The sequence below is a fragment of the Salipaludibacillus sp. CF4.18 genome, from assembly GCF_051262595.1.
In the GTDB taxonomy this organism is placed as follows: domain Bacteria; phylum Bacillota; class Bacilli; order Bacillales; family Salisediminibacteriaceae; genus Salipaludibacillus; species Salipaludibacillus neizhouensis.
This window is the reverse complement of record NZ_JBIMEV010000035.1, coordinates 1-46607: the sequence shown is the minus strand read 5'-3', so window position 1 is coordinate 46607 and position 46607 is coordinate 1. Positions and strand designations below refer to the sequence as shown.

46 protein-coding genes and 1 pseudogene are annotated in these 46607 nt (G+C 42.4%); 14 read left to right on the top strand and 33 right to left on the bottom strand.

Going from position 1 to position 46607, the window contains the following annotated elements; translation table 11 throughout:
• Positions 1 to 66: 66 nt before the first annotated feature.
• Entirely contained in the window at positions 67 to 498 is a 432-nt protein-coding gene (gene fabZ, locus ACHABW_RS17930; RefSeq protein ID WP_110938366.1) for a 3-hydroxyacyl-ACP dehydratase FabZ, read from the bottom strand.
• 534 nt (positions 499 to 1032) lie between these two features.
• On the opposite strand from fabZ, the gene ACHABW_RS17925 reads away from it, so the two are divergent.
• The 12 genes from ACHABW_RS17925 to ACHABW_RS17870 all read left to right on the top strand — a co-directional run bounded on the left by ACHABW_RS17925 (position 1033) and on the right by ACHABW_RS17870 (position 11602).
• Positions 1033 to 1398, top strand: a complete 366-nt coding sequence (locus ACHABW_RS17925) for a hypothetical protein (protein ID WP_435757244.1) — start codon at positions 1033 to 1035, stop codon at positions 1396 to 1398.
• Positions 1395 to 3551: a LuxR C-terminal-related transcriptional regulator gene (locus tag ACHABW_RS17920; protein WP_435757242.1), complete on the top strand. Its 2157-nt coding sequence runs from the start codon at positions 1395 to 1397 to the stop codon at positions 3549 to 3551. Before ACHABW_RS17925 ends, ACHABW_RS17920 begins: the two co-directional genes overlap by 4 nt.
• A 500-nt stretch (positions 3552 to 4051) precedes the next feature.
• Positions 4052 to 4369, top strand: coding sequence for a DUF192 domain-containing protein (locus ACHABW_RS17915; protein ID WP_435757240.1), 318 nt, complete (start codon positions 4052 to 4054; stop codon positions 4367 to 4369).
• A 52-nt stretch (positions 4370 to 4421) separates the two neighbouring features.
• Entirely contained in the window at positions 4422 to 4607 is a 186-nt protein-coding gene (locus ACHABW_RS17910) for a Flp family type IVb pilin (RefSeq protein WP_435757238.1), read from the top strand.
• Positions 4608 to 4688: 81 nt separating this feature from the next.
• A complete protein-coding gene (locus ACHABW_RS17905; RefSeq protein WP_435757236.1) occupies positions 4689 to 5204 on the top strand; it encodes an A24 family peptidase in 516 nt (171 codons plus the stop codon).
• Entirely contained in the window at positions 5201 to 5575 is a 375-nt protein-coding gene (locus ACHABW_RS17900) for a TadE/TadG family type IV pilus assembly protein (protein ID WP_435757234.1), read from the top strand. The genes ACHABW_RS17905 and ACHABW_RS17900 overlap by 4 nt, the downstream gene beginning before the upstream one ends.
• Positions 5576 to 5583: 8 nt before the next feature.
• Positions 5584 to 6492, top strand: a complete 909-nt coding sequence (locus tag ACHABW_RS17895) for a pilus assembly protein TadG-related protein (protein WP_435757232.1) — start codon at positions 5584 to 5586, stop codon at positions 6490 to 6492.
• A gap of 12 nt (positions 6493 to 6504) precedes the next feature.
• On the top strand, positions 6505 to 7446 hold the full coding sequence (gene cpaB, locus ACHABW_RS17890) for a Flp pilus assembly protein CpaB (protein WP_435757230.1): 942 nt from the start codon (positions 6505 to 6507) through the stop codon (positions 7444 to 7446).
• Positions 7439 to 8332, top strand: coding sequence for an AAA family ATPase (locus ACHABW_RS17885; protein ID WP_435757228.1), 894 nt, complete (start codon positions 7439 to 7441; stop codon positions 8330 to 8332). The genes cpaB and ACHABW_RS17885 overlap by 8 nt, the downstream gene beginning before the upstream one ends.
• Entirely contained in the window at positions 8280 to 9731 is a 1452-nt protein-coding gene (locus ACHABW_RS17880; protein WP_435757226.1) for a CpaF family protein, read from the top strand. The genes ACHABW_RS17885 and ACHABW_RS17880 overlap by 53 nt, the downstream gene beginning before the upstream one ends.
• A 5-nt stretch (positions 9732 to 9736) precedes the next feature.
• Complete coding sequence (locus tag ACHABW_RS17875; protein WP_435757224.1) at positions 9737 to 10678, top strand: type II secretion system F family protein; 942 nt, start codon at positions 9737 to 9739, stop codon at positions 10676 to 10678.
• A gap of 3 nt (positions 10679 to 10681) precedes the next feature.
• Positions 10682 to 11602, top strand: coding sequence for a type II secretion system F family protein (locus ACHABW_RS17870; RefSeq protein WP_435757222.1), 921 nt, complete (start codon positions 10682 to 10684; stop codon positions 11600 to 11602).
• Between the two features lie 139 nt (positions 11603 to 11741).
• On the opposite strand, the gene ACHABW_RS17865 is transcribed toward ACHABW_RS17870, so the two are convergent.
• The 21 genes and pseudogenes from ACHABW_RS17865 to ACHABW_RS17765 all read right to left on the bottom strand — a co-directional run bounded on the left by ACHABW_RS17865 (position 11742) and on the right by ACHABW_RS17765 (position 33683).
• Positions 11742 to 12626: a DNA-directed RNA polymerase subunit beta gene (locus ACHABW_RS17865; protein ID WP_435757220.1), complete on the bottom strand. Its 885-nt coding sequence runs from the start codon at positions 12624 to 12626 to the stop codon at positions 11742 to 11744.
• A 49-nt stretch (positions 12627 to 12675) separates the two neighbouring features.
• Positions 12676 to 13506, bottom strand: a complete 831-nt coding sequence (locus ACHABW_RS17860; RefSeq protein ID WP_435757218.1) for a flagellar hook-basal body protein — start codon at positions 13504 to 13506, stop codon at positions 12676 to 12678.
• 113 nt (positions 13507 to 13619) lie between these two features.
• Positions 13620 to 14444: a flagellar hook-basal body protein gene (locus tag ACHABW_RS17855; protein WP_435757216.1), complete on the bottom strand. Its 825-nt coding sequence runs from the start codon at positions 14442 to 14444 to the stop codon at positions 13620 to 13622.
• A gap of 24 nt (positions 14445 to 14468) precedes the next feature.
• Complete coding sequence (locus tag ACHABW_RS17850; RefSeq protein ID WP_435757214.1) at positions 14469 to 15473, bottom strand: rod shape-determining protein; 1005 nt, start codon at positions 15471 to 15473, stop codon at positions 14469 to 14471.
• Between the two features lie 677 nt (positions 15474 to 16150).
• Positions 16151 to 16438: a sporulation transcriptional regulator SpoIIID gene (spoIIID, locus tag ACHABW_RS17845; RefSeq protein WP_435757212.1), complete on the bottom strand. Its 288-nt coding sequence runs from the start codon at positions 16436 to 16438 to the stop codon at positions 16151 to 16153.
• A 278-nt stretch (positions 16439 to 16716) separates the two neighbouring features.
• Entirely contained in the window at positions 16717 to 17646 is a 930-nt protein-coding gene (locus ACHABW_RS17840) for a peptidoglycan DD-metalloendopeptidase family protein (RefSeq protein WP_435757210.1), read from the bottom strand.
• 128 nt (positions 17647 to 17774) lie between these two features.
• Positions 17775 to 18851 (bottom strand): stage II sporulation protein D, encoded by a 1077-nt coding sequence (gene spoIID / locus ACHABW_RS17835; protein ID WP_435757208.1) that lies wholly within the window; start codon positions 18849 to 18851, stop codon positions 17775 to 17777.
• Between the two features lie 783 nt (positions 18852 to 19634).
• Positions 19635 to 20975 carry a UDP-N-acetylglucosamine 1-carboxyvinyltransferase gene (murA, locus tag ACHABW_RS17830; RefSeq protein WP_435757206.1) on the bottom strand — a complete coding sequence of 447 codons (1341 nt, stop codon included), beginning with the start codon at positions 20973 to 20975 and terminating at the stop codon, positions 19635 to 19637.
• A 498-nt stretch (positions 20976 to 21473) separates the two neighbouring features.
• Positions 21474 to 21707, bottom strand: coding sequence for a DUF1146 family protein (locus ACHABW_RS17825; protein ID WP_110938359.1), 234 nt, complete (start codon positions 21705 to 21707; stop codon positions 21474 to 21476).
• Between the two features lie 937 nt (positions 21708 to 22644).
• Entirely contained in the window at positions 22645 to 24108 is a 1464-nt protein-coding gene (locus ACHABW_RS17820) for an NADH-quinone oxidoreductase subunit N (RefSeq protein ID WP_435757204.1), read from the bottom strand.
• Positions 24109 to 24112: 4 nt separating this feature from the next.
• Complete coding sequence (locus ACHABW_RS17815) at positions 24113 to 25645, bottom strand: complex I subunit 4 family protein (RefSeq protein WP_435757202.1); 1533 nt, start codon at positions 25643 to 25645, stop codon at positions 24113 to 24115.
• Complete coding sequence (gene nuoL / locus ACHABW_RS17810) at positions 25642 to 27636, bottom strand: NADH-quinone oxidoreductase subunit L (RefSeq protein WP_435757200.1); 1995 nt, start codon at positions 27634 to 27636, stop codon at positions 25642 to 25644. The genes ACHABW_RS17815 and nuoL overlap by 4 nt, the downstream gene beginning before the upstream one ends.
• Before the next feature lie 40 nt (positions 27637 to 27676).
• Positions 27677 to 27985, bottom strand: coding sequence for an NADH-quinone oxidoreductase subunit NuoK (gene nuoK / locus ACHABW_RS17805; protein WP_435757198.1), 309 nt, complete (start codon positions 27983 to 27985; stop codon positions 27677 to 27679).
• Positions 27986 to 28483 carry an NADH-quinone oxidoreductase subunit J family protein gene (locus ACHABW_RS17800; RefSeq protein WP_435757196.1) on the bottom strand — a complete coding sequence of 166 codons (498 nt, stop codon included), beginning with the start codon at positions 28481 to 28483 and terminating at the stop codon, positions 27986 to 27988.
• Between the two features lie 410 nt (positions 28484 to 28893).
• Positions 28894 to 29280 (bottom strand): annotated as a pseudogene (locus tag ACHABW_RS17795) (NuoI/complex I 23 kDa subunit family protein); the annotation flags it as partial.
• 1 nt (position 29281) lies between these two features.
• Positions 29282 to 30244 (bottom strand): NADH-quinone oxidoreductase subunit NuoH, encoded by a 963-nt coding sequence (nuoH, locus tag ACHABW_RS17790; RefSeq protein WP_435757194.1) that lies wholly within the window; start codon positions 30242 to 30244, stop codon positions 29282 to 29284.
• Positions 30244 to 31356 carry an NADH-quinone oxidoreductase subunit D gene (locus ACHABW_RS17785; protein WP_110938354.1) on the bottom strand — a complete coding sequence of 371 codons (1113 nt, stop codon included), beginning with the start codon at positions 31354 to 31356 and terminating at the stop codon, positions 30244 to 30246. The genes nuoH and ACHABW_RS17785 overlap by 1 nt, the downstream gene beginning before the upstream one ends.
• Positions 31357 to 31471: 115 nt before the next feature.
• Positions 31472 to 31951, bottom strand: coding sequence for an NADH-quinone oxidoreductase subunit C (locus ACHABW_RS17780; RefSeq protein ID WP_435757191.1), 480 nt, complete (start codon positions 31949 to 31951; stop codon positions 31472 to 31474).
• Entirely contained in the window at positions 31948 to 32484 is a 537-nt protein-coding gene (locus ACHABW_RS17775) for a NuoB/complex I 20 kDa subunit family protein (RefSeq protein ID WP_435757189.1), read from the bottom strand. Before ACHABW_RS17775 ends, ACHABW_RS17780 begins: the two co-directional genes overlap by 4 nt.
• A complete protein-coding gene (locus tag ACHABW_RS17770) occupies positions 32475 to 32846 on the bottom strand; it encodes an NADH-quinone oxidoreductase subunit A (RefSeq protein WP_435757187.1) in 372 nt (123 codons plus the stop codon). Before ACHABW_RS17770 ends, ACHABW_RS17775 begins: the two co-directional genes overlap by 10 nt.
• A gap of 693 nt (positions 32847 to 33539) precedes the next feature.
• Complete coding sequence (locus ACHABW_RS17765; protein ID WP_435757185.1) at positions 33540 to 33683, bottom strand: hypothetical protein; 144 nt, start codon at positions 33681 to 33683, stop codon at positions 33540 to 33542.
• A 277-nt stretch (positions 33684 to 33960) separates the two neighbouring features.
• Here ACHABW_RS17765 and ACHABW_RS17760 point away from each other — a divergent pair, with 277 nt between their 5' ends.
• Complete coding sequence (locus ACHABW_RS17760; protein WP_435757183.1) at positions 33961 to 34515, top strand: transposase; 555 nt, start codon at positions 33961 to 33963, stop codon at positions 34513 to 34515.
• Between the two features lie 872 nt (positions 34516 to 35387).
• On the opposite strand, the gene ACHABW_RS17755 is transcribed toward ACHABW_RS17760, so the two are convergent.
• From ACHABW_RS17755 to ACHABW_RS17705, 11 genes are all read right to left on the bottom strand, one after another.
• Positions 35388 to 35795 (bottom strand): F0F1 ATP synthase subunit epsilon, encoded by a 408-nt coding sequence (locus ACHABW_RS17755; RefSeq protein WP_435757181.1) that lies wholly within the window; start codon positions 35793 to 35795, stop codon positions 35388 to 35390.
• 134 nt (positions 35796 to 35929) lie between these two features.
• Positions 35930 to 37336, bottom strand: a complete 1407-nt coding sequence (gene atpD / locus ACHABW_RS17750) for a F0F1 ATP synthase subunit beta (RefSeq protein ID WP_110938348.1) — start codon at positions 37334 to 37336, stop codon at positions 35930 to 35932.
• 36 nt (positions 37337 to 37372) lie between these two features.
• Positions 37373 to 38260: an ATP synthase F1 subunit gamma gene (gene atpG, locus ACHABW_RS17745; RefSeq protein ID WP_435757179.1), complete on the bottom strand. Its 888-nt coding sequence runs from the start codon at positions 38258 to 38260 to the stop codon at positions 37373 to 37375.
• Between the two features lie 181 nt (positions 38261 to 38441).
• On the bottom strand, positions 38442 to 39947 hold the full coding sequence (atpA, locus tag ACHABW_RS17740; RefSeq protein WP_110938346.1) for a F0F1 ATP synthase subunit alpha: 1506 nt from the start codon (positions 39945 to 39947) through the stop codon (positions 38442 to 38444).
• Positions 39948 to 39958: 11 nt separating this feature from the next.
• A complete protein-coding gene (locus ACHABW_RS17735; protein ID WP_110938345.1) occupies positions 39959 to 40513 on the bottom strand; it encodes a F0F1 ATP synthase subunit delta in 555 nt (184 codons plus the stop codon).
• Positions 40510 to 41001 (bottom strand): F0F1 ATP synthase subunit B, encoded by a 492-nt coding sequence (atpF, locus tag ACHABW_RS17730; RefSeq protein ID WP_435757176.1) that lies wholly within the window; start codon positions 40999 to 41001, stop codon positions 40510 to 40512. Before atpF ends, ACHABW_RS17735 begins: the two co-directional genes overlap by 4 nt.
• 178 nt (positions 41002 to 41179) lie before the next feature.
• Positions 41180 to 41407, bottom strand: coding sequence for a F0F1 ATP synthase subunit C (atpE, locus tag ACHABW_RS17725; protein ID WP_110938343.1), 228 nt, complete (start codon positions 41405 to 41407; stop codon positions 41180 to 41182).
• Positions 41408 to 41522: 115 nt separating this feature from the next.
• Entirely contained in the window at positions 41523 to 42248 is a 726-nt protein-coding gene (atpB, locus tag ACHABW_RS17720) for a F0F1 ATP synthase subunit A (RefSeq protein WP_110938342.1), read from the bottom strand.
• A 161-nt stretch (positions 42249 to 42409) separates the two neighbouring features.
• Positions 42410 to 42784, bottom strand: a complete 375-nt coding sequence (locus ACHABW_RS17715; RefSeq protein WP_435757173.1) for an ATP synthase subunit I — start codon at positions 42782 to 42784, stop codon at positions 42410 to 42412.
• The gene (locus ACHABW_RS17710) at positions 42777 to 43073 is read right to left on the bottom strand and encodes an AtpZ/AtpI family protein (RefSeq protein WP_435757171.1); all 297 of its coding nucleotides are present in this window, start codon (positions 43071 to 43073) and stop codon (positions 42777 to 42779) included. The genes ACHABW_RS17715 and ACHABW_RS17710 overlap by 8 nt, the downstream gene beginning before the upstream one ends.
• Positions 43074 to 43367: 294 nt before the next feature.
• Positions 43368 to 45677 carry a S8 family serine peptidase gene (locus ACHABW_RS17705; RefSeq protein WP_435757169.1) on the bottom strand — a complete coding sequence of 770 codons (2310 nt, stop codon included), beginning with the start codon at positions 45675 to 45677 and terminating at the stop codon, positions 43368 to 43370.
• A gap of 290 nt (positions 45678 to 45967) precedes the next feature.
• Between ACHABW_RS17705 and ACHABW_RS17700 the strand changes: the two genes are divergently transcribed.
• Complete coding sequence (locus ACHABW_RS17700; RefSeq protein ID WP_435757167.1) at positions 45968 to 46603, top strand: hypothetical protein; 636 nt, start codon at positions 45968 to 45970, stop codon at positions 46601 to 46603.
• Positions 46604 to 46607 lie beyond the last annotated feature (4 nt).

The following is a 46607-nucleotide window of genomic DNA, read 5'->3' as shown; positions in this document are numbered from 1 at the left end:
AATTTCCTTATACGAAAAAGTGTAGCTCGGATGATTCCGGCTACACGTCTGTGTGTTTTTTATTTATTACTCTTTATCAGCTAGGGCAAACATTAGCTCAGCTTCAGCTACAGTTACTCCGTCAACAGATGCTACTGCTTTTCCTTTACCTATCTTGCCTCTCACCCGGGTCATTTCGACTTCTAGTTTTAATTGGTCGCCAGGTTTGACTTGTCCCTTAAAGCGACATCCATCGATTCCTGCGAAGAAAGCCAATTTGCCTCGGTTTTCTTCTTTTTTGAGCATTGCTACTGCTCCAACTTGAGCTAGAGCCTCGATGATTAACACGCCAGGCATCACCGGGAAATCAGGGAAATGACCATTAAAGTATTCTTCATTCGCGGAAACATTTTTAATACCCACCGCACGTTTTCCTTCTTCGACTTCCAAAATACGATCAACGAGTAAAAACGGATATCGATGAGGAATGATTTCTTTTATTTCTTCAATGTTTAACAATTTTGTATGCCTCCTACTATTATCAGGTTATCATTTCTAACTTCCTTCTAGTTTACGTCTTTTCGAGAAGGGAGACAAGATATAGCTTGATAATTGCATTTTGGGGTCAGACCCCCCATTATTTGGTAATAAGTCGGTAGTCGGTTCGATTCCTTGGTTTTTCTAGATGGGGTGATATTTAATAAGGAAGAGAGTTGATATTTGGAGTAAAACGAATCCGCTAAATAGTACAGTAATGGTCCTATAGTCTTATTGTTTTCGTTGGAGTCAATCTGGGTATAGGTAAAGAGGTATAGAATTCGAGGAAAGTTATGTGTTTATTAACAGTCAATTTATTGCTCGTTTTTTGCGAATGGGAATAGAAGAGGATATCCCTTTTTTAGTAACTACTATAAGATAAGTATATCGCATCGACATCTTAAACCAACACTCCTCTAAATCACAATAAGAAATGATTATCCTCTAGCTCAGTATCTTACTATGTGCTCAGGGGATCCTCATTTAGAAAATCAGTCTTGAGGCAGGTGAGAAAAGATGCAACAAGTGACAAAATTACCGAATGGACAATTATCCGAGCCTTTTTTAGTTGAGAGCCGAAGAACATCCATTTATTCGATTATTATAGAGAGGAGAAAATTGATGGTAAAAAATGAAAAGTTATCTTTACAGATGGAATGCACATTACTTTTTCAATCGCATCCTTACATGATTGAAAACTTAGAAGGACTCGCTTTAAGATTAGGACGTAAAATAGAAGATATAAAACCGGTGATCGAGCTATTAATCCATCAACAAATTATTAAATTAATGGGTAGTAATAAAGAGTCTCCGTTATATTGCTACAACGAACCGGTAGTGATTACGGATATGGATATTAAAAGTGAGTTGAATAACCTATGAAAAACCGGCTAGAGCTCATTCGAGAGTTGCAGGTCAGCTATTCCTCTTTATATGGCACTACGATTGTCGTAACCGATACAACCGGGAACCCGATTGCAAGCGGAAAGGGAGAGAATGAGCTTTGTAACCTGCTTCTTTCCCAGAATCCTTCATTATTAGAATATATCCGAGAAACATTAGCCATGAATTGGAATATATCCAAACCGTTGATGTATGATATTCTTCCAGGAATTATTATGGCTGTAGCACCTGTTTCCGTAGATGGAAGTGTTCACTATTTTGTATGGGCAGGCGTTTTCGTTGAAGAACAAACGCAGGAGCTGGTAAAGGATTATTTAGTTTCTTCCTCAATAGATGCTGACGTTGACTGGGCTGCTATCGTATGGGATGCGCCAGAGATGACTGCAAATAACAAAAAACTATGGACTTCCCGCATAAATAATCTATCCGGATTAATGGCAGATTGCTTTCATGATACAGCAATCGAAAAAACTTCCGAACATATATATCAATGGCTTCCTAACGCTTTAGGATCCATCGGAAGAACAGACCAAGAGCTGTTAAACGTTTTTTTAAACAGTACGGAGGAGTTTGATTTTATCGGGCTTGCTCAAACTCAAGGGGATGAGCAGTTTCAAATCACACATATAACCGGTAACTATGCAGACCTTATTCTCGGTGCATCATTTGCGACTGGTGAAGGCTTGTTAGGACGCGTTCCACTCACGGATGCACCTGGCCAGTGGGAGAATATCTCTAGGGACCCTAGGGCATATTTCTTCCACCGTTTTAATCTATACCCGGCATCTTTATGTTCCTTCCCGATCAAACAAGATGGAAAAACAACTGCGGTTCTATTTGCGGGAAGTTCTTCATCGACAGCGATTAGCACGGAAGCTTACTTCATCGGAACTACCTTTGCATCCCTCGTTGAAAATCATTTAACGACGCAACTATTACACCAAGAAAACGGTCAACAGTTACACCGTCTTTCTTCATATATGGAAATCTGTAAGATGCTTGCTACCACTCCGGACCTGAAGAGAATACTATATATTTTAGTGGATATAAGTTTGAACCTGGTTGAAGGCCCCTTTTCGTGTGTGATTCTCAAACAACCTGGTGAAGACAAGGTTCAATTGGTTTCAAGAGGAGCCTCTCTAGAGCAGCTCCAACCTTACGTAAAAGAAGCGGTTGGTCGTCACTATGATCATTCTCCTTTCATCGGTACTTCGAATAGATTGAGCCCTAGTGTTCAAAAAACTAATTGGGGGGAGTCTGTCATTGAGTGTCCTCTCATATACGGGGATCAAGTGTTAGGCATTTTATGTGTCGGTACTGGGAACTTACCAGAACACCAGTTAAAAGAACATACCACTTTTTTAACGACGTTTGCCGTCATTGGCGGAATTTCCTTGCAAGCCGTTAGAGAAGACAATCAAGGGAACGACGTTGAGAACCAGGTGGATACCCTTCACCGTGCAGTGGAACAATTTGACGAGGCTGCGTTTATTCATGCAGAAAAGGCCGCTAACATGGCCGAAGACTTTTGTGAGAAGTTAGGTCTTCCTAGCACTGAAAAAAACGAGATTGTCACTGCTTGCAAATTACATTTTTATTCTCCGGCATTTTTAAAGGATATGCTGTTTAATAACCAGGCGGCCGGTATCATTGAAGACTACCTCGACCTTACTGGTAAGTACTCTTCCGATTCTGGCCATCCCTCTAGTCGCAGCAGTCAGATTTTGGCGTTACTCTTAACATTTATCAAACAAAATGAAAATCTGGATGCATTAACCTCTTTGGAACCTATCGAAGATGACTTACAAAAGACTTTTATCTCATTTGTGGCTGTGAAACTTGTGGTGGAACAAGAATTCACTTTATCCAATGACCATGAATCTGAGAAAAGTACAATGCCTCCACCTGGAAAACTTGATGAGTCGATTAAATTATCCCCTCGAGAAGAAGAAGTGCTCGAGCAAGTCCTTCTTGGGTTAAACAACCGTGAGATCGCTCACGAACTTTACATTAGTGATCATACCGTTAAAAACCACGTGACGAAAATCTTTCAAAAGCTCCATGTTTCCGACCGAGCCCATGCCATTTCAAAAGTGTATCAAATGAGATACAAGCAATACAGTGGTGGATAACAGGGGGTATCAAAACTTCTTTGATACTCTTTGATAATGAGCGAAGGCATTCTCTCCTAGAGCAACGGAGAGTGACGATCTATAGAATTCTTTTACAGCAGCCTCCTTGCAAGTGCAGGGAGGTTTCTTTGTGTTACCTAGCTCCGCCGCCACGCCATTACTCACTGCCTCCCTCCCCTGCTAATGGATCAATCACCCATTCACAATCGTTTCTCCTTTTTGAAGAACCTATATGTTTTTTTCCTCACTAGAAAACTGAGTATTCGATGAAATTGACGCATCCATTCCTAGGACTATTCTTGTTCAATAGGAAGCTAGTCTTATTGCAGATAATGATGATAACAGGAACGACAGGGGATATTCTAAACCCTGAAGTTCCGGCATACTAGGCATTGTAAGTTGTTCACCACACAGAACATAACACCCCACTTAAAGACAGGAGGTGCTCGTAAATTAGATTGATCATTCTCCAGACAGAACAGGTTATCGCTGAGGACGTAATGGGAGCATATCGCTTTTGGTCGAGATTCAAAGGTTTGATGCTAACAAAAAGCATTCCTGAACATTTCGCCATGCATATTTGCCCATGTCCCTCCATCCATACTTTCTTTATGAGATTTACGATCGATGTTCTTTACCTCAACGATCAAAGAGAGATTGTCGGACTGGAAGAAAACTTGGCGCCTGGCAAGATTGGCAAAAGATTTTCAAACGCCAGGTCAGTAGTGGAACTGCCTGCAGGAACAATCAGCACCACCTCTATAGAAGTGGGACAAACCGTCGCCTTTAGTCATGGTAAACAAGAACACGTGAGTTAAAACAAAGCAATTATCTGATTAGATTTATATAAAAAAAGGAGAGATATATTTTATGAAAAACTTATTTAGAGGTCTATTTATCGAAGAAGAAGGACAAGGCATGACAGAGTACGGATTGATTCTAGGGTTAATCGCAGTAGTAGTTATTGGTGCGTTAATATTTCTAGGTGAAGAAATTAAAGGAATCTTCACAAGTTTAACTGATAAACTTCCTGGTGGCACAAGTACCACTCCTTAATACAAAAAAAGTGTACCTTTATTACGGACCCTATAACCCTTATAGGGTCCGCTTTTTAAAAATCAAAACACGAATGAAAGGATGGTTCTTGTGATTGAGATTTTCTTAGTAGTTATTTTAGCCATTTGCGTGATCACTGATGTGAAGAGCCGGAAAATCTATAACAAAGTCGTTTACCCGTGCTTAATCGCTGTTTTTATCTATCACTTCTCAAGCGGTGGCTTGGAAGCATTGATCCATTCCTTCCTTGGTTTTTTGATTGGATTGGCTTTGTTACTTCTCCCCTATATCCTGGGAGGCATGGGAGCCGGTGATGTGAAACTGCTAGGGTTGATCGGCGCTTTCAAAGGGGGAGCGTTTGTTTTTCAATCGTTTCTCTACATCGCTCTCATTGGCGGAGTGATCGCCGTAGGAATTATCATTTTTCGCAGCGGCGTTTTAAAATCATTCTTCTATTTTCTCTACAGCTTAAAAAACGGGGTTAGAGATACATCGATTGTTTCAAAGGGGTCACTTACAGCGACGTATCCGTACGGAGTCCCTATTGCTGCAGGTGTCGTCCTTAGTATCGTTGCTGATAAAGGATTCTTCTTATGATAAAAAAGGAAGACGGTCAATCACTCGTAGAGTTTGCCCTCGTTCTTCCTTTAGTGCTCTTGTTACTAGTAGGCGTCGTAGATTTCGGCAGAGTCCTTTATACACACTTACAGCTTGAACTGGTTACCCAGGAGACCGTGAGATTAGGGGGATTGGGGCAAAGCGATGAAGTAATCACCTCTTATGCTAAAGACAATTTCCATGCGGGTGACTCTACTAAACTTAACGTATCTATCTCTCCAACTGGCACGAGAAGTCCTGGCACATATGTGACGGTGGAGATATCTTATGAGGAAACGCTGATTGAGCCGCTCGGCAGCCTGTCTGTTCCATATACAATAAAAACAAAGTCGACCATTCGGGTGGAATGAGGGTAATCATGATGGAACTGATGAGAAAAATGACAAAAGATGAAGATGGTAATGCACTAATACTACTTACGTTTGGGCTTGCTGCGATGATCGCTATCCTAGGACTAGTCATTGATGGCGGGCACTTATATATGTCAAAAAGTCACTTACAGAAAACAGCTAACGCAGCTGCTCTCTCAGGTGCTCAAGAAATTGTGAACTCAGAGGCAGCCGTGAATGAAGTCGTCGACTATATTTTAGCTTCACACGGCGAACAGGCAAGTTTGTTTGACTCTTCGATCGAAAACGATCGAAAGTTAACGGTTGACTTAGAAAAGCCTGTTCCCGTTTTCTTCTCGTCATTATTTGGAGTGGACAGTGTGCCTGTAAAAGCACGAGCGTCGGCTCAAATCAATCCAATGGATGCCGCAAAAGGCGTTGTTCCTTTAGGAATTGATAAGTCGGTAGAACTTGTACATGGAGAAACGTACACATTAAAAGTTGATGCTGGGGATTCTACGGAAGGAAATTTTGGAGTGCTTGCTTTAGAAGGGCCGGGAGCTAAAAACTATGAAGAAACATTAAAATCCGGTTTTGACGAGGAATTAAGAATAGGCGATGTGATTAACACCCAAACGGGAAACATTGACGGACCAACACAAAGAAGCATGAACCACAGGATAGAGTCTTGTCCCTCCAACGATCCCCTAGACAGAGACTGCTCGAGAGTGATGCTAGTTATCGTATATGAACCAACTGAACCAACGCAGCCACTAAGGAGTGTAAGAATTACAGGTTTTGCTTATTTTTATGTTGCTAATGATAAGGTGGTTGATTCTACTATAGAAGGAAGATTTATTAAACGAGCTGGTGCTGATAGTACTGGGGAAGAAAACTCTCCCGATTATGGGGCATACGCTATTAAATTATCAGAATAGGTGATGAGATAGATGAAAGCAAAACGAATTTTTCTATTAGCAATATTGTCAGGGTTGATAACCACCGCTATCTTTATCGTCTTCATGAATCAAACGACTTTAAACGCGATGAAAGAGACCGTACCTATGGTAGAAGTCGTTACAGCCAATGAAGATATCATGGATAATCAAGAAATCACGGAAGATCTCCTCGACTTGAAAAAGATTCCCGAAGACCAACTTCATCCTCAAGTCGTAACCAATATAGAAGATATTCTTCACAAATATACTTCCGCTGACATTCGACAAGGTGAAATAGTGATGCACCACCGGATTCAGCAAGATGAAGAAGAAGCTGAGATTGTCGCAAAAAAAATCACTGAAGGGTATCGTGCGGTCTCCATTAGTGTGGATTATGTCAGCTCCGTTTCAAACTTAACTGAACCGGAAGATATCGTTGATGTCGTGTTGAGTGTAGAGGGTGAATCTACGATTGAATCTGAGTTGATCCTTGAAGAGGTAAGGGTTCTATCGGTCGGTCAACGGATGGTAGAGAAACAAAATGAGGAAGTGATAGAAGAGTACTTTAGCATCACTCTAGAACTGAGCCCTGAAGATTCTATCCAACTGATTAATGCAAGCGAAAGAGGTACCTTACACCTTGTTCTCCATAGTAAACGAGTCACAGAGGAAGAGGTAGAAGAAGACAATGACACTGTGGATGGGGAGAAAACAGAAGAAGATTCTGTTGAATACGAGGATGCTACTATTCTTTCTCTTCCCCAGCGTTCGATTATTCGGTCAGAACCCTCTTTGTCTGCTCCTATCCTTACCGTTGTTGACAAAGGGACGGTATTAAAGGATCAGAATGAACAAGAAACGGATGAGGAAGGTCGAATCTGGTTTTTAATAGAAACACCTGATGAAATAGATGGCTGGATTAGCGGTCGGATTGTGAAGATGGAAGGTGAGTAATCGAAAGAAAGAGGTGCTTCACGCAGTGAATAACCAAGAATCAACTCCCACAACACCCAAAAAGATGATTGCTATATGCAGTGCTATCGGAGGGACAGGACGTACCACTGTGACGGTGAACCTAGCATCGATTTTCGCCAAGAGAGGGCTTGATGTTTCCGTAATGGACGCCGATCGTCAATTCGGAGACATATCGCTCGCGATGGATCTTGATCCTGTTTATACCATGAAAGATTTCGCTATGGCCGGGAAGGGGGCAGACGTCACCAACTATTGTACAATCCACAAAAATGGTGTTCAAGTGTTGCCTGCTCCGGAACGCCCTGAATACGCGGAATTAATTAGTACCGAATTATTAGAGTTCATGTGGTCCTCCTTGCACGAGGTAAGCGATGTTCTACTCGTTGAAACATCGTCCGGGTTGTATGACCAGAGTTTGCAGCTGATGGAACAAGCTGATCATATCCTCCTCGTAACCACTGGAGGCATGGCTGCGTTAAAGAATACAAGGTTAATGATTGAAACGATCGAAGCACTGGACTTGAAAAATAAAGTTAGTGTGATTATGAATCAATCTCCTGCTCCTAGCGTTATTAAACCGAGTGAGATTGCGAATTTGTTAGCTACTGATAGTATTTATGAATTACCATATGACATCAAACGAATACCACTTTCGTTTGATAACGGAACACCGATAGTGGATAGCATTCCTACTTGTGAATTTTCCAAAAAGATAATGACAATAGCTGATCATCTCGTTTCAAACAATCGTTTAGAAAAACAGTCAGGAAACACTGTTTTGCAAAGATTAAAAGGGTTAAGGGGGAAAAAGCATGAGCTTATTAGCAAGGCTTCAATCAAAGAGCCAGAAGGAGAACACACCTAAAAAAGAAACTAAAGATGAGAATGCAGTCGTTCCTGCCGCAATAAAAGTCATCCAGGAATCTCCTTTTAAATCGTATTCTCCTGTACCAGAGAAAGAAAAAAAGGATAAGGAAATTGCAAAAAAAATCTTGAAGCCTGATGCACCTTCTAAAGAATATCAAGAATTAAAAAACTTGACCTTCAAACATATTCTGAAGGAACGTAAAGAAGAAGATATTGAGGATATTATTCTTGATTTAGATGCGATCATTTCTGAAATCATTTTAGAAAATGAGCATTTGAAGGCTGTCCATAACCGGGCAACGTTGATTACTGAAATCACAAACGATCTGACCGGCTATGGACCCATCAATCCCCTTCTCCTCGACCCTGATGTGACGGAGGTCATGGTGAATGGACCGGACAAAGTATATGCGGAACGGGGCGGTAAGTTGACGCTTACTGATATACGTTTTCGGAATAATGATCATGTCATGGCTGTCTTAGAAAAGATCGTTGCGCCTATAGGTAGAAGAATTGATGAAAGTAGTCCGATGGTGGATGCCCGTTTGCAAGACGGTTCTCGTGTAAATGCGATCATTCCTCCACTAGCATTGGGTGGTCCGACGATAACGATACGAAAATTTGCAAAAGACCCGTTTACGATCCATGACCTTGTTCGTTTCGGCACATTAACGCAAGAAATGGCTGATTTCACAGAAGCTTGTGTCCAGGCGAAACTGAATATTTTTGTTAGTGGAGGAACAGGCTCTGGGAAAACTACGACACTGAATGTTTTATCCTCGTTTATTTCCCAAGAAGATAGAATTGTAACGATTGAGGATGCTGCCGAGCTTCAGCTCGGTCAAGATCATGTCGTTTCTTTAGAAACACGTCCACCAAACATTGAAGGCAATGGCGCGGTCACGATTCGGGATCTTGTGAAAAACTCCCTGCGAATGCGGCCAGACCGTATCGTGATTGGAGAGGTCCGAAGCGGTGAAGCATTGGATATGTTACAAGCAATGAACACAGGTCACGACGGTTCTCTTGCCACAGGTCACTCGAACAGTCCACGGGATATGGTGGCTCGTTTAGAGACGATGGTATTAATGGCTGGGATGGACCTTCCGATTAAAGCGATTCGCGACCAGATTGCTGGCGCCCTTGATGTGATTATTCAGCAATCGAGATTAAAAGATGGCTCACGTCGTATTACAAACATTACGGAAGTACAAGGACTAGAAGGTGACATCATCGTTTTACAGGATATCTTTGTTTTTAAGCAGTCAGGTGTTGACGAGAATGGAAAAATTATCGGAAAGCTTGTGCCGACTGGGGTTAGACCTCAGTTTTATGAGCGAATGAAAAACGAAGGTATTCACTTGCCAGCTTCTATTTTTACCGAAAAGGAGGCGTAATCCAAATGACAGGGCTCTTGTTGATTTCACTCTATATTTCCAGCTTTCTTCTTCTTTTGTCATTTGGTCTCCTCCTCTCTCCTTCGAAAGCAACGGAGGCAGAAGGAAGCTCGGTGAAAGTGCCGTTAACGATGAAAGGCTTGCTTAGAGGCGGAAATGACTTATTGAAAAAGCTGTTGATTCGTAAAAAAAAGGCTAGTAAGAAAAAAGAAAGTCTTGAAAACCAATTAAGTGTTGCCGGTATTCCTATGAAGCCGGAAGAGTTTACGGCTTTTCAATGGTTCGCTTCGATTATTATTGGTGGTGTCCTTCATCTTCTTTTAGGCAATTGGCTCTTCTTCGTCATCGGGGCTGCCTTTGGGCTCATCCTGCCGAAGATATGGTTAAAAGGAAAACAAAAGAAGCGGATCAAACAGTTTAACGATGCCCTTCCCGGGATGATTACGTCCATTATTGGTTCATTGCGAGCCGGCTTCAGTTTTCCTCAATCCTTGCAAATGATCGCGGAAGAGTCCTACTCCCCGATTAAAGAGGAAGTTCAGCTCGTTTTAAAATCGATGCAATATGGGACGAACGTAGAGGATGCTCTCGTAGAATGGAAAAACAGAATGCCGAGTGAGGATTTAGATCTTTTAGTCGAGGCGATTTTAATTCAACGGCAGGTGGGCGGAAATCTCGCTTATCTTCTCGGTAAAATCGTTGACACGACAAGGGAACGCACGAAAATTCAAGATCAAATCAAAACACTAACTGCACAAGGAAGGCTGTCTGGCATTATCATTAGTCTCCTTCCTGTCGTCCTTGGTTTTATTATCTATCTCATGAATCCGGCTTATATAACAACTCTTTTCATTCATCCAATTGGTCAAGTCATGCTCGGTATAGCTCTTATCGGCGGAATTATCGGATTTGTACTCATTAAGAAAATCACAACGATCGAGGTGTAGAAATTGCTATTATTGTATATAAGTTTCTTTATATTTATAAGCTTGCTTTTCTATGGGGTTCTTATTCACCACCATGATAAAAAGTACCATGTGGAAAAAAGAATTCAAACCTATTTTACAAACAATCGTCCTTCTTTTTTAACGGTAATGGATTTGGAAGATGACCGTCCCTTCAATCAACGAATTCTCGAACCGATCGTTAAAATGATTAAAAGAAAGTTTCAAAAGCGGTTAGATAGAGAAAAAGCTTCTCGTTTGGAGATCAAGCTGTTACAAGCCGGACAGCCCCTTGGTCTGAGTCCTGTGGATTTTAAAATGATTCAGACTACTCTCCTTATCCTCGTCCCACTGTGTGGCGGTGCCTTTGCTTTTTTGTTGAATTTAGACCTTGCCATAATGATGTTATTTTCTTTTATCGGTATCCTGATCGCTTTGTTTTTACCTAAGTACTATTTAAAGACCAAAGCTGAAAAGCGAAGCAAAAAAGCCTTGAAAGAACTTCCTGATACGTTGGATTTGTTAACGATCAGTCTTGAGGCCGGATTAGGATTTGATTCAGCGCTAACAAAAGTGAATGCAAAGAAACAAGGTGTGCTTGCCGAAGAATTCAAGCTGTGTCTTGAAGAGATTCGATTAGGCAGTACAAGAAAAGAGGCTTTAAATGGAATTACGGAGCGTCTCGACTTAGAAGAAGTTAGAGCGCTCATTTATAGCATCATTCAAGCAGAGAAATTAGGGATCGGAATGGTTACTGTTTTGAGAGTTCAAACAGAGGATATACGTGAGCGCAGAAAACAGAAGGCAGAAGAGGCAGCGATGAAAGCACCGATCAAAATGATGTTCCCGTTAGTACTTTTTATCTTTCCGACTTTATTTATTATCTTGCTCGGTCCCGCCATTCTTCAGTTCATGGAAGCATTCTAAAAAGACCGATCTTCTTTCTTTAGAAGCAGCGAAGTGAAATATTTAATGAGCAAAAACTGATGTTTTGAGTAAACTCCTTATTAGCTCCTTATCTAATTACAAAAATCCCACGCTGAGACTTTACTCATCGTGGGATTTTTTAACGTTGTCGTTCTGCTTCAGTGCCGTCAAAAATTATATCGTATATATGATACCAGGTATCTGGTTCAAAAACATCCATTGGGTTGCCACCTGGTCCAATGATACCGTAGCCGACCATTGCTCCTACTATAACGCTAGCAATTACTAAAAATAAGACCAAGATTACTCGAAACCAAATAGGAATGAAGCGAATGCGACCACTTGGTTTGTTTTTTTTGTTTTTACGCTTTTTACCATCGTTGGCTGCAGAACTGTCTTCCTCTTCTTGCGTTTTTTCTTCTTGCTTCAACGTTTCTTCATCCTTCTCATTATCTGAAGGAGATTCCGATTGCGTTTCCTCTACTGCACCTAGGCCGAGCCCTTCACTAGCGATGATTGTATCAGCATCGTCGTCATCTTCAGTAGGTTCTGGTTTACCGCCATCAACTTCAGAATCAGAATCGGAATCTTCGGTCGGACCTTCTCTTTTAACTTCCGATTGATCATCAGCTTTCGGAATTCCCTGATCTTTTTCATCAGTCAGTGGCACAACTTCTTCCTGACTGAACTCAACGTCTGCTGTTTGATCCGATTCAGAAATTGAAGGGTCAACAAGGGAGTCATCCGCATGATCCTCCGCGGGTATCTCAGGACTTTTCTCAGAGTCACTATTGGACGTCGAATGGAAAGGAGTCTCCTCAGTTGAAGTATCTTTGATCGACTCTTGGTCGTCGGTAACCTGGTTGTCTTCCTGTTGGTTGTCCGAAGACGATTGTTCTCTATCTTGAGAAGATGATTTTTCGCTATCTTTTTCCTCTGGCTGATTTGGGTCAGAGGATGAAGATGTAAATGGCTTCATCATATCTTCATTGTATTTTGGATGGTTTTCTTCACGTTTGCTCATGACCTACTTACTCCTCGTCATATCCGGCTTGGCTCCATCTATTGTAGCTTTATCGTAGATTTGTGACAAGCCCCATCATTTGATCCGTAATGCTTATAGCCTTTGAATTAAATTGATAAGATCGTTGTGCTTCCATCATATCTGTCATTTCTTTGGCTGAATCCACGTTTGATGTTTCCAAGGCAGATTGCATGAATACTTGCGCACCCGCCGCTTCCTCCAGAACATCTGCAAGATCCGTGTCCAGTGCATCTAAGTCAGGTAAAACATAGTTGTTTTCGCCGATACTTGCTAATAGCTGAGGTTTTGTAATGTTGACAAGCTGAAGTTGTCCGGCATCGACTAACGTCCCATCATTCAGCGTTACCGTAATGGCTCCTTCTTCATTAATTTGGAAGTCATCGTAACTGGAAGGAAGCTCAATTGGTTCACCAGCTGCTGAAAGCACGTAATCACCTTGTGAATTCACAAGAAAGTTTTGCGTATTATTATTTGGATTCGGACTTAGGTAAAATGCGCCGTCACGCGTGAACTGGCGGTCGCCTCCTGGTGTTTCAGCCAATTCAAAGAAATAGCCCGGCTCTGTTAATGCCACATCGAATTCACGACCTGACTGACTAATCGATCCTTGTTCAAAACGAACGGCCGTTTGTGCCACCGCTGCCCCAGCACCAACACGAATTCCGTTAGGTGTTAATCTGCCAACTTCTTGATTTGCCGCCGATTGATTGTTCACTTGTTGAAAAAGTAAGTCTGCAAAACTTGTATCACTTCTTTTAAAACCGGTAGTATTCACATTTGCCAGGTTATTCCCTGTTGTATCTAATTTGAGCTGTAATTGACCCATGGTTACAGCTGAATTTATCATGGATTGGTTCACGTACGTTCACCTGCCTTTTCTAAGAAAAACGCAAAGCGTCTTTTATTAAATACAACGTCAGCTTCAACCGCTTCCGAGTAGCTGCCAAGTTTACTAGAAAAACTAAATTTTTCTTAGCCAATCTTACCAACATCATTCACCGTTCGCTGCATTGTTTGATCATATGCTTGTAAAACTTTTTGATTCGCCTCGAATGTTCGAAGGGCAGTCATCATTTCTGTCATTGTCCGGGAGGCATCTACGTTTGACCGTTCAACGAAACCTTGTTGCAGTTGAAAAGTCACCTCGTCGTTATCGACGGCAGTGACGACACCGTTGTCTCCATCATACCGAAAGAGTCCTTCCCCTTCCTTGACTAGTTGTCCAGGATCGGAAACGACAGCGACATTAATTTGGCCCAATAGATCTTGCTCCGCGGAGAAGATTTGGCCCTCACTGTTGATGGTAATGTTCTCGTTATTAACAGTTATCGGGTTTCCGTCTACACCGAGTATGTAATGGCCACTGGAATTAGTTAGCGTCCCTTGACTGTCAATGGCAAAGTTACCGTTTCGTGTATAACGGATATCGCCGTTGTCATTCTGTGTTTCAAAGACGAGCATGGCTTCTTCGTCGGTCTCTTCGTTAATTGGGACGAGGGCCTGTAGAAGCGCCACGTCCGTGTTATTGCCGGTTTCTTGTATATCACCCTGGGTGAAGTTCGGTGTTTGTTCCTGCATGTAGACGCCAGTTGCAAGTGTACCCACATGGTTGGATCCGGTCGTTTGAATGTGATCGGTCCCCAGAGCTTTGATCATCATGTCTGGAAATGTACGCAAGGAACCCTGATCTCCCTTGTATCCTGGTGTATTAATGTTCGCTATATTGTTCGAAAGCATTTCTTGTTTGCGTTGCTGGGAGATCATGCCCGCTCCAGCCGCGTATAATCCTCTTAACATCTGGGTCACCTCTTTATAATGTGGTTACGCTCTGATTTTGTTTTTATTAATTCGATCCAGGTTTTCCAGCAATATGCCCGTTCCGTTTGCAACGCAGTGCATTGGATCTTCTGCTATGAAAACAGGGACTTTTAATTCTTCTGCAAGTAGTTGATCAATACCGTGCAAGAAAGCTCCGCCCCCGGTGATGATAATCCCGCGGTCAATAATATCGGCAGAAAGTTCCGGTGGTGTTTTCTCTAGAACATTTTTGGCTGATGTGACGATGTGAGAAACGGATTCTTCCATGGCAAGGCGAATTTCTTCGGATTTAATATTAATGGTTCTCGGTAGTCCGCTCACCATATCCCGTCCGCGAATATCGATTTCCTCTGAACGCGACCCTGGAAATACGGTTCCAACTTCGAACTTAATTGTTTCCGATGTCCGTTCTCCGATAAGAAGTTTGTATTTCTTTTTGATGTAGTGGAGGATGTCTGCGTCAAACCGGTCCCCGGCAACTTTGATCGAGGAGGCTGTCACAATGTCTCCCATCGATAAAACTGCGACGTCGGTCGTCCCTCCACCTATATCAACAACCATGTTTCCGCTTGGCTGGTAAATATCCATTCCGGCTCCAACTGCTGCTACTTTAGGTTCTTCTTCCAGGTAAACGTTTTTTCCTCCGCTTTTTTCGGCAGCTTCCCGAATCGCTTTTTGCTCGACAGAAGTAATGTTCGTTGGGCAGCATATAAGAATGCGCGGCTTGGTGAACCAGCCTTTCACTTTGATTTTGGACAAGAAGTGATTAAGCATCGCTTCTGTCGTATCAAAGTCTGCAATAACGCCGTCTCTTAAAGGACGAATAGCGACGATGTTTCCTGGCGTACGTCCGACCATTTTAAAGGCTTCATCGCCCACTGCAAGAACTTTTCTGGATTGTGTGTCAATTGCAACCACTGAAGGTTCATCGAGTACGATTCCTCTTCCTTTCACGTGAATCAAAACGTTGGCTGTTCCTAAATCAATTCCGATATCCCTTCCAAACATTGCTGATTTCCTCCCTGATTCGTACTGGTTCATCACTTGTATGATTAATTATCGCTGCTTTTTTGTTGTTTATAAGTGTATTTAATTTAAGCTGTTTTATAAGAAAAACGGCACAGCCGTCTTTTATAAATTCTTAACTTCTAAAGAAAGCATAGGATGGCCTTTGAATTCGCCAGCCAATCAGTAAATTGCATGAATGAATTGTCGATCCAACTATTTTGTTCAAACGAACGCGTGTCGCATATGTACTCGGATTGCGCGTTGTTAAATCCTTTTTAAGAAGCTTTTTACATTTGTCAATGATTATTTTTTCCAGTCTCTTCACTCATTATAATATTTTATCACAAATTGTCACCTGAAAGTGATAGGTCTTTTGATTTTTTTGTGTTTTTTTGTAAAAAGATAGGAAATTAGTTCGGATTTTGAGAGATATGAGGCGGAAAATTGTTTTGTCTTAGGATTCCCTTTCTTTTAGGCACAAAAAAGCGTTTCACTCTAGTGAATTCGCCTTTAACATTAGTCGGTTTTATGGAAATGAATTTCACTTGAAGCGATGTCCAAGCGAAAACGGAGACCTGTTTTTTTCTGTTCATCTAACTAGTCGCAAATAAGAGAGTGCTCCTGTGAATAGGTACTGGAGCACTCAAAAGATATAACGGAATCGTTTTAACCTTTTTCTATCTTGTTTCCATGATGGTCCCTTTTCGGTCCTTCAGGGCAGGCTGCTTATACTTTACTTTTGTAGCTTCCCCTCCCCGCAAGTGCCGAATCGACTTATGGTATTCAAGAACCATTTTCACTTCATTGGCCAGTTCCGGGTTAATTGCAGGCAAGCGTTCCGTTAAATCTTTATGAACGGTGCTTTTTGACACGCCGAACTCTTTTGCAATCGTTCGAACAGTTTTCTTTGTCTCAACGATGTACCTTCCTATCTTGATGGTCCTCTCTTTGATGTAATCGTGCACATCTCTCGCCTCCCTTATTCTCATCGAACGACCTTCTCTTGTTGCTATAAGGTTTGTTAAATTTTATTAAACAAGGAGGGAATATATGCCTAAATCACACAAATGGAAAAACAAAGGAAGTCTAAGCACACCAAGGACAATCTATCATTTTCAAAATGCGAGAGGTCTCTGAGGGTTCCTCTAAGGGGTCAGACCCCCCATATTTTGGAAATTCGTCTCATGTATAAGAAAAAACACTGAAAAGTCCAAATTGACTTTTCAGTGCTTCTCTTTTCCTCTTATGAATCTAGCTCTGGATCTTTTTCTGGATCTTCTTTTGGATCTTCTTTATCTGCTGGGTCTTCATCATTCTCTGAATCTTCCGTATCTTCTTCTGGATCCGGTAAAGATTCTGGTTCGAGTTGTTCATCTGCTTCTTCAGCTGATACGTTTGGTAGAGCCGAGATTCCTTGGTCGACAAAGTCGATTGGATTCACCGGTACACCATCTTTCCGAATTTCAAAGTGTGTGTGAATACCTGCGTCTTGATTGTACAAGTTTCTTCCAGCTTCACCGAGAACGTCACCTTGCTTGACGGTTTGCCCGACTTCTACTTTCAATTCATTTAAACTTTGGTAGATCGAAAGAATATCTTCATCGTGTTCTACGTGAACCACTTGACCAAACAATGCGTCTTCTTCTGCTTTCACAATCGTACCACTCATGGAAGCTGTTACATCAAAGGCCTCGCCGTCTTCTTTAGCAAGATCAATACCTTTGTTTTGATAGAAATAGTTGTTATATCGGACTAGCGCTGTCTCTTGTTCCTCGACGGATGCTTCATAGTCATGAAAAGTACCTACAACTGCAACTTCGTTTTCATCCATTACTGGTAATTCAAAAACTTCATCTTGAGCGACAACAGGAACTGCTTCTTCCTCTTCCGCTTGTGGATCTTCTGTGTTTCCAGTGTTCCCTGTGTTTTCATCTGCCAATTCTTCTGGACTGCCTTGTTCTTGATGCCCACCGATGTTCTCTATATCAAACTCAGAGTCTCGTTGTTCATCTGTCAGATCAGTTGTTGATGTCATCCACAAGAAAGTTGTTAACACTACTGCTGATAAACCTAAATACAATGCCGGCAACATCCAACGTTTTTTCGCTAGACGTTTCATTTTCGCCTGCATCCGCCCCCACTTGGAAGCTTGCTTTTCATCATGATTGTTCATGTAATCATCACCTCAGCAACATTCTGATCAGATTGCCGAGAATATATACATTATTTAGAAAATTATTTTTTCACCACTTAGAAACTCAGTGTTTACAAGGTTTTTGACCCCTTCCCGCTTCTAAGGTCTTAACTATTTTTTCCGAAATCAGTCTGTGCAAGTACGGTTGCCGCCTCTACAATAGATACCCCCTGATAATAATAATGGATGATATCACGGTAATCATTTCCGGCTTTCGCCATGCCATCTGCGCCAAATTGACTCATGCCAACACCGTGTCCCCAACCACGTGTCTCAATCACAACCGTGTCCCCGTTTCGACTCCAATCAAAGTCACTCGAATCAAGCTCCAACTTATCCCGAATATCTCTGCCTGTAAATGTTTTATCGCCAATTTTCACTTCTGCAACTCTACCACCCGTTGTACGAGAGACTATCTCTCCCACTTCTCCATCAGGTAGATTCACCTGCAAGAGCTCTTGAAATTCACCCGCAGATATCTCGCGCACATCCTTATAACGTGGGGATTCTAAATCCCAAGGACTTTCAACACTTCTTAAGTATGGTATTTCATTCGGCCAGTATTCTTCGGAGTTCTCTGTGTATCCGTTGCTTGTTGAAAAGAAAGTTGCCGTAATAGGTTCTTCCTCATAGGTAATGATCTGACCTTCCGTATCATAAACGGCTTTTTGAATGCGGGACATCATCCAATCATAGTCACTTCCCCAATTCTCCTTTAGTTCTGCTTCGTTTTTGAAAACTTGATGCATGACTGTATCCGTCACATCAGCCCCTTCAGGTAACTCAAGGTCAGCACCATCAAGGATTTGACGAATATAATACGTTCTTGCCGTTAGCGCTTGCGCTTTCAACGCTTCCATCTCATAGGATGCCGGCATTTCTGAAGCGACAACCCCAATGATGTATTCTTCCAATGGGACTTCCTCTATCATTTCTGTTGTTGAACGGAAAACCGAAACGGTCTGTGCTTCAGTTGGCAGTTCATAAGTTGTTGCAGGTTTTGTTTCCTTATTATCATTTGTACCCGTTTGCTCTTTCGTCGTTTCTACAGTTGCCTGACTCCCCCTCACACTGACTGGCGCTGAATCTGGCGCGTCTCCACCCGAAAACCCCGTTACCAAAAGTGCTGGGACAATTAGTATTGCAAATGCAAATATGACTCCTATCATAAGAAACCCTTTCACGAGATAACCTCCTTCATCACTCTACTATTCCTTCTATTACATGTTTTCTCTCATCTCATATCTATGAACTCTAGTGAATCATTAGAACTGTTAAGAAAAATTAGTAGTTTTCAGTTTTCCGGAGGTTCCAGCGCATCGGATGCTCTTGCGATTGCTATGTTTGTCCGTTTGTTGGTCGGTAGGTGCTACCGCCGTAGCACCTACAAACGTAGCACCTTGATTTCGAGCGTATCAGCGCGTATACGTGAGTTTTTCTCTCGTTTTTTTCGGTAGGTGCTACCGCCGTAGCACCTACAAACGTAGCACCTTGATTTCCGGCGCATCAGCGCGTATACGCGAGTTTTTCTCTCGTTTTTTTCGGTAGGTGCTACCGCCGTAGCACCTACAAACGTAGCACCTTGATTTCCGGCGCATCAGCGAGTATACGTGAGTTTTTCTCTCGTTTTTTTTGGTAGGTGCTACCGCCGTAGCACCTTGATTTCCGGCGCATCAGTGAGTATATGCGAGCTTGTCTCTCGTTTTTTTCGGTAGGTGCTACCGTCGTAGCACCTACAAACGTAGCACCTTGATTTCCGGCGCATCAGCGCGTATACGTGAGTTTGTCTCTCGTTTTTTTCGGTAGGTGCTACCGCCGTAGCACCTACCACGTGAGACTTTCACTCGATCGCCGTCAAGTGGTTTTCACCTTCCTTAAAAAACAAATGAAAAATCCCCTTGCGAGTCGTTTCGCAAGGGGAACACTATTTAATCACTTAAATAATATAAAAGATGGCGTTTTGAGAATTAAGAAGCGTAATTTGGATCTAGCTTCTTAAGAGGAGCTGGTGCTTCGAGATTCTCCATCTCAGCAAGCTCTTCTTCTTCCTCATTCACACGCTCAATGTGTGCACCTAAGGAGAGTAACTTATCAGAGAAGTCTACGTAGCCTCTATCGATGTGTTTAAGCTCTGTAACACGTGTAATACCTTCAGCTACAAGGCCAGCGAGCACGAGTGCTGCTCCAGCACGAAGATCTGTAGAAGATACTTCGGCACCTTGTAAGTTTAGTGGGCCTTCAATAATAGCTGCCCGACCTTCTATTTTCACATTCCCGTTCATGCGGCGGAACTCTTCCACATGCATAAAACGATTTTCGAATACAGTTTCTGTAATCACGCTTGTGCCTTCTGCATGGAGCATAAGTGCCATCATTTGTGCTTGCATATCTGTTGGAAAACCAGGATGTGGCATTGTTTTAATATCTACCGCTTTTAATTTGTCCGGTCCAATCACGCGCACACCATTATCTTCTTCAATAATAATGACGCCCATCTCAGTCATTTTAGAAATAAGTGGTCGCATGTGTTCTGTTAACACATTTTCTACAAGAACATCTCCACCTGTAATTGCTGCTGCTACCATAAACGTGCCAGCCTCAATTCGATCCGGGATAATTGTATGCTCTGCACCAACTAATTCTTCGACACCGTCAATTTTAATTGTGCCAGTTCCTGCTCCACGAACTTTTGCGCCCATGGCATTTAAATAATTTGCAAGACAAACTATTTCAGGTTCCTCTGCCGCATTTTCAATAATGGTTGTACCGATTGCTGTAGTAGCCGCCATCATGATATTTTCCGTTGCCCCAACACTTGGGAAATCAAGATAAACTTTGTTTCCGTAAAGACGATCGTCAACTCTTGCTTCGATATAGCCGTTACCGATTTCTACTTTTGCGCCCATTGCTTCAAAACCTTTAAGGTGTTGATCAATAGGACGTGAGCCAATTGCACATCCGCCTGGTAAAGCGATTCGTGCATGGCCGAACCTTGCCAGCAAAGGTCCCATTACTAAGAAGGATGCTCGCATTTTTCGGACATATTCGAACGGTGCTTCTGTTTTTAATTGACCCTGTGCGTCAACTTCAATGTGTCCATTTCCATCATAGGAAACTTTTGTATTTAAATTGCGTAAAACTTCGTTTATCGTGTATACGTCAGCTAAGGCTGGTACATCATATATGTGACTCTTACCCTTACTTGCTAAAATGGATGCAGCAATAACAGGTAAAACAGCGTTCTTTGCCCCTTCAACTCGGACAGTACCGCTTAACCGGTTACCACCGCGGACTATAATTTTTTCCAATTGTATTCCCCTCCGCGTCCAGATTGTATATTCATTATTATTCAATCGCAATCTTTGACGTGCCAAAAGTAGTTGTTCTTTTACCGCCTAACCTTTAAGCAAGTCATAATATTTCGTGTGTAGTTCAAGCACTGATAGTTATATAAGTGCGATAACCAGGGTTGTGCCTTCTTTGCCAAGTGTATTAACTGGTTTGATAATTGATGTGTAAATACTGTGTTAATTAACGTAAGTTATATTCTGGCGATGCAAAGAATTCCTTTGCTAATTTTTAAACAATCGTTTGGTTAAAATAACTAATCACGAATCCAATATTTGGCTATATAAATATGTTACGTGGTTCTCCGTCCATACCGATTTAGGTCTCTTAATGACATTGTAACCTCGTATGTTGTAGCCATACATGGAATAATCCGCTAATCGCAGACTCATGATTGTTCCTGCGTTTCTTTTCGTCTAACCTTCGCGTTTCTCGCCAGCATCTAAAAGTTTTGACGATTAGAAAAGGTGTCTTAGCATCGTAGACCAGTTCAAATAACTGAGTAAAAAACTGGTAACTAAATGAGTTAAGGCAATGGTGATAATTACCATTAATGCTTTTGCTTTAGCTCCATTTGGATTTGTCAGAAACAATTCAAATTTAAATGACTGGACCGACCACCAAACTACAGTCAGAACCATTAAACTAATTAAAATATTAAATAATGATTGCTGTCCCAGAGAATCGATCATCTTAAAACCTCCATTTATCCATGAAAAAAAAGAATGTTTCACGTTTCTACCTTCTTGGAAAAAGGAGGCTCGTTTAAAACTGCAAAACACATAATTATAATCATAACTGATAACTGATTGCAAGGCTACTGTTTTTTTCATAATTAAAAGCTAGTCATAGATAAATGTTATTTGTATTGAATTGTCAAAGTCCAAACTCGATCCATTGACCTAGATCTATCAAATAATAACTGAATCGGTCTTAAGAGTACTGTTCACATTTTCGAGATTTGTCAAACCTGTTTTCATTTTCACAATGCATTTTTTCACATGAAAAATGAATATCGTTGTATAAAATTCAATACCGACTGTTTTAGAGCCTAAACCTATGTATAATCAGGCATGAAACTTTAACTTTATACGTGATAAACACTGTTCTAATGGTAGGCACAGCTTTTTCAGTATCTACTCTGTCTCCGCTTATCATCATATGATTGCTTCTGAAAAATAGTATCATTACTAGTTAAAATGTTAGTCGTCAAGACAATAATTTGGTTACACCTTTTTTATAAAAAATTGTGTAAAAAATCTATTTTTCGACTATTATTTTCCATACCTGCTTACGTTTCGTCGAAAAAAAGTATTTTTTGTCCGTTTTGCTCATTATTACTCCTTAAGAAAAACTGCACTGCAGTCTTAAAAAGTTTTGTGTTTTTTTCTAATTTGTGATCAAGGAAGGTTGTTTGGAAGAATTACCGCTCGCTTTTTGTGGATGATCCGCGAGCCTCCTCGAGCAAATGAACGCTCTGCGGGGTCTCCCCAAAAGAGGCTGAAGTATTGCCCGCGGAAAGCGGATTCGAGCACCTCTGTTCGAAAGCATAAAACAATCTCAAAAAAAAACACTGAAAAAGTCCGCATCGACTTTTTCAGTGTCCTCCCATTTACCAGCCCACCATATTTAGTTAAAAGACGGCATCCAATTGTATTGATTGAAGATGTCCAATAAAAGATTAGGTGCAATGCCGAGGAGAAGGACGACGGCGAGTGAAACTGTGACTACGGTTAATAGTCCTCCTGGAACGACTAACTCTTTGTCATTTGGTCGTGGATCGGTCATAAACATTTGTTTAATAAATCCAAAATAGTAATAGAACGAAACGACGCTTGTGAGAATCATGATGATCGCGAGCCAGAGCATATCTCCGGCTGCAGCAAGGATAAAGATGTTTACTTTGCCTATAAATCCTGCCGTTAAGGGTAATCCGCCGAGCGAAACGAGAAACACTGTCATCGCGATGGCCATGTACGGCGATCGGTAATAAAGTCCGGCAAAACTGGAGATGTCGGTCATTCCCGAATCTTCCGTAACGAGTGTGATTACCGCAAATGCACCGAGCGTCATCATTAGATAAGCTACACTATAGAATACAATTACCGTGGTGGAAAAATCGCCGAGTACAACTGCGAATGGCACGAGTAAGTACCCTGCTTGAGCGATGCCTGAATATGCCATGAGCCGCTTCACATTGTTTTGCGTAAGGGCGATGAAGTTTCCGGTAATCATCGTGATCGCGGCCATGACTGCAAGGATAAAACTCCATTCGCCATGAATTCCTTCGAAGCCAAATGCTAATGTGAAAATTCGAATGACAATCGCAAAAGCCGCGAGCTTGGATACAACCGTTAAAAAGGCAGTGACTGGCGTTGGCGAGCCTTGATAAACGTCTGGTGCCCACATGTGAAAAGGAACGATCGATATTTTAAAACCAAACCCCACCAGCATAAATAAAAAACTCATCCCAACGAGGGCGGTATATTGCTGAAATAAAACTGGCATCGCCTGGCCAATCTCCACTAAACTCGTGGATCCAGTGAGACCATATAAAAAGGACATTCCGTATAAAATAAACGCCGAGGCTGTTCCTCCGAGGATCACATATTTAAGTGCCGCTTCCGTTGAATGGCGATGATGCTTTTTGAAGCCAGCCAATACATAGGAGGAGATGCTTAAGATTTCAAGTCCGATAAATAGGGTGATCAAGTCTGCCGATGAGACCATGAGCATCGCCCCCAAAGCGGCAAACATCATGATTGAATAATACTCTCCTTGATACACTTCGGGGTTGCGATCGAGGTAGTACATGCTGATCATGATGACCATCGCTACCCCAATTAAAATAATGAGCTTGAACAACCTCGCGAATGGATCAACTAGAAACAAGTCAGCAATCGATCCTCCACCTGGATTTAAAAGGAGTACAAGCACCGCCGTCACGAGCAAGGACAGGACGGCGAGACGACCAATAAACGGTTTTTTTCCGTGAATGCCTGTCATGAAATCAATCGTGAAAACGAGCAATGCCAATGCGGCTAAGCTAATTTCCGGCGTCATTAAAGACCAGTCCGTTTCCAATACGATCATGGCTTTAACCTCCTATCCTCGACACGATGTCGATTACTGTGGTGTTGATGACGTCACTGAGAATATGAGGGTACACGCCTAGAATCAAACTCAAAGCCAGGAGTCCTACCATTGGAACATATTCCATCGGACGAGCATCTGGAAGGTTCATAAATTTTTCCTTGATTGGTCCAAAGGTCGTTCGTTGCATCGCCCAAAGAAGATAGGCTGCTGTAAGAATGATTCCAATGCCAGCGATAATTCCAATTGTCATTGCCGCTGGAATCAATTCTGCCGAGGCACCGAAAATTCCGATAAACGCCAGTAATTCACTGACAAAACCAGATAATCCCGGAAGCCCAATCGAAGCCATGGCTGCCGCTAGCATGAACCCGGCTAAAATAGGCACTGATTTCGAGAGACCTCCCATTTCGGCAATTGTCCGTGTTTTCGTCCGTTCATACATTGCTCCGACCATAAAGAACAGCAAGGCGGAAATGAATCCGTGCGAGACCAATTGGAAGACCGCCCCTTGCATGCCGGAGTGCGTAAACGAAGCAATCCCCAACAGTACAATGCCCATGTGGCTAATGCTGGAGTAAGCTACCAGGGCTTTTAAATCGGTTTGAACGAGGGCCAGTAATGCCCCGTAAATAATGTTGATCACCCCAAGGATCGCGATTAGCGTTGCGAATTTCGCTGCTTGATCAGGCAGAATTCCAAAGCCTGCGCGAATCAAGCCGTAGCCTCCCATTTTCAGCAAGATACCTGCTAAGATCATACTGACTGCGGTTGGCGCCTCTACGTGCGCGTTCGGGAGCCATGTATGGAAAGGAAAAACCGGCAGCTTGATTGCAAACGCAACGAGCAATCCTAGAAAAAGTGCGGCTTTCACTCCTTCTGACAGTACCTCAGGATTTGCGGGATTCGCGAAAATTTCGGCGAGCCGGATCATACTGAACGAAGTTCCCTGATAGTTCATAGCCTCTGCACCCTTTGTAAAAATAGCAAGGAACGTCATGAACATGATGCCACTGCCAATTCCTGTATAAAGTAAAAACTTGAAGGATGCGTACGACCTCATTTTTCCGCCCCAAATACCGATGAGGAAAAACATCGGGACAAGTGTGAGTTCGAAAAACAGGAAGAATAAAAACATATCCAGTGCAACAAAAACACCGAGCATTCCTGAGAGTAAAATTAACGTCCAAATATAAAACTCTTTGACTCTTTTTTCAATCGAAAACGAAGCAAAGATTGATAGCGTAGTCACGAGGGTTGTCAGCAGCAGCAACGGCATCGACAAACCATCGATGCCAATTTCAAAATTAATTTGTAAAAAACCTAGGTCAAACCACGGCAGTGTCGTTCCGTTTTGAATACCAGAAACTCCGCGATCAAAACCTCCCCAAATGATCACAGTTAAAACAAGTGCTATTCCTGAGACAATTGTCGCTAGCGTGCGAATGACATTGACGTTTTCTTTCGGAATTGTAAAAAGCAAGATCGCTCCGATTAATGGAAGAAAGACGAGCCAAATCAGCATGTTTGCCATCATCCGAAATACCCCCTTACTGCGAAGGCGAGTCCTATAACTACCATTCCGCCAAAAACGGTCACGAGCCCGTACGTCTGTAATTGCCCGTCTTGATGTTTGCCCATCGCTTTTCCTGAGCGACTTGTTAAGGATCCGATCAGAGTAATGACTCCGTCAACGATCGTTTTATCCATTTTCCATAATAAGAGACTGATTTCTCTGGTTGGGCGGACGAATACAGCCAAGTAAATGTCGTCAAGATAATAGTTGTTCTGAAACAACTTCTGTATCGATGGTGCTTTGCTGGAAAAGAAATCTTCTCTAATAAATCCCTTCACGTACATCGCCCAGGCTAATGAAATTCCAGCTACCGCCACAGCTACGGATAAAAATGCTAACCAAAGTGCCCCATGAGGCTGCGTGCCGACATTCAGGCCTGCGGTTAGAAATGCTTCAAGCTGATGGCCGAGAAACGGCGCATTGATGAAACCGGCAATTACTGCTAAAACAGCAAGCACCATTAACGGAAATGTCATCAAACCTGCGTTTTCTCTAGGTTCGTTCTCAGGTACTTCCTCATGGTTCGGATACACTTTTCTCTCTTCAAAACCTGCGTCTAAGCCTACTTCAGCCGATTGTGTTGCCTCCCATGCGGCTTGTTCATTAAACGTTTCTTCGGTCGGATCATTTAAATCTCCGCCCTTAAACTCCCCCATGAAAGTTTTAAAGAATAAACGAAACATATAAAATGCGGTCAAAAATGCGGTAACAAGTGCAATCAGAAACAAGAATCCATCTCCATTTATCAAGGTTGAGGCAAGGATTTCTTCTTTGCTCCAGAACCCAGCTAACGGGAATATCCCTGCGATTGCAAGTGATCCAATCAAAAATGTAACGGATGTAACCTTCATTTTTCCCCATAAGCCGCCCATATCACGGATATCCTGCCGGTGGTGCACGGCAAATATGACACTACCTGCTCCAAGGAACAGCAACGCTTTGAAAAAGGCATGTGTCAAGAGATGAAACAACCCCGCTACATAGCCAGCCGTCCCTAATGCAAGAATCATAAATCCCAACTGACTGATTGTCGAGTATGCGAGAATTCGTTTTATATCGTTATTGACCAACGCCATCGTTGCGGCAAAAAGTGCAGTGAGCGCACCTGTGTAGGCCACGACGGTCATCGCTGTCGAGGACGCTAAAAATAATGGATACATGACACCTATCAAGTACACACCCGCGGCAACCATGGTCGCGGCATGAATCAAAGCACTAACCGGTGTTGGCCCCTCCATGGCGTCCGGCAGCCAGACGTGAAGTGGGAATTGCGCTGATTTTCCGACTGCTCCTAAGAAAATGAGCAGAGCAATCGTTGTTATCATGGGGGCGCTTAGTTGATCCGTCTCAACCGCTGTGTAAATTTCTGCATAGTTGAAGCTTCCTGCTCGGTTAAATAGAAGAACTAGCCCGATTAATAGCCCAACGTCCCCAATTCTGGTGATGAGAAAAGCTTTTTTAGCCGCTGCCGCTGCCTCTGGCTTGAAATACCAGAAACCTACGAGTAAGAAGGAACATAAGCCGACGAGCTCCCAGAAAATAAATAATTGCAAGATATTTGGTGCTAAAACGAGGCCTAGCATCGAAAAGGAAAATAACCCTAAATAAGCGAAAAATACATGAATTCGGTCGTCTTCCTTCATATATTCTTTAGAAAAAATATGGACAACCAAACTGACGAGAGTGACGACGATGAGCATCATCGAGTTTAATGCTGTGACTTCATACCCCATCGTGATCACATTTTCTCCGACCGTCATCCAGTTTAAAACAAACGTGTATGTTTCTCCTCCAATTCGTTCTAGCAAGACGAATACTGATAACAAGAATGAAAGAGCCAGTCCGGCTATACCAATAGCGGCTGCTTTCTCTTTCAAAAGTCGTCCGGCGACTAGCAGGATCAGGAAGGTGATAAGAGGAAAAACCGGGATTAACAAGGCATAGTGCATCATACCAACCCCTTTCTCTTTTAAAATACCGTGCCTAGTAAATCTACCACCTCAATAAATCATGCTTCAAAACGTCGATGGAGTTTCGATTTCGGTAAAGGGCGATGAGAATCGCCAGGCCGACTGCGGCTTCGGCGGCGGCTACAGTAATGACGAACAAGGTGAATACTTGCCCGGTAATATTTGCGAATGGCCCGATAGCCGAGAAAGCGACGAGATTTATATTGACGGCATTTAGCATTAATTCAATGCTGGCGAGAACGATGACTAGATGTCTTCTCGTCAGGACGCCATAAAGTCCGATGCAAAACAGGATTGCTGCGAGAGCAAGAAAAAGTGTAATCGAGACCATTTAGTCGGCCTCCTTTCTGGCAATGACCACCGCTCCGATAAGAGCAGAAGTGAGTAAAAATGCCGAACCGATAAAGGCGATGAAATAATGACCGTATAACTCGAGTCCAATCATTTCCGCACTGCCGACATACGGTTCGCCGCTATTTGGCAAGTCTGCAGTAACAATCGCATAGAGCATAAAAGCGAGTAAGAATCCTACTCCGACAAAACCAAGGATTTGTTGTGCTTTTCTTGGGTCCGGTCCAAAGCCGACATTTCGATGTTCGGTCATCATCATACCGAAGACAAATAGGATTGTGATCGCGCCTACGTAAACCATGATTTGAACAATGCCAATAAACTCAGCTCCGAGTAAAAAGTAAATGGCTGCTACGGCGAAAAAACTGAAGGCCATGGCGACAACCCGGTGCGCGATCCGCTCTAAGGCCATGATCAGTACGGCACTAATAATGGCGATGAGAGCAAACACAATAAAGAAGAACATTTGCGCATTCACGGCTTGTCACCTCTTTCCTCCTGCCCCTCGTCAGATTTCAGAGGTAATTCATCAAATTTGGAAGATGCTTCATTTGTTTCATGTTTTGTCTCTTTCGCTCCTTCCGCTGGTAACTCAGGTTCTTTCTTTCCTTCAACGGCCTCCTTTTCCGTGGTAGAAGGGATTATTTTTGTTTTTGCTTCGTTAGCATCCGCCTGAGGAGCGGGCTTGGTTGAAGCTGCTTCGTCTTGCTTCGGAGTTGCTTTTACTTGGGCTCGTGACTGTGTTGCAGGTTCGGTTGCTTCTGTTTTCTCCGTCGTCTTGGCTTGGTTCGCTCTGGCTTCTGCTTTGGCTTTGGCCTTGGCTTCTTTGGCGGCTTTTTCTTGGGCTTCGGCTTCTGGGTCGGGTTCGGTGTAGTTGCCGGGTTCGTGATTGTCGGTGAGCCATGTGATGTCTTTGAAGTGTGCGGCTCGGTTGAATTCGCTTAGGTTGTCGTATCGGGCGGTCATGACGATGGCATCGGTTGGGCATACTTCGGTGCAGAAGTCGCAGAGTATGCAGCCTTGGAAGTCGATGTTGTAGGTGTCGATGATTTTCTTTTTTGGGTTGTCTTTGTCTTTTTTGCCGGTTAGTGTGATGACGTCGGTTGGGCAAATTTTGACACACAGGTCACAGACGATGCATTTGTCTGGGAAAAACCGTTGGATGCCGCGAAATCGTTCTGGCATGTTTACTTTTTCTTCCGGGTATTGAATGGTGATGTTCTTTTTGGTGAAGTAGTTTAGGGTTATGCCAAATCCTTTTAAGAGTCGAAACATGTTATCCCCCCATCCACACTTTGATGATTGATGTTATGACGATGTTCAGCAGGGCTAGCGGGATGAGTACTTTCCACCCGAAGTTCATGAGGTGGTCGACGCGGGCCCGTGGGAGGGTGGCGCGTAACCAGTACCATCCGAACATGAAGGCGGCCATCTTCAGGAGGAACCAGATGATTCCTGGTAAAAAGGCGGGCCCTAGCCATCCGCCGAAGAAGAGGATGGTGGCGAGTGCTGAGATGGCGATGGCGTATGTGTACTCTGCTAGCATGAAGAAGGCGAATCGGAATCCTGAGTATTCGGTGTGATAGCCTGAGACGAGTTCGGATTCTGCTTCGGGCAGGTCAAATGGCGAGCGGTTCAATTCTGCGATGGATGAGATGAAGTAGACGATGAATGCGAGAAATTGTGGAATGATGAACCAGACTCCGATGCTTTCCTGGTAGCCGACGATGTCTCGTAGGTTGAGTGAACCGACGAGGACGATGATTCCAAGGACGGATAAGACGAGCGGTATTTCATAGCTGACCATTTGGGCGATTCCCCGTATCGATCCGAGCAGGGAGTATTTGTTGTTTGAACTCCATCCTCCCATGAGTACGCCGAGCATGGTGATAGACGATACTCCCAGGATGTACAGGATGCCGATGTTCAGGTCTGCTCCGCCGAGGTTTTCGGTAAATGGCAGGACGGCAAAGACAGCGAATGCTGGTGCGAATGCCAGGACTGGTGCTAAAACGAAGATTTTTTTATCGGCTTCGTTTGGGATAATGTCTTCTTTCATGAGTAGTTTGGTGACGTCTGCGATGGTTTGCAGTAATCCCCATGGTCCGTGTCTGTTTGGTCCCGGGCGAAGTTGCATATAGCCGATGACTTTCCGTTCGAAAAGAATAGCAAAGGTGACGCCGCCAAGAAGGAGGTTCATGACGATTCCGGCGTACACCACCATCAGGATTACGTCCACTACGCATCTACCTCCCCTAGTACGACATCGAGACTTCCGAAGATCGCGACGAGGTTTTGGATGGATTCTCCTTTGAGCAAATCTTGCAGGATGGATACGTTGACGAATGACGGCCGTCTGAGTTTGATTCGATACGGTTTATTTGTTCCGTTGCTCACGGCATACACGCCGATTTCGCCTTTGGACGCTTCCACTCGTCGGTATACTTCGCCGGCGGGCGGTTTGATCATCATGATCCGTTTGCCTTTTTTCGTGATGATTTCTCCTTCCGGAATTTGCTCACAGGCCTGCTCAATAATCCGCAAGGACTGAAACATTTCAGCGACGCGTACTTTATACCTGGCGTAAACGTCCCCTTCTTTTTCGGTAGGAATATCGAAATCGAATCGGTCATAAATACAATATGGTGCTGTTTTACGAAGATCGATGTTGACGCCACTGCCTCGCGCAATGGGGCCGGATAATCCCCAATTGATCACTTTTTCTTTGGAAAGGATCCCGACTCCAATTGTTCGTGCTTGAAAAATTTCGTTTCCGGTGACGAGTGTGTGAAACTCTTGGATATTCTCATGAAGTTCTTTTACAGTTTCTTGTACTTTGGCGAGCCATCCATCCGGGGCGTCCCATTTTACGCCGCCGATTCGGTGATAGGTAAAAGTCATTCTTGCCCCACTTATTTCGTTCAATCGGTCAAGAATCGTTTCCCGATCGCGGAATGCATAGAGAAACGGGCTCATTGCGCCGATATCGAGCAGGTACGTTCCCCACCAGACGAGGTGACTGGCGATTCGATTCAGCTCCATTGTAATCACTCGTAAATACTCCGCCCGCTCGGGAATTTCCCATTCTAATAATTCTTCGATGGCGGAACAATAAATGTAATTGTTCGTCATAGCGTTCATGTAGTCGAGTCTGTCAGTGTAAGGGATAAACTGTGTGTACAGGAAATTCTCTGCTAGTTTTTCGGTTCCGCGGTGAAGGTAGCCCATTACTGGTTCCGCGTTCACAATATGTTCTCCGTCGACTTCGAGTTTGAGGCGGAAAACTCCGTGGGTACTTGGGTGTTGCGGTCCCATATTGAGCGTCATTGTTTCTGTTTTCAACTCTGACATTTATTACGCACCCCCTTTTGAAAAAGCTGTTGAAGTTGAATAAAAGCTGAATTTAAGTTGAGTAGGTTTTTTTCATGCGTGTTGATTCGAGCAAACTTTTTTTGCTAATTACGCTTTAATCCAAGCCTAGTGCTTTTTTATCGGTGACATAATCTTTGCGCAGCGGATGACCTTCCCACTCATCCGGGAGCAAAATTCGTTTTAAATTCCAGTGACCGGTAAAGTCGATTCCCATCAAATCATAGATTTCGCGTTCCATGTAATCGGCTGCTTTATAGACTGGCTCGAGTGAAATGATTACCGGATTTCCCCTGGGCGTTTTCACTTTTACATAAAGGTAGTGGTCTAACCTCGTTGAGTAGAAATTGTAGATCACTTCCATATGTTCCTCGTAATCGATCGCGGAGACACAGGACAGGAAGTCGAATTGAAGGGATTCATCCGTACGAAGGACGTTTACAGTGTTGAAATCCCAGTTTTGGGAAGCAAGGATAATCATTGGTTTGTGAAAATTTAGTTTTGCTTCTTCGATCGTATCTGCTCCCTGAAGGGTGTGGATTTTTTCGGCAATGAGATCAAGCAGTTCCTGACTCATCCTTTCAACACCCGCTCTCCTTTTGCTTCGAGACGAATTTTCTGCCTCAGTTTTTCAACACCATCTAACAGAGCTGGCGGTGTTGGTGGACACCCAGACACATAAACATCGACTGGTACAATTTTATCGACACCGTTCAAGACACTGTAGGCTTCTTTGTACGGCCCGCCACAGGTTGCACAGGACCCCATCGCAATCACCCATTTTGGTTCGGGCATTTGGTCATACAGTGTTCGGAGCACGGGAGACATCTTTGCGGTGACGGTTCCGGCTACGATCATCACATCGGCATGTCGCGGAGATGCCCGGAAAATAACGCCGAAGCGGTCAAAATCGTATCTGCTCCCTCCTGTTCCCATCATTTCAATCGCACAGCAAGCAAGTCCAAATGATAATGGCCAAAACGACCTTGTTCTCGACCAGGCTTTTAACTGATCGACTTTTGTGAAAAACACGCTCTTTTTTACGTCTTCAATAAGTCTTGGATCATACTCTTCCGACTGGTCAAAGCCTTTTATCCCTTTTAGTTCCATTCTAGCACCTTCTTTTTCCAAGAATAGGCGAGCCCGAGTGCTAATATTGCGATGAAGATGAGCATCATATTGAGTCCCACCCATCCTAGCTGATCAAGTACAACTGCCCACGGATACATGAAAACGGTTTCAACATCGAAAATGATAAATTCAAGCGCGATAATGTAGTAGGCTACATGATATCGAACTTGAGCATCTCCTTCCGGTTTGATCCCACTCTCATAAGGTGAGGTCTTAGCCGGATACGGATTGTGAGGCCTGACGAATCTTCCAAACGTTAAAGCAACCACTGGAAGTGCAATTCCGAGCAAAATAAATATCAAAACAAGCAGATAGTTATCATAGTAAACTCCCAGCTGCATACGTTCACTCCCTCCCGTCAAACAATATGAAATTAACGAACTTTTCCAACTCTCACCCAAAGTATACCAAAGCAAAGAAAATTTTTCTATATTATTCTGAATTATCTGTTTTTAATTATTTCTAATGTCTTACCCCTTCACAATCGATGTTTTTTGGGTGTTTTTACATTTGTATTTGTATCTAAGTTATGTTGTTCTTTTAATGTTTATGGATAAATCTTTATTAAATGAATGATTTTATTTTTTGGTAGGTTTTGGGGAAAGGCTAATTTAGGTAGGATGGCGTTAATGGAGGATGGTTATGGTTTGACGTGCTTCGAAGCGCTATGAAGTTAATAGTGATTGATAGAACTTCCAACATTATGAGAGGTATTAATTATGTAGTTATTTTCGCACTATTTCCAGGGTTTTCGGTTGATATGCAAGTCGTATCGCCTAGCGATATGGCTTGCAAATAGAGAATTTTCCCCTGGTAGGCAGAAGCTTCAAGTGGGCTAGCTTTTCAGATACTGATCGTGTGCGGAGGCTTTCATTTATCTGCTTCTTCCGGTTATTCGCCGCATGGAATTGTTTGTTGCTTCCTCAACTAGCTTAGCGTCTTCTCACTTTTTCGAACATTTTCTCTGTAACCAATAACGTTTACGATAATAGCCGATTTGAAAGGAATTAAATAGATTCCTTTTATCTCGACAACTAGTAACAATATATTTCCCGGAAAATAATGTTCGATGTTTTTCTTGCCAATGTCTGTCGGTTATAGTAATATCTTGGTAAGCGAATTGACATTTTTGCTTCGTTTTTTCTCGTCTTCTCTTTTACATTCCTATCTTTATTCATCTAGTAATTACCTCTTACTTTCTATCTTTTTCTACATATTTGAATCCCTCTCTATCCTTCCTTTTAATTCTTGAATTCAATCGATCGTTTAATGTGTGTGTACCACTATTACAGTAGTCTGTAAACTTGGATTCCTAATTAAGTAGTCCTAATTTCTTTATTTGCCGTTTGCTGCAATTGAATAACTATGCTTTGCGTTGGTCTATCGTCGCATAAATCTATTTTGTGTTGGTTATTTTATGTAAAAAAATTATATTATAAATTAGGAGATGGTATAATGCCTCACGTCAATCGGCAATGGCACAAAAGTTATTATTATCATATAACTAGTCGATCTAACTGGAAGGAGCCTTTATTCAGATCTGACGATGATTTTGTTTATTTCCTTCAACTGCTAGATGAAGCAAACAAAAAGTATCCTTTTCAATTAGTATCTTACGTATTAATGAAAACTCACTTTCATTTGTTGCTGTTCTCAAATACTCAAAGCTATTCTAATATTATGTTTTTGGTAAAAAAGAAATATGCCACCTATTTCAATAAAAAATATAATACCCGCGGTCATTTGTTTGAGAAACGCTTTTTCGCTAAACCAGCTTCGACTCTTCGCACACTACTCCACATGAGTCGCTACATTCACTTTAATCCTGTTGAAATCCACTCCGTTGAATCTCCGAAAGATTATCCATGGAGTAGTTATCCCCTATTTATTCAATCCAGTGAAAATTCTCTAACACCCCCCTACATTAACTTCACCCCATTATTACGCTCTTTTACCGGTACCTATCATCAACGAAAAATGCAGTATATTCAATGGTGCAACACAAATTAATATGTATTTTTAGTTATTAATGAAAAATGGTTTTGGGTAATTATCATTTGATTTGATGTTTCAGATGCTGTATATTCCGCAAAGAGCTAATTAGATTGATTAATAGTAATTGACTAATTAGTTTTTTAGAGCGGTTTTAAACTTTCTGTTTACTCGCTTATGCTCTTGTTTTCGACGTGCTACTTTTGTAGGTGCTACGCTGGTAGCAATCTTTTCTGCGACGAGTAACCGCAGGAGCACCTACCTCTTTTTTTAGCTTTTAAACTCTCTTATACTCGCTTATGCTCTCGTTTTCTACGTGCTACTTTTGTAGGTGCTACGTCGGTAGCACCTACCTCTTTTTTCAGCTTTTAAACTCTCTTATACTCGCTTATGCTCTCATTTTCAACGTGCTACTTTTGTAGGTGCTACGTCGGTAGCACCTACTTCTTTTTTCGACTTCCAAACTCCCTTATCCTCGCTCATGCTCTTGTTTTTAACGCGCTACTTTTGTAGGTGCTACGTCGGTAGCACCTACCTCTTTTTTCAGCTTCCAAACTCCCTTATCCTCGCTTATGCTCTTGTTTTCTACGTGCTACTTTTGTAGGTGCTACGCCGGTAGCACCTACCTCTTTTTTCAACATCCAAACTCCCTTATCCTCGCTCATACTCCTGTTTTCAACGTGCTACTTTTGTAGGTGCTACAACGGTAGCACCTACCTCTTTTTTCAGCTTTCAAACTCCCTTATTCTCGCCCATGCTCCTGTTTTCAACGTGCTACTTTTGTAGGTGCTACCCCGGTAGCACCTACCGCACCAACACCCACCACACCTCAAAAAAACACCAAAAAACCCCCGAATGTGCTCTAAAGCGTCGGGGGTCAAACAACAACACTAAATTTTATTTTGAGAAACTTCTAAACGGTTGATGGCTCGCTTAAGAGAGAGTTCAGCTCGCTTGAAGTCGAGGTTGTCTTTTTTGGCTTGCTCGAGTCGGCGTTCGGCGCGTTCTTTTGCTGCGCGTGCTCGTGCGACATCGATACTAGTTGGTACTTCTGCGGATTCTGCAAGGATGTTTACTTCGTCACCGCGGACTTCCATGATGCCACCGCTGACTGCGATAAGTTCTACTTTATTGTTTAATTTAATACGGATTGCACCGATGGCAAGTGGTGTTACCAAGGGGATGTGATCCGGTAAAATACCAAGATCGCCCGCTTGTGTTTTCGCGCTTACCATTTCTACTTGTCCGCTAAATACACTGCCATCAGGAGTAACGACATTGGTTTGCATCGTTTTCATGATTCACCCTCCTTAGGAAAGAGAATATTCACCCGCAGGATAAGCCAGGATTCGAGAGGGATCCCCTTTTATTTTTCAATAAGGGGGATGCTCTTGCCAAGGTTATCTTGAAGCGATTTCGCTTCCTATTGCATTTACTTTGCTGCTTTCTCTAAAACTTCTTCGATACGGCCGACTAATCGGAAAGCATCTTCTGGTACGTCGTCGTGTTTTCCATCGAGAATTTCACGGAAGCCTTTGATCGTTTCTTGTACAGGTACATACGATCCAGTTTGGCCAGTGAATTGTTCTGCCACGTGGAAGTTTTGAGATAAGAAGAATTGAATACGACGTGCACGGCTAACCGTTTGCTTGTCTTCTTCGGAGAGCTCATCCATACCGAGAATGGCAATGATATCTTGTAGCTCTTTGTATTTTTGTAGTGTAACCTGAACTTCACGGGCTACTGCATAGTGCTCTTCGCCAACAATTTCTGGTGAGAGGGCACGTGATGTAGAAGCAAGTGGATCCACGGCTGGGTAGATACCCATTTCCGAAAGTTTACGCTCAAGGTTTGTTGTTGCGTCTAAGTGAGCAAAAGTTGTTGCTGGTGCAGGGTCTGTATAGTCATCCGCAGGAACGTAAATGGCCTGGATGGATGTAACAGAACCTTTTTTTGTAGATGTAATTCGCTCTTGAAGCTGCCCCATTTCCGTGGACAGGGTTGGTTGGTAACCAACGGCTGAAGGCATACGTCCGAGTAGGGCGGATACTTCCATACCTGCTTGTGTGAAACGGAAAATGTTGTCGATGAAAAGAAGTACGTCTGCGCCTTTTACATCACGGAAATGTTCCGCCATTGTAAGGCCTGTTAGGGCAACACGCATACGCGCTCCAGGTGGCTCGTTCATCTGACCGAAAACCATCGCTGTTTTAGCGATAACACCGGAATCCTTCATCTCATAGTAAAGGTCATTACCTTCACGAGTACGCTCTCCAACACCGGCGAATACGGAAATACCGCCGTGTTCTTGTGCGATGTTGTTGATTAACTCTTGAATTAAAACAGTTTTACCTACACCGGCTCCACCGAAAAGGCCGATTTTTCCACCTTTTACGTATGGTGCAAGAAGGTCTACTACTTTAATTCCTGTTTCCAGAATTTCTGTTTGTGTAGAAAGTTCCTCATAGACAGGTGCTTCACGGTGAATTGGATCACGTTGTACATCTGTTGCGATTGCTTCATCTAAGTCAATGTTTTCCCCTAATACGTTGAAGACACGACCAAGTGTTGCATCACCTACTGGGACAGTAATTGGCTCTCCCTTGTCGAAGACTTCCATTCCACGAACGAGTCCGTCAGTAGAAGCCATAGCGATTGTACGAACTGTATCGTCCCCTAGATGAAGAGCAACCTCTAATGTCAGGTCGATATCTACTTCACCTGAAGACTGTGCTTTGCGTTCAATATTAATAGCATTATATATCTTAGGAAGCTGGCCTCGTTCGAATTGAACGTCGACAACTGGACCAGTTACTTGAGTGACGCGTCCTTTATTCATCTTCTTTCCTCCTTACTTCATAACTGCTAGCGTGCTTTAGTTTTGTGCAGAAGCTCCACTAACAATTTCATTGATTTCTTGCGTGATTGCAGCTTGTCTAGCACGGTTGTATTTCAATGTAAGTTCACCAATCATGTTGTCTGCATTGTCTGTAGCAGAACGCATGGCTGACATTCTTGCACCGAATTCACTCGCTTTTCCGTCTAATAATGCGCCGAAAATAAGTGTTTCTGCGTAATGCGGAAGGAGTTGGTTAAGAATCGTTTCTGCATCGGGTTCGTAAATGTAATCACTTTTCGGTGCAGCTTCTTTCGCTTCTCCTGGTTCTACTAATTCATCAAAATCAGTAAGTGGCAAAAGTTTGGTTTCGGTAACTTGGAAACTCATCGCACTAATAAAGTGGTTAAAGTGGACATAGACTTCATCAAAGAGACCATCTTCAAACATTTGAACCGTTGTTGATGCTATATTTTTAATATCACTGTATTCAGGCTGATCAGCAACACCGATAATTTCCTGAAAAATCGGCATGTTGCGCTTTTTGAAAAAATCTCGTCCGACTTTTCCCATCACGATAATACCGTACTCATCTGGTGAGGAATGTCGTTTATTGATTAATTTCAATGTTTCTCGAAGAAGTCCACTATTATATGCACCACATAGACCTTTGTCTGCTGTGATAACAATATAAGCTGTCTTCTTTATCTCATCCCTTGCTTCTAGCATTGGATGGGATACGCCGTCGGATCCAGATGCGATACTAACTACAACTTCACGAATTTTTTCTATATAAGGCTGGAATGCTTCGGCTTTCCCTTGAGCTTTATTAAGCTTTGCGGCTGAAACCATTTCCATCGCCTTCGTGATTTGTTTCGTTTTCTTTGTGGACCCAATTCTAGTCTTTATATCTTTTAAAGAGGCCATCGTTCTTCACCACCTTCTATTGAAAAGCACAGCGCCAGAACAAGCAGCAAGACTTTGCGTTTTGCTAAGAGTGAGAAAGAAAGATAACTCAGAGCTTTCTTCTCACACTTGTGACATATCGTCTTTCGCTGGCAGGCGCTAAATGGTCTGCTTTTCGTTTTAATACTCTATTTTAAATGACTTATTTAGACTGGAAAGTTTTCTTAAAGCTTTCGACTGCTCCACTCATTTCATCAGCGTCAGCAAGTGCACCCGACTTTTTGATTTGAGCTAAAAGCTCCTTGTTGTTATGCTCTAAGTACGTATGCAATTCGGATTCAAATCGGCTGATATCTTCCACTGGTACATCGTCTAAGAAGCCTTTTGTCAATGCGTAAAGAATGAACACTTGTTTTTCAACAGCAAGTGGTTGGTGAAGTCCTTGTTTTAACACTTCAACCGTTCGTGCACCACGGTTCAGCTTCGCTTGTGTAGAGGCATCTAAGTCGGAACCGAATTGTGTAAATGCTTCCAGTTCACGGAAAGATGCTAAATCTAAACGAAGTGTACCGGCAACTTTTTTCATTGCTTTAATTTGTGCAGAACCACCTACTCGGGATACGGAAAGACCTGCGTCGATCGCTGGTCGAACACCCGCGAAGAAAAGGTTTGATTGAAGGAAGATCTGTCCGTCCGTAATCGAAATTACGTTCGTAGGAATATAAGCTCCAATGTCCCCTGCCTGTGTTTCAATGAATGGGAGGGCTGTTAACGAGCCGGCTCCTTTGTCATCACTTAGCTTCGCTGCACGCTCAAGTAAACGGGAGTGAAGATAGAAGACATCCCCTGGGAATGCTTCCCGGCCTGGCGGACGACGAAGTAATAATGATAGTTCACGATAAGCAGATGCTTGTTTCGTTAAATCATCATAGATAACTAGGACGTGTTTACCATTGTACATAAATTCTTCACCCATTGTTACACCTGCATACGGTGCTAGGAAAAGAAGTGGTGCTGGCTGAGATGCACTAGCTGTTACAACAATTGTATAGTCTAAAGCACCGTGCTGACGGAGAGTATCTACCACTCCAGCAACCGTTGATTCTTTTTGACCAATCGCAACATAAATACAAATCATGTCTTCTTCTTTTTGATTGATGATTGTATCAATCGCAATAGCTGTTTTACCTGTTTGGCGGTCTCCGATAATTAACTCACGTTGACCACGACCGATTGGAATAAGCGCATCGATCGCTTTAATACCTGTTTGAAGTGGCTCGTGAACCGATTTACGGTCCATAACACCTGGTGCTTGTCCTTCAATTGGACGAGTTTTAGATGTACCAGTTGGTCCCAAGCCGTCTAACGGCTGTCCAAGTGGATTTACCACGCGGCCAAGTAGTTCTTCACCGACAGGAACTTCCATGATACGTCCAGTTCGACGTACTTCGTCCCCTTCTCGGATATCTCTAAATGGACCAAGAATGATAATACCTACAGTGTTTTCTTCTAAGTTCTGTGCCATTCCCATGACACCATTTGAAAATTCAAGTAACTCACCGGCCATCGCGTTCTCAAGTCCGTGAGCCACTGCGATTCCGTCCCCGACACGGATGACGGTACCTACATCGTTAACTTCAATCTCGGATTGATAGCCTTCGATCTGCTTTTTTAACAGAGAGCTAATTTCATCGGCTCTGATGCTCATTTCGTTCACCCCTATCTACTAACGTTCCCGTGAATCATGCGCGTTTGAATACGTGCAAGTTGGTTCGCAACGCTTCCATCATATACGGTATCTCCAATATGAACCTTGAGACCACCAATGATTTCTTCGTCTACGACATTGTCAATGAGAAGCTTTGCTTTGCCTGCGCGTTTTGCAAAAACACTTATGACAGCAGCACGCTCTTGCTCACTTAACGGTTTCGCTGAATACACGGTTGCTTCAGCAATTCCTTTTTCTTCATATACTAACTCTTTAAAATTATCTGCCACTGCTTGAAAGACACTTTCTCTTTTCTTATCAATTATTAGGAGAAGTAAATGTAAAACGGAAGTTCCAACATGTTTAGAGAAAGTATCCGTTAGAATTTTCTTCTTCTCGTCATCCGTCATTTTTGGATTGCTAAACACTTTGTCAAAAAGCTTCGTATCCTTTAAGACTTGTGATACAGTCTCAAGCTCCTCCAACGTTTCCGTAAGAGTCTCTTGATCTCTAGCTATCTCAAACAATGCATAGGCATAACGATAACCTATTGGATGTCTTCTCATAGGTTTCCGCCAACTTCTCTGAGTGTTTCCTGAATTAGCCTTTCTTGCTCTTGATCGTCCAGTTCTTTCTCAATTACCTTAGATGCGACAAGTACAGACAATGTAGCCACTTGCTCACGAAGTGCGGCAACTGCTCGTTCTTTTTCAGTGTTGATTTCAACAAGTGCTGTTTCTTTCAGTCTTTCTGATTCTTTTCTTGCTTTATCTAAAATCTCGCTAGCTTGTTGATTACTCATTTTTTTAGCATTATCGACGATTACATTCGCTTCGTTACGAGCTTCCTGAATAGCTTCTCGTTGTTCCCTTAAATACTTTTCAGCTTCTTCACGATTTTTCTCAGCAGAAGAAATTTGGTCGGCGACATGCTTTTCACGCTTAGCCATCATATCCATTATCGGGCCAAAAGCAAACTTTTTCAGTACTAGTAAAAGGACCGAAAATGCAGCTAGCTGATAAATCGCGTCGAGCCATGTAAATTCTTGAATCAAAAGATCCGCCTCCTTATCTTTTGGTTAATTGGCTTGTTCAAAAAGGAGGATACTTAAGTCGATGAAACTTGACTTTAGTCATAACCGGTCTTTCTGAACTACCTTCAATACAAAAGGAATGGCGAAGATTTAATACTGTCCTTCGCCATTGCAATTCAATAAAAAGCTCTCAAATACACTACATTTGTAGGTATAATAATATAGAAACTACAATCGCAAGAATCGGCAATGCCTCTACAAGTGGAACACCGATGAACATAACTGTTTGAAGTGGTCCACGCATTTCTGGCTGACGTGACATTCCTTGAATTGCGTTACCTACTACCATTGCTACACCGATAGCTCCACCAATTCCTGCTAAACCTGCCGCTAAACCTGCTCCTATGGCAATAATACCAAGATCCATAATAAAATCCTCCTTAGATATTGTAAAAATAGTTTTTTTTATGAAATAAATTCACTCTTCCAAATTTTTTAAAAGAGATCTTATTCACTGAGATGAACAGTTAGCGGATCATTGTTTAATGATCTTCACTAACTTTGTGTGACATGTAAACCATCGTTAGCATTGCAAATATAAATGCTTGTAACGACCCTATAAAAATACCAAATCCTTGCCAAACAATTAATGGAAGGAAGGAAACTGCACCCCACAATAGTGAAGATGTTCCTAACGATACGAGAAGCACCATGAGTACTTCCTTTGCAAAGATGTTCCCGAAAAGACGCATTCCCAATGTAAGTGTGTTTGAAAATTCTTCAATCAATTTAAAAGGAAACAAGAATGGAACCGGTTTGAAATAATCTCTTCCGTATTCCTTAGCACCTTTCATTTTCACTCCGTAGATGTGCGTTAGAGCGATAGCCATAATAGCTAATGATAATGCTAAAATCGGATCTGCTGTCGGCGATCTCCACCAAACAGTGTGATCAGCTTTTGTTGCTAATTCAAACGGAATACCTGCCATATTTGCAACAAACACATAAAGTATCAATGTGAGTGCCAGCATGACAAAGTTTTTTCCTTTTTCCCAATCCATTGTACTGCTAATGATGTTTTTAATGAATTGGACTAAGAATTCAAGCGCGTTTTGAGCCCCTGTCGGATACATTTTGATTGTTCTGGACATGAAAAATGTCACAAGGAACACAATCAGCATAGACACAGTTATCATTAATATGTTAGATAAGTTAACTGCTAGGTTTGGGTTATCAAACAAATGGATAATAGGATAATGTTGATCCATAAACCTTCACCCCCTTTCACTAATTTGAAGCTATATTGGATTTACTTTGTCTTGCCCGTTCATTCTGATCCCCTGTTAGAAGTGGTTATGGCTTGTCCTACCCGATCCCACTAAGGAAATGCGGCGCACTTCTCTCTAGCATAGGTCTGCACAATCGTTCCTTAATTACTGAATGATTTCCGAAAGATAGCCGGACCAATCAATAACAGAAGGTACGTGAACATCAACCCGATTACCACGCCAATTAAATGGAAATAAGCAGAAAATTTCACAGCGATACTAATTGCTACAACAAACAACAGTATTCTTGAAGTTGTTCCAAAAAACCATTTGACTCTACCTGATTGAACACTGTTTCCAACACGTTTCACTTGAAAATATGTACTTAATAAACTAAAAAGACTGAATAATGCACCTAAAGAAAGTCCTTGGAAAAAAAGTGGATAAAACCCTAAAACCGCTACGATAAGTGAGACACTTACAAATACTAGTGTGATTATACTGAACCGTTTTGCGATGGATGTATAATCATTCATATTGATTTCCTCCCAGAAATTTGCGAACCGCATAATATATCCCCATAACAGCTGTGCCCAGCCCAAGGAAAAAACCAACGATAAGAAAAACTCCACTAGTGTTAAAATAATTGTCTAACCAAATTCCAGCAAAAACTCCAATCACAATGGACCCGATAAAATACGAACTAATGGTGGTCATTAATGCTAAAGCTTTTACTACTGAACGTACCCGTGAAGGTTGTGACATTATTTCACCATATTCCATCGTAAGACTTTCGTATTTCCGTTTATTGATAACACTGGACATACTTTGTAATCGTACAATACGAATGGCTTCATGTCAATCAATTATCGGAATTGCAAACGTTTTACAATTTTTGTCGAAAAACAATATTGGAACGCTTTCAAACTTAATCATAATAATGTGTATTTCCACTATGCCAATGTTTATTATACCCAATCTTTCTATCTATTTGTGACTGAAATGTGACAATTTATTGACTTGATTGTCACATTTCCTTCTACCCTCACATTAAATCCCAATTATATGTACAAAAAAAACTAAGAAGGGATAATTCTCCCTCTTAGTTTTCTGACTTTGCTACTCTCCGATATAAAGTGTTTGTTCTATTGTGTCCTCTTGATCTTCCTTTTTGGCAAAAATTAACGCTTTATAAAGTCCTTCAGGGAGATCTTCAATGAGGAGATCCTCTTCAAACATGCCTCGGTGAATGTCTTTCTCGACATCTATATACGTAATGAATTGAAACGTATCCGGATCGTACAACGCGATTCCCAATTCTTCGGCACCGCCTGGCAGATAAACTTCATAGTGATATATATTTGGTTCGGCTGCGTGCTCAAACATGAAAGACATCAGACGAGGATAGTCTGGTTCTTCGACAAAAAATAGATAGGGAATTTCCGTCACATCACTTCCACTTTCTACACGGATCCGGTCGTGGTACATCCCTTCGTCAAATACAGACGGAAAAACATCTATTTCCACATCTACGGTCTCTTTCTCTCCAGGGTCCAAATATACCGAAAACGGTACTTTCCACTGAATACCGTCAGGCACTTCAAACGGAGGTTTTATACTGTATTTTTTCCGTTCATCGGAGACATTCTCTATCGTCAGTGGCACCGTTTTTTCCAAGCGTCTATCGGTACGCAGCCATTTACCAAAGCTTATTTGTCCCGGATAAACGAGTGTTTCGACCGCCAACGCTTTGTCGAGTTGGATTCGCCCTGTTCCTTGAATGTGGGGAGCGATTGGTTCTCCATCTTCGTCTTTCAATACTTTTGCCGTGTTCATCAAGGCTGCCTTTACTTGTTCCGGTGACCAGTCCGGATATTTTTGCAGCAATAATGCTACTGCTCCTGCAACATGAGGCGAGGACATGCTTGTCCCGTTCAAATCCATGTAACCATTTGGAACCGTGCTCCCAATTGCAACACCAGGTGCTACTAAATCGGGCTTCACATCCCACGTGTACGTAACGGGTCCTCTTGAACTGAATGAAGCGATTTGATCCTCTTCTTTTCGGTAAATAGTCCGAATATGTTCATTTGGCGAGGATTCTATCTCTTTTGTCAAGCTTTCCCCATCTTCTTTCGATACACTCACTACAGGTAAAGCCACTTCTTCTTCGAGCATACCGGCAAATTCTCCCGGTTGATGGTTATAAACAATTAACCCTCTCGCTCCTTTTTCCTTTGCTAATTTCGCCTTTAATGTAAAACTGGTGACACCTCGTTTTGCCAAGACAAATTTATCGTCTGCATCTACGTTCTCATAATCTTCTTCACGACCAAGACCTACATCTATAAATGGATATCCTCGTTTCAGCTTCCACGGCTCCGCTTTTTGCATCGGCTGTACCGGTATCTCTTTGTCACGATCTCCGTCTCTAATCAAGTAAGGAATAAGCATTGGTGGTGTGGATGCGCCGACAGAAATCGCTTTGGATGACGTTCCCGGTGATCCTACTGTCCAAAGATTAGGTCCACTGTTGCCATTAGAAGTAACGGCTACAACGCCTGCTTCAACCGCCTTATCTAACGCCATGCTCGTTGGCCAATCCGGTCCATTCACCGTGTTTCCAAGCGATAGGTTTATGACATCCGCCCCATCCTCCACTGCTTTTTCAATCGATTCAATGACTTGTTCCGTTGTTCCCATTCCTGTTGGACCCAACGCTCGGTAGGCGTAAATTTCCGCTCCGGGTGCCACCCCCTTGAACTTGCCGTTCGCCGAAATGATTCCCGCTACATGCGTCCCATGCAAAGTTGGCATCCCTTCTTCCTTCTTCGTTTCCATCGGATCATCATCCTGATCGACAACATCGAATCCCCCATGATAACTTTTCTTCAAGTCAGGATGCTCATAGTCAATCCCCGTATCGATGATCGCTACTTTGACACCTTCCCCAGTCAGTTCGTCATTCCCACGGGTTAAGATGTTATTTACTTCGCCGGAGGTCCCGCCGATAAAAGGAACACTTTCATCCACATAAGGTTCGTATAAAGCAACTTCATCCATACGGGAAACTCCGTCTAATTGCTCTAACTCCTGCACGTATTGCTCAGGAACCTCCATCGAAAATCCGTTATAAATTGTTGAAAACATTTTCCGTATTTTTACGTCTTCAAAATTCTCCTCCAGTACTTCTGCAAGGGTCGCTGCGTCATCTCTTGCCTCAATAATAAATACCTTTGAGCCGGAAGATCTCCCTCCAGTTTCTTCCGAAATATCTGGTCGTTCTGGAAAATAGGTGTTTTCTTCTGTTTGGATTTGGTTATCGTCTGATCGTGTATTTATTGCCCCGCTTTCTGGTGTATGAAACGTAAAAGCAGCCAAACTTATAAAAAATACTGCCAGATAAGATAGAAGTTTTTTCATGTTCATTTTTAATACCCCTTTTATGCAGTCAGATAAAGAGTAGGTTATGTCATTCCCTTCTTTTTTATCCCATTTTCAAGTTTTGTTTCGAGGCGTTGGTCTTGAAAAACCATGCGGTAGCTTTGCGAATTATTTTTCAAATCAACAATCTGCTTCTGTGATGTCAGATGAACATTTAGAGGGGCAAATGAATATATGTATTAAAGAGAGAGATACCCAATATTTCAAATTTTTTATTACGTTTACCGGCTGAATAGAATGTTAATGTCTTCGGTTTCACAGAAAGGATGATGATGATGCCAAAACGGGAGCAGGTATGCCTATCTGTCAGTAAAATATATGATTGGACAAAACATAATGTGACAAAAGATTTTCATTTTAACGGTAATAATCTGGAATTCTATCTGGAAGAAAACACTTCCTCTCATGACAAGCCCATTAATCCATGTACGTTTTTTGATCCTGGTGAGCTCGTTGAAGTAAATTGTATGTTTTTAGATTTAGCTTGCAGCGAAACCGGTTCAAGAACAGACCGTTGCGGGAAAAACTTAAACACTACACTTCAATCTGTAAAAATCAAAAAAACTGGTTCTTTTCAAGTTGTTCTTACGGGGCTCGAGGGGCAATTATTTTCAAGGGAAGTTAAATTCGCTGTCGCTGAAAATGTACAGGTTTGTGCCCCTGAAGAAACCAAGGTTGTATGTGAAGTAGATAACCAATCCTGCAGCGGCTGTTTCTTCTCTGCCGGAGGAGATTGGAGTATTGACCTAACGTTGTTTTTTTGTCAATCGATCTATGTTCAGTTAGATACGGCCTTGGCAATCTGCGCTAGCCTTGCCAACCCGCGCAAAAACTTTATCGCCCAAGAATTAAGGTGCAACCCGATAGGCCCTCCACCCCAAAATCCCAGCATCTTTCCATCTTCCAAATAATGGC

Excerpts from the sequence above, each read along its gene's own strand:
- ACHABW_RS17925 (WP_435757244.1), top strand. The coding sequence starts at position 1,033 with ATGCAACAAGTGACAAAATTACCGAATGGACAATTATCCGAGCCTTTT.
- ACHABW_RS17920 (WP_435757242.1), top strand. The coding sequence starts at position 1,395 with ATGAAAAACCGGCTAGAGCTCATTCGAGAGTTGCAGGTCAGCTATTCC.
- ACHABW_RS17915 (WP_435757240.1), top strand. The coding sequence starts at position 4,052 with ATGGGAGCATATCGCTTTTGGTCGAGATTCAAAGGTTTGATGCTAACA.
- ACHABW_RS17910 (WP_435757238.1), top strand. The coding sequence starts at position 4,422 with ATGAAAAACTTATTTAGAGGTCTATTTATCGAAGAAGAAGGACAAGGC.
- ACHABW_RS17905 (WP_435757236.1), top strand. The coding sequence starts at position 4,689 with ATGGTTCTTGTGATTGAGATTTTCTTAGTAGTTATTTTAGCCATTTGC.
- ACHABW_RS17900 (WP_435757234.1), top strand. The coding sequence starts at position 5,201 with ATGATAAAAAAGGAAGACGGTCAATCACTCGTAGAGTTTGCCCTCGTT.
- ACHABW_RS17895 (WP_435757232.1), top strand. The coding sequence starts at position 5,584 with ATGATGGAACTGATGAGAAAAATGACAAAAGATGAAGATGGTAATGCA.
- cpaB (WP_435757230.1), top strand. The coding sequence starts at position 6,505 with ATGAAAGCAAAACGAATTTTTCTATTAGCAATATTGTCAGGGTTGATA.
- ACHABW_RS17880 (WP_435757226.1), top strand. The coding sequence starts at position 8,280 with ATGAGCTTATTAGCAAGGCTTCAATCAAAGAGCCAGAAGGAGAACACA.
- ACHABW_RS17875 (WP_435757224.1), top strand. The coding sequence starts at position 9,737 with ATGACAGGGCTCTTGTTGATTTCACTCTATATTTCCAGCTTTCTTCTT.
- ACHABW_RS17865 (WP_435757220.1), bottom strand. The coding sequence starts at position 12,626 with ATGAGCAAACGTGAAGAAAACCATCCAAAATACAATGAAGATATGATG.
- ACHABW_RS17855 (WP_435757216.1), bottom strand. The coding sequence starts at position 14,444 with ATGTTAAGAGGATTATACGCGGCTGGAGCGGGCATGATCTCCCAGCAA.
- ACHABW_RS17850 (WP_435757214.1), bottom strand. The coding sequence starts at position 15,473 with ATGTTTGGAAGGGATATCGGAATTGATTTAGGAACAGCCAACGTTTTG.
- ACHABW_RS17840 (WP_435757210.1), bottom strand. The coding sequence starts at position 17,646 with ATGAACAATCATGATGAAAAGCAAGCTTCCAAGTGGGGGCGGATGCAG.
- ACHABW_RS17825 (WP_110938359.1), bottom strand. The coding sequence starts at position 21,707 with ATGATCGATTCTCTGGGACAGCAATCATTATTTAATATTTTAATTAGT.
- ACHABW_RS17820 (WP_435757204.1), bottom strand. The coding sequence starts at position 24,108 with ATGATCGTATTGGAAACGGACTGGTCTTTAATGACGCCGGAAATTAGC.
- ACHABW_RS17815 (WP_435757202.1), bottom strand. The coding sequence starts at position 25,645 with ATGATGGCAAACATGCTGATTTGGCTCGTCTTTCTTCCATTAATCGGA.
- nuoL (WP_435757200.1), bottom strand. The coding sequence starts at position 27,636 with ATGATGCACTATGCCTTGTTAATCCCGGTTTTTCCTCTTATCACCTTC.
- nuoK (WP_435757198.1), bottom strand. The coding sequence starts at position 27,985 with ATGGTCTCGATTACACTTTTTCTTGCTCTCGCAGCAATCCTGTTTTGC.
- ACHABW_RS17785 (WP_110938354.1), bottom strand. The coding sequence starts at position 31,356 with ATGTCAGAGTTGAAAACAGAAACAATGACGCTCAATATGGGACCGCAA.
- ACHABW_RS17780 (WP_435757191.1), bottom strand. The coding sequence starts at position 31,951 with ATGAGTCAGGAACTGCTTGATCTCATTGCCGAAAAAATCCACACCCTT.
- ACHABW_RS17775 (WP_435757189.1), bottom strand. The coding sequence starts at position 32,484 with ATGGAACTAAAAGGGATAAAAGGCTTTGACCAGTCGGAAGAGTATGAT.
- ACHABW_RS17770 (WP_435757187.1), bottom strand. The coding sequence starts at position 32,846 with ATGCAGCTGGGAGTTTACTATGATAACTATCTGCTTGTTTTGATATTT.
- ACHABW_RS17765 (WP_435757185.1), bottom strand. The coding sequence starts at position 33,683 with ATGAATAAAGATAGGAATGTAAAAGAGAAGACGAGAAAAAACGAAGCA.
- ACHABW_RS17760 (WP_435757183.1), top strand. The coding sequence starts at position 33,961 with ATGCCTCACGTCAATCGGCAATGGCACAAAAGTTATTATTATCATATA.
- ACHABW_RS17755 (WP_435757181.1), bottom strand. The coding sequence starts at position 35,795 with ATGAAAACGATGCAAACCAATGTCGTTACTCCTGATGGCAGTGTATTT.
- atpD (WP_110938348.1), bottom strand. The coding sequence starts at position 37,336 with ATGAATAAAGGACGCGTCACTCAAGTAACTGGTCCAGTTGTCGACGTT.
- atpG (WP_435757179.1), bottom strand. The coding sequence starts at position 38,260 with ATGGCCTCTTTAAAAGATATAAAGACTAGAATTGGGTCCACAAAGAAA.
- atpA (WP_110938346.1), bottom strand. The coding sequence starts at position 39,947 with ATGAGCATCAGAGCCGATGAAATTAGCTCTCTGTTAAAAAAGCAGATC.
- ACHABW_RS17735 (WP_110938345.1), bottom strand. The coding sequence starts at position 40,513 with ATGAGAAGACATCCAATAGGTTATCGTTATGCCTATGCATTGTTTGAG.
- atpE (WP_110938343.1), bottom strand. The coding sequence starts at position 41,407 with ATGGATCTTGGTATTATTGCCATAGGAGCAGGTTTAGCGGCAGGTTTA.
- atpB (WP_110938342.1), bottom strand. The coding sequence starts at position 42,248 with ATGGATCAACATTATCCTATTATCCATTTGTTTGATAACCCAAACCTA.
- ACHABW_RS17715 (WP_435757173.1), bottom strand. The coding sequence starts at position 42,784 with ATGAATGATTATACATCCATCGCAAAACGGTTCAGTATAATCACACTA.
- ACHABW_RS17710 (WP_435757171.1), bottom strand. The coding sequence starts at position 43,073 with ATGTCCAGTGTTATCAATAAACGGAAATACGAAAGTCTTACGATGGAA.
- ACHABW_RS17705 (WP_435757169.1), bottom strand. The coding sequence starts at position 45,677 with ATGAACATGAAAAAACTTCTATCTTATCTGGCAGTATTTTTTATAAGT.
- ACHABW_RS17700 (WP_435757167.1), top strand. The coding sequence starts at position 45,968 with ATGCCAAAACGGGAGCAGGTATGCCTATCTGTCAGTAAAATATATGAT.